41 protein-coding genes (2 of these 41 running past the window's edge) are annotated in these 57,671 nt (G+C 40.0%); 25 read left to right on the top strand and 16 right to left on the bottom strand.

Annotation, left to right across the window (positions count from 1 at the left end; all coding sequences use genetic code 11):
- The 8 genes from CDC37_RS05345 to CDC37_RS05310 form a co-directional block, all read left to right on the top strand.
- On the top strand, positions 1–663 hold the 3' end of the coding sequence (locus CDC37_RS05345; RefSeq protein WP_096620821.1) for an FHA domain-containing protein. The gene continues 1,389 nt to the left of window position 1, outside the view; 663 of the gene's 2,052 nt are visible here — the last part of the coding sequence; its start codon lies off the left edge, out of view; its stop codon occupies positions 661–663.
- A gap of 84 nt (positions 664–747) precedes the next feature.
- Complete coding sequence (locus CDC37_RS05340) at positions 748–1,197, top strand: hypothetical protein (RefSeq protein WP_096620820.1); 450 nt, start codon at positions 748–750, stop codon at positions 1,195–1,197.
- 505 nt (positions 1,198–1,702) lie between these two features.
- Positions 1,703–2,647, top strand: coding sequence for a DUF928 domain-containing protein (locus CDC37_RS05335; RefSeq protein WP_096620819.1), 945 nt, complete (start codon positions 1,703–1,705; stop codon positions 2,645–2,647).
- 45 nt (positions 2,648–2,692) lie between these two features.
- Complete coding sequence (locus tag CDC37_RS05330) at positions 2,693–7,804, top strand: two-partner secretion domain-containing protein (RefSeq protein WP_096620818.1); 5,112 nt, start codon at positions 2,693–2,695, stop codon at positions 7,802–7,804.
- A gap of 117 nt (positions 7,805–7,921) precedes the next feature.
- Entirely contained in the window at positions 7,922–9,763 is a 1,842-nt protein-coding gene (locus tag CDC37_RS05325) for a ShlB/FhaC/HecB family hemolysin secretion/activation protein (protein ID WP_096620817.1), read from the top strand.
- Positions 9,764–9,905: 142 nt separating this feature from the next.
- A complete protein-coding gene (locus tag CDC37_RS05320; RefSeq protein ID WP_096620816.1) occupies positions 9,906–12,836 on the top strand; it encodes a CHAT domain-containing protein in 2,931 nt (976 codons plus the stop codon).
- A 325-nt stretch (positions 12,837–13,161) separates the two neighbouring features.
- Positions 13,162–13,917 carry a tetratricopeptide repeat protein gene (locus CDC37_RS05315; protein WP_096620815.1) on the top strand — a complete coding sequence of 252 codons (756 nt, stop codon included), beginning with the start codon at positions 13,162–13,164 and terminating at the stop codon, positions 13,915–13,917.
- Positions 13,918–13,959: 42 nt separating this feature from the next.
- On the top strand, positions 13,960–16,149 hold the full coding sequence (locus CDC37_RS05310) for a CHASE2 domain-containing serine/threonine-protein kinase (RefSeq protein ID WP_096620814.1): 2,190 nt from the start codon (positions 13,960–13,962) through the stop codon (positions 16,147–16,149).
- Between the two features lie 253 nt (positions 16,150–16,402).
- Here CDC37_RS05310 and CDC37_RS05305 read toward each other — a convergent pair whose 3' ends face one another.
- Positions 16,403–16,966, bottom strand: coding sequence for a type IV pilin-like G/H family protein (locus CDC37_RS05305; protein WP_096620813.1), 564 nt, complete (start codon positions 16,964–16,966; stop codon positions 16,403–16,405).
- Between the two features lie 616 nt (positions 16,967–17,582).
- Between CDC37_RS05305 and CDC37_RS05300 the strand changes: the two genes are divergently transcribed.
- Together CDC37_RS05300 and CDC37_RS05295 are read left to right on the top strand one after the other, a co-directional pair.
- Positions 17,583–18,128 carry a DM13 domain-containing protein gene (locus CDC37_RS05300; RefSeq protein ID WP_096625938.1) on the top strand — a complete coding sequence of 182 codons (546 nt, stop codon included), beginning with the start codon at positions 17,583–17,585 and terminating at the stop codon, positions 18,126–18,128.
- 141 nt (positions 18,129–18,269) lie between these two features.
- Entirely contained in the window at positions 18,270–19,829 is a 1,560-nt protein-coding gene (locus CDC37_RS05295) for a cation:proton antiporter (RefSeq protein ID WP_096620812.1), read from the top strand.
- A 252-nt stretch (positions 19,830–20,081) separates the two neighbouring features.
- On the opposite strand, the gene CDC37_RS05290 is transcribed toward CDC37_RS05295, so the two are convergent.
- From CDC37_RS05290 to CDC37_RS24025, 5 genes are all read right to left on the bottom strand, one after another.
- Positions 20,082–20,561 (bottom strand): hypothetical protein, encoded by a 480-nt coding sequence (locus tag CDC37_RS05290; protein ID WP_096620811.1) that lies wholly within the window; start codon positions 20,559–20,561, stop codon positions 20,082–20,084.
- A 414-nt stretch (positions 20,562–20,975) separates the two neighbouring features.
- Positions 20,976–21,665, bottom strand: a complete 690-nt coding sequence (gene bchM, locus CDC37_RS05280) for a magnesium protoporphyrin IX methyltransferase (RefSeq protein WP_096620810.1) — start codon at positions 21,663–21,665, stop codon at positions 20,976–20,978.
- Between the two features lie 519 nt (positions 21,666–22,184).
- A complete protein-coding gene (locus CDC37_RS05275; protein ID WP_096625936.1) occupies positions 22,185–23,099 on the bottom strand; it encodes an ABC transporter substrate-binding protein in 915 nt (304 codons plus the stop codon).
- A gap of 480 nt (positions 23,100–23,579) precedes the next feature.
- The gene (locus CDC37_RS05270) at positions 23,580–23,825 is read right to left on the bottom strand and encodes a hypothetical protein (RefSeq protein ID WP_096620809.1); all 246 of its coding nucleotides are present in this window, start codon (positions 23,823–23,825) and stop codon (positions 23,580–23,582) included.
- Between the two features lie 492 nt (positions 23,826–24,317).
- Complete coding sequence (locus CDC37_RS24025; RefSeq protein WP_157780659.1) at positions 24,318–24,455, bottom strand: hypothetical protein; 138 nt, start codon at positions 24,453–24,455, stop codon at positions 24,318–24,320.
- A gap of 121 nt (positions 24,456–24,576) precedes the next feature.
- Here CDC37_RS24025 and CDC37_RS05265 point away from each other — a divergent pair, with 121 nt between their 5' ends.
- Positions 24,577–25,239, top strand: coding sequence for a class I SAM-dependent methyltransferase (locus CDC37_RS05265; protein WP_096620808.1), 663 nt, complete (start codon positions 24,577–24,579; stop codon positions 25,237–25,239).
- Positions 25,240–25,366: 127 nt separating this feature from the next.
- Here CDC37_RS05265 and trhO read toward each other — a convergent pair whose 3' ends face one another.
- On the bottom strand, positions 25,367–26,287 hold the full coding sequence (gene trhO / locus CDC37_RS05260) for an oxygen-dependent tRNA uridine(34) hydroxylase TrhO (protein ID WP_096620807.1): 921 nt from the start codon (positions 26,285–26,287) through the stop codon (positions 25,367–25,369).
- 229 nt (positions 26,288–26,516) lie between these two features.
- On the opposite strand from trhO, the gene CDC37_RS05255 reads away from it, so the two are divergent.
- From CDC37_RS05255 to CDC37_RS05250, 3 genes are all read left to right on the top strand, one after another.
- On the top strand, positions 26,517–27,377 hold the full coding sequence (locus CDC37_RS05255) for an AIM24 family protein (RefSeq protein WP_172892755.1): 861 nt from the start codon (positions 26,517–26,519) through the stop codon (positions 27,375–27,377).
- A 41-nt stretch (positions 27,378–27,418) separates the two neighbouring features.
- On the top strand, positions 27,419–27,592 hold the full coding sequence (locus tag CDC37_RS24020; RefSeq protein ID WP_157780658.1) for a hypothetical protein: 174 nt from the start codon (positions 27,419–27,421) through the stop codon (positions 27,590–27,592).
- A 90-nt stretch (positions 27,593–27,682) separates the two neighbouring features.
- Complete coding sequence (locus CDC37_RS05250) at positions 27,683–28,111, top strand: VOC family protein (protein WP_096620806.1); 429 nt, start codon at positions 27,683–27,685, stop codon at positions 28,109–28,111.
- 52 nt (positions 28,112–28,163) lie between these two features.
- Here CDC37_RS05250 and CDC37_RS05245 read toward each other — a convergent pair whose 3' ends face one another.
- Both CDC37_RS05245 and CDC37_RS05240 read right to left on the bottom strand, forming a co-directional pair.
- Entirely contained in the window at positions 28,164–30,179 is a 2,016-nt protein-coding gene (locus CDC37_RS05245; RefSeq protein ID WP_096620805.1) for a S8 family serine peptidase, read from the bottom strand.
- Between the two features lie 669 nt (positions 30,180–30,848).
- The gene (locus tag CDC37_RS05240; RefSeq protein WP_096620804.1) at positions 30,849–31,121 is read right to left on the bottom strand and encodes a YiaA/YiaB family inner membrane protein; all 273 of its coding nucleotides are present in this window, start codon (positions 31,119–31,121) and stop codon (positions 30,849–30,851) included.
- A gap of 471 nt (positions 31,122–31,592) precedes the next feature.
- Between CDC37_RS05240 and CDC37_RS05235 the strand changes: the two genes are divergently transcribed.
- Entirely contained in the window at positions 31,593–31,973 is a 381-nt protein-coding gene (locus CDC37_RS05235) for a calcium-binding protein (RefSeq protein WP_096620803.1), read from the top strand.
- A gap of 187 nt (positions 31,974–32,160) precedes the next feature.
- Here CDC37_RS05235 and CDC37_RS05230 read toward each other — a convergent pair whose 3' ends face one another.
- Positions 32,161–33,117, bottom strand: a complete 957-nt coding sequence (locus CDC37_RS05230) for a DUF1517 domain-containing protein (RefSeq protein WP_096620802.1) — start codon at positions 33,115–33,117, stop codon at positions 32,161–32,163.
- A 692-nt stretch (positions 33,118–33,809) separates the two neighbouring features.
- On the opposite strand from CDC37_RS05230, the gene CDC37_RS05225 reads away from it, so the two are divergent.
- A complete protein-coding gene (locus CDC37_RS05225; protein ID WP_231943227.1) occupies positions 33,810–37,922 on the top strand; it encodes a chemotaxis protein CheB in 4,113 nt (1,370 codons plus the stop codon).
- A 144-nt stretch (positions 37,923–38,066) separates the two neighbouring features.
- A complete protein-coding gene (locus tag CDC37_RS05220; RefSeq protein WP_096620800.1) occupies positions 38,067–39,791 on the top strand; it encodes a hybrid sensor histidine kinase/response regulator in 1,725 nt (574 codons plus the stop codon).
- Positions 39,792–40,028: 237 nt separating this feature from the next.
- On the opposite strand, the gene CDC37_RS05215 is transcribed toward CDC37_RS05220, so the two are convergent.
- The gene (locus CDC37_RS05215) at positions 40,029–40,697 is read right to left on the bottom strand and encodes a HEAT repeat domain-containing protein (protein ID WP_096620799.1); all 669 of its coding nucleotides are present in this window, start codon (positions 40,695–40,697) and stop codon (positions 40,029–40,031) included.
- A gap of 305 nt (positions 40,698–41,002) precedes the next feature.
- Between CDC37_RS05215 and CDC37_RS05210 the strand changes: the two genes are divergently transcribed.
- A complete protein-coding gene (locus CDC37_RS05210) occupies positions 41,003–41,581 on the top strand; it encodes a phycobilisome protein (RefSeq protein ID WP_096620798.1) in 579 nt (192 codons plus the stop codon).
- Positions 41,582–42,282: 701 nt separating this feature from the next.
- Here CDC37_RS05210 and CDC37_RS05205 read toward each other — a convergent pair.
- Positions 42,283–43,491 (bottom strand): 4-hydroxy-3-methylbut-2-enyl diphosphate reductase, encoded by a 1,209-nt coding sequence (locus CDC37_RS05205; RefSeq protein WP_096620797.1) that lies wholly within the window; start codon positions 43,489–43,491, stop codon positions 42,283–42,285.
- 259 nt (positions 43,492–43,750) lie between these two features.
- Between CDC37_RS05205 and CDC37_RS05200 the strand changes: the two genes are divergently transcribed.
- The gene (locus CDC37_RS05200; RefSeq protein ID WP_096620796.1) at positions 43,751–44,851 is read left to right on the top strand and encodes a metallophosphoesterase family protein; all 1,101 of its coding nucleotides are present in this window, start codon (positions 43,751–43,753) and stop codon (positions 44,849–44,851) included.
- Positions 44,852–45,283: 432 nt separating this feature from the next.
- Here CDC37_RS05200 and CDC37_RS24015 read toward each other — a convergent pair whose 3' ends face one another.
- From CDC37_RS24015 to CDC37_RS05180, 4 genes are read right to left on the bottom strand one after another with little or no spacing between them, the layout of a single operon-like run.
- Positions 45,284–45,454 carry a hypothetical protein gene (locus CDC37_RS24015; RefSeq protein WP_157780657.1) on the bottom strand — a complete coding sequence of 57 codons (171 nt, stop codon included), beginning with the start codon at positions 45,452–45,454 and terminating at the stop codon, positions 45,284–45,286.
- Positions 45,455–45,471: 17 nt separating this feature from the next.
- A complete protein-coding gene (locus tag CDC37_RS05190; RefSeq protein WP_096620794.1) occupies positions 45,472–45,852 on the bottom strand; it encodes a response regulator in 381 nt (126 codons plus the stop codon).
- A 14-nt stretch (positions 45,853–45,866) separates the two neighbouring features.
- A complete protein-coding gene (locus tag CDC37_RS05185; protein ID WP_231943226.1) occupies positions 45,867–48,410 on the bottom strand; it encodes an ATP-binding protein in 2,544 nt (847 codons plus the stop codon).
- A 34-nt stretch (positions 48,411–48,444) separates the two neighbouring features.
- Entirely contained in the window at positions 48,445–49,530 is a 1,086-nt protein-coding gene (locus tag CDC37_RS05180) for a response regulator (RefSeq protein ID WP_096620793.1), read from the bottom strand.
- An 897-nt stretch (positions 49,531–50,427) separates the two neighbouring features.
- Between CDC37_RS05180 and CDC37_RS05175 the strand changes: the two genes are divergently transcribed.
- The 6 genes from CDC37_RS05175 to CDC37_RS05150 all read left to right on the top strand — a co-directional run.
- Complete coding sequence (locus tag CDC37_RS05175) at positions 50,428–51,603, top strand: photosystem II q(b) protein (RefSeq protein WP_096620792.1); 1,176 nt, start codon at positions 50,428–50,430, stop codon at positions 51,601–51,603.
- A gap of 54 nt (positions 51,604–51,657) precedes the next feature.
- Positions 51,658–52,749: a photosystem II q(b) protein gene (gene psbA / locus CDC37_RS05170; RefSeq protein ID WP_096620791.1), complete on the top strand. Its 1,092-nt coding sequence runs from the start codon at positions 51,658–51,660 to the stop codon at positions 52,747–52,749.
- A gap of 240 nt (positions 52,750–52,989) precedes the next feature.
- Positions 52,990–53,466, top strand: coding sequence for an allophycocyanin subunit alpha-B (gene apcD / locus CDC37_RS05165; protein WP_096620790.1), 477 nt, complete (start codon positions 52,990–52,992; stop codon positions 53,464–53,466).
- A gap of 146 nt (positions 53,467–53,612) precedes the next feature.
- A complete protein-coding gene (locus tag CDC37_RS05160; RefSeq protein WP_096620789.1) occupies positions 53,613–54,098 on the top strand; it encodes an allophycocyanin subunit beta in 486 nt (161 codons plus the stop codon).
- Positions 54,099–54,505: 407 nt separating this feature from the next.
- The gene (gene apcD, locus CDC37_RS05155) at positions 54,506–54,985 is read left to right on the top strand and encodes an allophycocyanin subunit alpha-B (RefSeq protein WP_096620788.1); all 480 of its coding nucleotides are present in this window, start codon (positions 54,506–54,508) and stop codon (positions 54,983–54,985) included.
- Between the two features lie 421 nt (positions 54,986–55,406).
- A protein-coding gene (locus CDC37_RS05150) for a phycobilisome rod-core linker polypeptide (protein WP_096620787.1) crosses the window boundary here: on the top strand, positions 55,407–57,671 show its 5' portion. 39 nt of this gene lie beyond the right edge of the window; 2,265 of the gene's 2,304 nt are visible here — the first part of the coding sequence; its start codon is at positions 55,407–55,409; its stop codon lies off the right edge, out of view.

Genomic DNA, 57,671 nt, shown 5'->3' with positions numbered 1-57,671 from the left:
AAATATGGTCCAGCTAGACGTAAAGTTGAAAACCACTGGGAATTCCAACCCTATAATTGGCCTAAAGGAACCTGGGGTGGAGACATGCGAGCAAAACTCGAAGCTTCTTCCCCCCAGCAACGCTACGAATTACTGAAGCAATGGGGAGGAACCACCACCGCAGACCGTTCTGATTGGCGCAGAATTGTTCAGGAAGGTTTAGATCAGGGGTGGTACAAAGTTGAATTTGGTCAAGTTGAAAAGGTAGAACGGACTCCTGAAGGAAAACCCGAATCATGGTTGAAAACAGACAGAGGAGTCCTCAAGGTGGAAGCGGATTTCATCATTGACTCCACAGGTTTGGAAGCAAAACCCAAGGATAACCCCCTGTTTGCTGACCTAATTGACCACTATGGAATAGCCCTTTCTCCCTATGGTGGATTAAACGTCGCCAATGACTTTGAAATCCGGGAAATGCGCAATCAAAAGGGGAGGATTTATGCTAGCGGTATTTTGACCTTGGGTGGACCCTATGCTGCAATTGATACTTTTTTGGGTTTACAGTATGCAGCACAAAGAACAGCCGATGCTTTAGTTGCGGCAAGAGCACCGGGAATTCGTTATTTAGATGGTTTTGGTTCACTGTGGCAATGGATTAAATGGGCTGCTAATAGGGAACCTTGAATATAGGAGTAGAGATGTAACACGTTACGTCTCTACATGTTATGTCTGGTTTACATAATTTTTGGAATAATTACTCAATTCACCATGACACCAACATTAATTGGACGCTGGCAATCACGAATATTTCTGTTAGCAACGATAGGCGTTGTAGTTAGTTTACCCTTTGCTTTAATTGATGGAATTAAGAATTTTCATGTCGTTTATTTTTGGGTATTGCTATACGTTGGCTTATTTGGATTAGCTTGGGATATTCTCTATACCTACCTGCAAAAATTCCTGTGGGACCATGATTGGCCGGGTGCAATTCAGTTAATTGCTGCAATTTTTGAAGCTGTATTTTTAGCACTGATGATTCACTATGTGGGTTTACCTCATATTCCTAGAAATAACTTTAATTGGGTTAACTACGTGATTCATTATAGTGTGGTTTGGGTATTTGTTTATGCAGCTTCTTGGATAGTAATGCGGCTTCTTTTCCCCCGCGCTCGTTACCGTGGTGGTGCGTGGATTGGTAAATGGCCAAAGGTTAGTTAGGTATTGCTAGGGTAATGATATGTCTCTACCCTCAGATTGATAGCCCGAATTATCCAGATGATTTTATCAATGGGTGCATCCTTGATTAAGAGAAATTTGATACTTGAACTCAGCCATAATGCATCCTAGATAAAATCCAATTTACTGTTTTTATTAGTTGATTTTTTCAATATTTTTGAAATTATCAGTTGGATTTTATCTGATTAATTGGGCACATCCCAGTTTTGATTACTCGGTAACAGAATAATATTATTGTTGGAAGTATAACCTCCAGCAATCGATGGACTCATTCTGAGTGATGGATTTTGTGATTGCTACTCTTTGAGAATGCTCCGCGTACGCTGCACTCGCTGCGGACAAAATATGTTTTTACATATTTGGGATGCCCCCAATTAATTTTAGGTAAATCTAAATTTGCAATTGGGTAAACGAAATATCCGTTTTCTATCTAATTATTTGATGATTAATTCCGTGCTGTTTTCTAACTTCAAAAATAGGTAATATCATGACCAAACATCGTTGGTGGCTATTAATTCTTTGGTTATCTGTATTATTGGTATTCGCATCAGTAATTCTCCGCCAAGCTTCAGCAGAAAAACCTGCTGTGTACTTGACACAAACCTCTGGATATGACCAGTATATGGCCCAGGGTTATGCTGCAACTAGTCGTCGAGATTATCGTCGAGCAAGAGGCTTTTTTCTGCAAGCATTACAGGTAAGACCCGGTGATGTGTATGCAACTGCTGCGATTAGAAATATGGATGCTTATCTGAGTCAGAAGCGTCCCCTCAACATAGTTGCTGTAGGTACAGTTAGAGGAACAAAAGCAGGAGCAAGACGGGGTGAAAGCTGTCTGGAGAAGGATAAACGGATGATTCCTCTGGTTCCGACACCAAAAGGGAGTGGAGGTTCTGGTAGCGAAACTGGTGGTGGGGGAGAAGCACCAAAAACCACAGAAGCTCGTCCCAGTTTCTTTTTCTATATACCCGTGGAAGGAGATAAAAAACCTCGCTGGTTCCAATTAACCATTAAAGACAGTCAAGGTAGCGGTAAAAATGTGGTGAAACAGGTATATAAACCAGTTAGCAAGTCCGGTGTGTATCAAGTTGATTATCCTTCCGGTGGATTGGAAGTAGGGAAAGAATATACCTGGACATTTTCTGCTGTATGCGATCGCAATGATTTTAGTAAAAGTATTGACATTGAGGGTCAAATCCAACGTACCCAGCTTAACCCCGGTTTGCAAGACTTATTACGGAATACCCAAGGATTAGAAAAAGTCACCTGGTACGCAAGTTCCGGTTACCTCCAAGAAGCACTGCGGGAATTATCTCAACTTCCTCGCAATAACGAAACAACCTCAGCATGGAGAGAATTACTACAATCAGCAAATATCACTGATACGGCAGCAATTAATGCCTTCCCACCCGTGAAATTGCAACCCCGGTAATTTTCCACCCATCCATTCCCTAGCTAATAAACTCAGGAAATAAAAATGACTCAAGAGTTACAGTCAAAATTTTGGAAAATCAAACTATTCGCAGCCCTAGTAGTTGCTGGAACTATTGTCACTACTTTTATTCAAGCTGCATCCGCCCAAATTACCCCCGATAACACCCTCGGCAACGAAAGTTCTAGGGTATTACCTGATACTACCGTGCGGGGTGCTGCGGGAACCTTGATTGATGGGGGTGCGACTAGGGGGGTTAACCTATTCCACAGCTTTTCCCAGTTCAATGTTGGTAATGGGGAACGGGTATATTTTGCTAACCCGACGGGTATTAACAATATATTGACCCGTGTCACCGGAAATAGCGCTTCCAATATTTTCGGAACCTTGGGAGTGGATGGAAATGCGAATTTATTTTTGCTAAACCCTAACGGTATAGTTTTTGGTCAAAATGCTCAGTTAGATGTTTCCGGTTCCTTTTTTGCTACAACCGCTAATAGTTTTGTGTGGGAAAACGGGTTGCAGTACAGTGCGGTTAATCCGGAAGCACCACCCCTGTTGACGGTGAATTTAACACCGGGTTTGCAGTTTGGCGTGAATTCGGGAGATATTACTAGTAATGCCAATTTGGCTGTGGGTGGGAATTTGACCTTGGCTGGTGGGAATCTGAATTTACAAGGACAGTTTGCTAGTCAAGGTCTAGACTTGGAAGCACGAGATACAGCAAATCTTGGCACAATACTTGCACCGGGTATTTCCGTAAATGTCACAGCCGGAAATAAAATTACTACCACCGGACAAATAAACACCAGTATTAATCGTGGTAGAGGTGGAGATATTCAGCTAACAAGTGGAATTGGTGGGATTGATACCCGTGGTGGTGATATTACTGCTGGTTCCGATAATGGTGATGGTGGGAATATTACCCTCAGTGCAACGGGAGATATCCTGACTGCGGGTGTGAGGTCTTTTGTGAGTCCTGGAGGGATAGGTAATGGTGGAAATATTAGCATCACCAGTACTAATGGCAAGATTGATACAACTCTAGGAAATATTAATTCCTCAACGGCTTTAGGATTAGCAGGTAATATTTCTTTAAATGCTAATGGTGATATCACCACAGGGAATGTCGGTTCTTTTGTTAGTGCTGGAGGGATAGGTAATGGTGGAAATATTACTATCACCAGCACTAATGGCGATATCAATACCACTGGATTTGTTAATTCTTCTGCATTTGGAGCATTTCTTGATTTAGGTACTGGAAATCAGTTAGTTGGTGGAATTGCTGGGGATATTAGTTTAAATGCAAAGGGTGATATTACAACCAGAGATGTCGGTTCTTTTGTTAGTGCTGGAGGGATAGGTAATGGTGGAAATATTACTATCACCAGCACTAATGGCGATATCAATACCACTGGATTTGTTAATTCTTCTGCATTTGGAGCATTTCTTGATTTAGGTACTGGAAATCAGTTAGTTGGTGGAATTGCTGGGGATATTAGTTTAAATGCAAAGGGTGATATTACAACCAGAGATGTTGGTTCTTATATTAGCGCTGGAGGGATAGGTAAAGCTGGACACATCAGTATTATTAGTCAAGATGGAGAGATTAATACTACCGGAGGAAATATTGCATCCAGTAGTGAAGGAGGACTTTCTGGAGATATTTACTTAGAGGCTAAAAATAAGATTTCAACTAGAAACTTGCGTTCTTTTAGCAACCTTGGAAATGGCGGAAATATTACTATTCTCAGTAAAAATGGGGAAATAAATACAACCGCAGGTTCTATCAATTCAGCTGGAGGCTGGTTAGAAGGTTCTAATAATCCAAATAATTTTGGTCAGAGTGGCAATATTAGTTTGAAGGCTTTTGGTGATATTTTCACTGGTGAAATTAAATCTGCTGGAAATTTGGGTAGTGCGGGTTATATTAATATTGTGACCGAAAATGGCAATATTAACCTTCGTGGGGATTTACGCTCCGAAATTATTAATGGCAATGGAATCGCTGGAAATATAACTCTTCGAGCTAGGGGTGATATTAGTAATGATGTTGTCAAAGATGCTGAAGGTAGAATAATTAGTAGCACACCAGTAAAAATAGAAGCTTCCAGCAATAACGATATCAATAACAATTATAGTATTATCGATATTCAATCTTTCCAAGGTTCGGTTATTTTAGATAGGGTTAAGGTCAGCACAACTAATGCAGGCTCTGGTTTGGCTGGTGACATATTCATTGATGCAGATAAAAATATCGAGATTACAAATAGTAATCGTAGTAATGGTGCTGATATCAGAGGTATTGAAAGTCAAGGGAAGCTGGGAAATATCTTTATTGGCAAGTATAGTGAGGTTGATCGCTTAGTAATTGATAATAGCTTACTCGCTAATACAACTTCCGGTTCAAGTAATGGTGGCAATATTGATATTAAAACTGCTTCTGTATCCCTAAATAATTCTGCCCTATTTGCAGCAACCCTTGGATCGGGAAAAGCTGGGATGGTAAAAGTTGCAGCTGATAACTCCATCTCTCTAGACCACAGTTATGTATCTACCGGGGTAGTACCAAAGGAATTTAGAGGTACGGGTAGTACTGGTTCGGGTAATGACATCACATTTGAAGCTAAGTCTATTTCTTTAAATAATCGCTCAGTATTAGAAGCTAACACTTACGGTGCAGGTAATGCGGGTGATATTAAGATTAATGCTGATTTAATTAAGTTAGATACTGTATCCTTATTACTAAATAACACCTATGGAGAAGGAAAGGCAGGGAACGTCGATATCAAAACTCAGAATCTGACAATTATTGGTGGTTCTGAGGTGCTATCCCAGACTTACGGGAAGGGAGATGCGGGTGATATTATGATTAACCCATTAAATGATAAGGCTTCTTCTTCTGTCACTATTTCCGGGGTGGCTCCTTTTCAGAAAGATGAGCAAGGTCATGAAATTATTCTAGATGAAAATAATAACCTTACAGGCGGTTTTTCGAGCGGTTTATTCGCTTCGACTGAAAATAATGTTCAAAATCCAACTCCTACAACTGGTGCTGGTGGAGATATAACCGTAAATACAGGTACTTTGAATATTCAGGATAGTGGTGCAATTAGTGTACGTTCCCGCAGTCGGGGTGATGCTGGGAAGGTTGATATTAATGTTGATACTTTGAACATTACGGGTGGTGGACAAATTTTGACCCCTACTTTTGGTAGTGGTAAAAGTGGTGAGATTAATATTACTGCTACTGGTGATATCAATATATCTGGAGTTGATACTGAGTACGGAAATCGATTTCAAAAGATTTATAGTGCGCTGTTTAATGCATTTCGTGAACAGGGTTTGACGGAAGAAGAAGCTTTACAACGAGCTTTTCAGCGTACTCAATTTACGGTTGATACTATAGGTAATAGTGCATCAAGTGGATTTGCTGCAAGTGGTTTAGTTTCTGCATCTTTTAGTAACGGAAGTGCTGGGAACATAGATATTAACGCTAGTTCAGTTAAACTCCAACAGAAGGCTGAAATTTTTAGCAGTACTTTTGGAACTGGTGATACAGGTAAGGTGACTATTACTACTAGTGGAACTAATGGAGGAACAGTCACACTTGATAATGCTAATATTTTCAGCACGATTGAGAATGGAGCAAATGTACCTGTAACAGATGAAAATAATGATAAAGTTGGTATTCAAATCAATACAGGTGAACTTAAACTGAAAAATGGCGCTCAATTGCAAACTTTGGTGCGGGGAAGCGAAAATAATCCAATAGCAATTCCAGCAAAAGGTAATGCTGGGAATATATTTATTATTGCTGATGAGGTGACACTTGAAGGAAAGAATGATTCTGGTTTTTCTAGTGCTATCTTCAGTAATTTGGGAACTGGTGCAGAAGGGAAAGCTGGAAATATCAGTATATTAGCAGACAAAGTGTCTCTGGCTGGTGGTACTCGAATTAGTTCTGATACTTCTGGAACTGGAGACGCAGGAACTATAGTTCTGCTAGCTAATGATAGTGTATCTCTAAATGGTAGTGGAACCACTATTTCTACTACCGCAGATTCATCAAATCTTCCCGGTAATGCAGGTGGTATCGGAATTATAGCCCCAATTGTAAAAATCGAAAATGGTGCTGAAATCAAAGTAGATAGTGAACGACCAGTACAATTTTCAAATAATACTAAACCTTTAATTCCTCAAAGTAGTAGTCCGACTCAACAAAATAGCGATACAGTTAATAGGTCGAATAACATGTCTCAGAGTAGTGGTAACTCACCTCAAGCTGGGATAGTTCTAGTCTTTGCGGATCGTCTCTTTCTCAATGATGGTAAGATTACTGCGACATCCCAAGCAATCGATGGTGGTAATATATTTCTCAATGTCCGAGAGTTGCTGCTCATGCGCAATAATAGCCTCATTTCTGCGCAAGCAAGAGGACAGGGGAATGGTGGGAATGTGTTTATCAATACACTTGAAGGCTATAGGGGATTTGTAATCGCTCTCAATGACGGTAGTAAACAACCTCCCTATACAGGTAATGATATTATTGCCAGTGCAGAAAATGGTGATGGGGGTAATGTCGTTATCAATACCCAAAGTTTGTTCGGCTTTGGTGTACGTAAAGCCAATTCCCCCAATCAAGTAATTCAAAGGCAAACAGTTGCAGATGAAAATGAAGAATACGAAAGATATTCAAGAGCTAGCAATCAAACCAATGACATAGATGTTAGCTCTAAGACAGGTCTCCAAGGTGAAGTTGTGATCAATACCCTAGTAGTTGACCCTAGTAGTGGTTTAATCTCCCTACCGGAAAACCCCACTGACCCGTCGAAGCAGATTGTTCCTGCTTGTGATGCTGGTGATGGCCAGTTTACTAATACTGGACGGGGTGGTTTACCTCCAAATCCAAATCAGCCTTTAGGTGGTGATAATGTGTGGGAGGATATGCGGGTTAATGTTAGTGGTGGTCAATCTCAGGTTGTGGTGACCGGGGATTATACGGAAAAGTCAGCGCGCAGGGTGGTATCAATTGTCCCGGCTACTAGTTGGGTAATGGATGGTAAGGGTCAGGTGATGTTAGTGAATCAAGCTGGTAATGATGCTGGTTTGAAGGGAATACCTGGGGTTTCTAGTTCCTGTCGTCCGGTTCGATAGGATTCGATTTGAGATTTTGGATTGGGTTTTTGGGTCAGAAGTCGGTTTTTTGTGTTTTGAGGGTAAAAACCCAACTTCTCTGTCAGCTAAATAATTTGATTATTCGTGGTTGGGAAAATGAGTATTTATCGCTACTGTCGTCAATTTGGTTTGCTTGCTTGTGGTTCGCTGTTTTTGAGTATCTCGGTTCCGAGGTCGCTGCTTGCGGAGACGGTAAATCCGATTCTGGTTGCTAATAGTTTTGAGGATATTAATCGAAGACCAGGGGAGTTGGAAACTTTACCTAGTCCCCAGTTTACTCCTCCGGAGTTACCTAGTCTTCCCGGTGCAAATCCTACGGTTCCGGATTCGCAAATTATACCAACTGATGTGGTGGGAAAGATTCGGGTGCGAGGTTTTCGGGTTGAGGGGGGTACGGTTTTTGGTGCTACCCAGTTGTGTGAGGTGATTCAGACTACTTTGGGGATGAAGTCCTGTGAAGTGGTTGAGGGTGAGTTGAGGTTGATGGATGCTGGTCAGGAGGGTTTGAGTTTTGCGGAGTTGCTGAAGGTTGCGGAGGGGATTACGAAGTTGTATGTGGATCGGGGTTATATTACTTCCGGTGCGTTTATCCCGGTGCAAACTTTTCCGGTAGAAAATGCTGTTGTCCGGGTGCAGATTTTGGAGGGTCGTTTGGATGGGGAGGATATTAAAGTTAAGGGTGCGGGACGATTGAATCCTAGCTATATTCGGGGTCGGATTCAAGTGGGAACGGGTCGGGTATTTAATGTGAATCGGTTGTTGGATACTTTGCAGTTATTGCGGTTAGACCCTTTGCTGGATAATATTGCTGGGGAATTATCGGCGGGAGTAAGTCCAGGTACAAGTGTATTGGATGTCCAGGTGACTCCTGGGAAGACGCGAAGTGTGGAGGTGAGTGTTGATAATAATCGTTCACCGAGTGTAGGGTCTTTACAGAGGAAAGTTCAGTTACAAGAGAATAATCTGTTGGGATTGGGTGATAGTTTGAATTTAAGTTATCGGAATACGGATGGTAGTAATGGTATTGATGTGAGCTATACTTTACCGGTGAATTCCCGTCATGGAACGGTGGAGATTAATTATGGTAATTCCTCTAGTCGGGTGATTCAAAAACCCTTTGATGTTTTGGATATTAAGGGTAAAGCACAGGAGTTGGGGATTACATTTCGTCAACCCTTAATTCGCACATCTAGTCAAGAATTTGCGGTGGGTGTGACTGCAAATCATCGGGACAGTGAAATTGTCTTTTTGGAAGGTTTTGTTGGTGAACCGGTTCCCTATCCTGCGCTGGGTGCTGATAGTGAAGGGAGAACTAGGGTATCTGCGGTGCGGTTGTTTCAGGATTGGACACAGCGTAGCACGGAAGAAGTGATTAGTGCGCGATCGCAATTCAGTTTTGGTGTGAATGCGTTTAATGCCACGATTAATAGCATACCTAATAGTACAGTACCTGATGGGGAATTTTTTGCTTGGCGTGGACAAGGACAGTATGTGCGACGTATCGGAAAGGATGCTTTGCTGTTGGTTCGGGGTGATGTCCAGTTAGCGGATCGACCCCTACTTGCGTCTGAACAGGTGGGTGTGGGTGGACAAGGGACGGTACGGGGTTATCGTCAAGATTTATTTTTCGTTGATAATGCTGTGATTGGTTCTGTGGAATTGCGTTATCCGGTGTTAAAAGTAGCAAAAATTAAAGGTGTGTTGCAAGTTGCTCCCTTTTTTGATTTTGGTGCAATCTGGAATTATTCGATTCCGGAAAGGGATGAGTTAAAGGTTCCGAATATTTCTTCTGTGGGACTAGGTTTATTATGGCAGCAACAGAATCTTTCTGCACGCTTTGATTGGGGTATTCCTCTAACTTCTGTACCGGGGGAGAATAAGAATAATTGGCAGGAAAATGGGTTGCATTTTTCGGTTATGTATCGACAACCTTTTTAGCCATTATACATGCAAATATAAACGACCTGCACAGACGTAATATATGACGACCTGTAGAGACGTAATATATTACGTCTCTACATCCTACGTGCAGACGTAACATGTTACGTCTCTACAAATTTTACCAATAAATTCAGAAACTATGTCTACATTTTTCCTATTAGCGACTTTGGCGCAGATTGCTAATTTTGATGCACATTTTTCTTCTATTTCTCTGCCTGTACAGCCGGTGAGCAAATCCCCTATGATGGAGTTGGCTGTTGTTAATCCAACTGTTGGTGGGAAGGATTATTTGCAATTGGGTTTAAATTACTATCAACAGGAGCAGTTTGCTAAGGCTGTGGAAATACAGCAGCAGGCTGTGGTAGTTTTTAAAAACCAAGGGGATAGATTACAGCAGTCACAGGCTTTAAATTACCTGGCTTTGGGTTATCAACAATTGGGTAAATTAACGGATGCAGAAAATGCGATCGCTCAAAGTTTGGAGTTATTAAAGGCTGAGGTTGATTCGCCGGGAAAGTTATCTTTACAAGGTCAAGCTTTAAATAATCAAGGTAAAATTTTATTGGCGCGGGGTGAGGTAGAAAAGGCTTTAAAAAGTTGGCAGGAAGCGACGATAATTTATCAGAGAGTGGGTTATTGGGAAGGGGTAATTGGTAGTAAATTGAATCAAACTCAAGCTTTACAAGCTTTGGGTTTTTATCGTCGAACTTTGATGCAATTGAATGAGGTCTATGAGGATATAAATAGTTTGGGAGATGGTAATTCCCAGGATGCTTTACTTAAAGTCAAGGGATTATTAAATATTGGTAATACCTTAAGGGTTTTAGGTAATCTTCGTCCTGTCACGGGAAATGTGTCTACAAGTTTGACATCTGGGAATAGCTTTCAAAATAACAAGTCAAAGCAAAATTTACAAGTTGAAAAATTAGATTCTGAATCGGTTTTAAAACAGGCTTTAGAAATTGCCAAAAAGAGTAATTTTCGGGAAGTGGAAGCAGAGATAAATTTAGCTTTAGGTAACACTTTTTATGCTTTGGCGAAATCCGTTTCTGGTGACATAAATGATACAGAAAGTGATGAATATAAACAGAAAAATCAATACATCGAAACAGCCCTCAGTTACTATCAGCAAGCAGCAACTGATGGAGTTTCTAGGGATACTTCCATCCAAGGAAAGTTAAATCAATTACGCTTACAAGTGGAAGCAGGGGAGTGGTCAGCAGCACAAAATCTCTGGCAGGAAATTCAACCCCAATTAGCTAATTTAGCACCTAGCCGGAAAAATATCTACGCTCGGATTAATCTTGCTCAGAGTCTTACTTGTTTGAAGCAGGGAACCGATGGAACAGCGAAGGTCATTACTTTTAGCTGTCCTGAATTTACTGGGGATAGACAAAAAAATCTTCAAGTTACCGGTGGTATCCCTTGGAAAACCATTTATCAAGTTGTGGAAACGGCTGTGCGGGATGCAGAAGCATTAAAAGATACCCGTGCCCATGCCTATGCTCTCGGTACACTGGGAAGTTTGTACGAACAAACAAAACAGTGGAAGGAAGCACAAACCATAACCCAAAGAGCTATCAGTATCGCCGAAGGAATCCAAGCATCGGATATTACCTATCGTTGGGAATGGCAGTTAGGGAGAATCCTCAAAGAACAGGGAAAAGAAAAGGAAAAAAGTGCGATCGCAGCTTATGCTAAAGCAGTAAATCACCTGAAATTTCTGCGTCGTGATTTAGCATTGTTGAACCGGGATGTGCAATTTTCCTTCCGACAGGAGGTGGAACCGGTTTATCGTGAATATGTCAGTTTGTTATTGCGATCGCATCAGCAGGAATCTGATACTCAAAAGCAGCAAGCAATCCTCCAGGAAGCAAGAAATACGATTGAGTCCCTGAATTTAGCAGAGTTGGATAACTTTTTCCGGAGAGCTTGTTTAGATGGGAATACGGAGGTTTCCCTTCAGCAAATTGACACCACAGCATCGGTGGTTTACCCAATTATCCTTCCCGATAGTTTAGCGGTAATAGTTTCCCTACCGAATCAGGATTCTGCGATGAAAGAAAATAAATCAGGGGAAGGAGAAATTCTGAAATTAAAGCAATATTTCGCTCAAGATTTACCACCGGGGAAAAGCTTTCAAAATACAATTCAATCACTGCGAGATTCTGACAAAGCACTTGCAAATAGACAAAGTGATGAGGATGAGTATTTACCAGCAGCACAGCAGGTTTATCAATGGTTAATTAAACCTTTTGAATCTGATTGGAAAAAATATCAAATTCAGAATTTGGTGTTTGTTTTAGATGGATATTTACGCAATATTCCGATGGCTGCTTTGCACGATGGTAAGCAATTTTTGGTGGAAAAACCATATAATTTAGCTGTATCACCAGGATTACGATTGCTACCACCAAAAAAAGTTGCCAATCGAGTCCAAGTTAAATTATTTGCGGGGGGGTTAAGTGAGTTAAATAAATTGAATAATCCCAGACACGAAAGATTTGAACCCCTAGAAAATGTTAAAAATGAATTGAAAGCAATCACAGAAATTTTCCCTAGTTCCCAGAAGATTATCAACCAAGAATTAACCAATCAAAACATCTTACAACAAATACAATCATTTGCACCATCAGTAGTGTCACTTGCGACCCACGGATTATTTAGTTCAACAGCAGAAAATACCTATGTTTTATCCTGGGATAGTGTCATTAATGTCAATGATTTTGAAGGTTTGCTCAAAAATCCCAAGAATCCCGAAAATGTAATTGATTTATTAGTTTTAAGTGCTTGTCAAACTGCTTCTGGTGATGATAAAGCAGCTTTAGGACTTGCGGGAGTTGCGATTCAATCAGGTGCTCGTAGTACCATTGCAACCCTTTGGAATGTAAGTGATGAAGCAACAAAAATCCTCATGGTGGAATTTTTCCGACAACTGAGGGAAAACCCAAATATTAGTAAAGCTGAAGCTTTAAAACGAGCGCAAATTTATTTACTAAAATTAGAGGATGGAAAGTATAAACATCCATATTATTGGTCACCGATTATTTTGGTAGGAAATTGGTTGTAATTAGCTATTAGTAGAGATAATTTAACGGGTTGTAGGAATTTGCAAAAATAATGGGACAGATGAATTTTGTTTGACCAGACGTAATATATCCCTTGGAGACGTAACATGTTACGTCTCTACAGGGATTTAAATTCCTATATGTAACATAGAGGGTATAATCACTGGGGATTCGCTGCTAAAATTGAAGCATTTGTTGGAAATATTGGGAAATTATAAAATTTCAATTCTGCAAATGAAAATAATGGGTTTTTTAGGGTACTCTATCGGTGATGATTTGTTAGTGCGATCGCAGTGACTCATTTTTTCTTTATTTAACACTAAATATATGAAATCTACACAGCTTGTTGCTCATGTGTTCTTCTTAGGAATGCTATGTTGGGGAAGTAGTAGTTTTCCCTATAGTCAAACTACCCTTGCAGCAAAACTTCCTCATTACAGTAATACTCCTAATTCCAATTCTCGCCAAAATCTTAATTTCTCAGATAATTTTATTGAACATCACTCTGGGTGGGATTTTCCCTTGAATTTTGCAATACAATTAGGGGTGGTATTTATCGCTTTAGTAATTATTTTTAAGTTTTATAAATTAACTCCAAGTCAAGCAAATAACTTAGATAATTCTCCGCAGAATAATTTACCTCAGCGATTATCAAATTCTTATAAAAAAGAAAATTTAGCAGATAATTTTAACATGATTTATCCTGGTTCTAAGAATTCACAGGTATCAGCGATTAAAAAAGCCTATAACTGCTTTGAAGAGGGAGATATTGAGGGTGCGATCGCCAATTTTAATCGAGCTATTAGCAATAATCCTAACAATGCTGAGATTTACAGTCAAAGGGCTAATTTTCGTCATAATAAATTAAAAGATACACAGGGTGCAATTGAGGATTATAACCATGCGATTGAGATTAACCCTAATAATGCCTATTTTTATTTTTGGCGCAGTAAAGTTTATCAAGATTTAGGAAATCAGCGTCAAGCTCTAGAAGATTATAATACGGCTATGCGTTTAACAATGGATAATAACTTCCACCATGACTTTAGGAATTCTGGTTCGGGAAAGATAGTTAGTCGTTAATCAATATCTCCTGTATCCTGTCTCCTGTATTCTATTCCCACCATGTTCAAAAAAATTAAAGATATTTTATTTCAACCAATAATTATTTCTAGTGCAGTTGTCACAGCAGTATTATTTGGGATACAAAATTTAGGACTATTGGAGCAGCAAGAAATCCAAGTTTTTGACCAGATAACACGATGGAACGCTAGTTCCAAACCAGACCCCCGATTGTTAATTGTGGGGTTTACAGAAAAGGATATTCAAAAATATCAATATCCCCCTTCCGATGAATTATTTCTGCAAGTTTTTCAAAAATTAGAGCAACACCAACCACGAGCAATTGGTTTTGACTTTATCCGCGATCGCGCAAATACAAATGATGAACAGGGTCATGGAAAATTGCTGGAATATCTGCAAAATAGTAGTATTATTTTTCCCATTTGTAACCATGCTGATGGTGAAGCGTCTTCAAGTCATCGGGATGGGAATACGGAAGAAATTGCACCTCCCAAGGGTGTGGAACCAGAGCAGGTGGGATTTAGTAATCTTGTTCAAGATCGGGATGGAGCAATTCGTCGCAATTTGTTATTGATGGATGTTGCTCCGAAATCTTTATGTACAACCCCCTATTCTTTAGGATTACAGTTAGCTTTGAAGTATCTGGAACCAGGAAATATCACAGCTAAGTTGACTGCTGAGAATGAATTACAAATTGGAAAAGTTGTATTTAAACGCTTACAAAGTCATGTAGGGGGATACCAGCAGATAGATGCAGGTGGTTATCAAATCCTGATGAATTACAGTTCTCAGCAAATTGCTCCGATGGTGAGTATTGCAGATGTCCTGGAAAATAGGGTTGCACCAGATTTAATTAAAGATAGGGTGATTTTAATGGGAGCAACTGCACCAAGCTTAAAGGATTTGGTGAAAACTCCTTTAAATGTGACTGGTGAAATTCCCGGAGTAGAAGTTCATGCTTACAGTGTTAGTCAAATTCTCAGTGCTGTGATGGATAATAAACCCCTGTTTTGGTTTTTACCAGAGTGGGGTGAGGTAATTTGGTTGTGGGGATGGAGTGTGGTCGGTGGTTTGCTGGTATTGCGTCTGCGTCATCCGATTGTGTTAGCGTTAGGAAGCGCTATCAGTGGAGCTCTATTGTTGGGTGGGAGTTTTTTCCTATTTACTCAAGCAGGATGGTTTCCGGTTATTTCTCCCTTCCTTGGTTTAGTGTTAACGGGGGGAAGTGTATTAGCCTATTCTGCATACCAGAGTAAACAAGAACAAGAAAAAATTCTGGAACAGGTACAGGAACAACAGGATGCGATCGCGCAGTTGCAATTACTATTAAAGCAAACCCAAAGTACCAGCGAAAAAACAGAAGTCGCTACTCCCCTGGGGGTGGAAATCTCACCGGGGACAATGCTACGCGATCGCTATAAAATTGTCAGCAAATTAGCTGCTGGTGGATTTGGTGGTACCTATCTTGCAGAGGATACCCAACGTCCGGGGAATCCGGTTCACGTGGTGAAGCAATTACGTCCAGCACGTCAAGATACTCAATTTTTAGAAGTTGCCCGTAGATTGTTTAAACAGGAAGCAGAAATTTTAGAATTAGTCGGTAAATATGACCGTATACCCCAATTAATGGCTTGTTTTGAAGAAAATCAGCAATTTTTTATTGTTCAGGAATATATCAAAGGAACTCCCCTCAACAAAGAAATTCACAACCGGAAAAAACTACCAGCATCCCAAGTAATTCCCATCCTTAAGGATGTTTTAGAAATACTGGTATTTATCCATAGCTACCATATCATCCACCGAGACATCAAACCCAGTAACCTGATTCGACGGGAACAAGACAAACGTATTGTCCTAATTGACTTTGGAGCAGTCAAAAAAATCCAACCCCAACAACCAGAAACACAAACAGTTGCGATCGCGACTATTGGATATGCACCTTCGGAGCAAATTTCCGGATTACCGAAATTAAACAGCGATATCCATGCGTTAGGGATTACTGCTATTGAATTATTAACAGGAATAGAACCAAAAAGGTATCAAAGAAATGTTGACACCGGAGAAATAGAGATATTAGTTTCTAATGATATCCCTCCCCAATCTTGGCGGATTGTCGCGCAAATTTTTCCTGAATTGGCGGAAATTATCAATAAAATGGTGCATTTTGATTTTAATTCCCGATATCAGTCCGCAACTGAAGTGTTAAAAGATTTGAAAACCATGAAAAGCTAGGGGTTAAATCTTTATGTAGATGGAGACATGGCAATGCTAGCTAGGTTTATACCGTATAAAAAAACGAAAAATATCCAATTTTTTAGGTAGATTTGAAGGATTTTCACTTACCTTTTTTGATTGGATAATTTATGAGTATTTATTTTCCCAAAAAACTAGTTAACTGAGAGAAGTTGTTGATTAATTGATGATTTTTCTCATGTTTTTGATAATCAATTTGATAAATTTTTCACTTGCAATTTTGCGCGACTAATTAAAATTCACTACTTGAATCTGAATCGGAGGTCAACCAAGATGAAGAACTTGAACCAGGAGGACATTCAGTCTTAATACCTACTAGCTTAGGCATTTCCGGAGGAGTCAAGGAAGCACCATCAGTTACACACAATTCAGAGATAATTGCAGGTTTATCATTCCCTTCAATTTTGACCGCAAATACTCCACCTGTATAACTAGATAATTCTTCATTTTTTGCCGTTGCTGTAATTTTTACAGAACGATTATTATTAATCACACTCATGTCATATTTGTAATTATCTGTCTCTGGCGTAATCTCTAGCTTTAGTTCGGAAATTTGAGATGCAAAGCGATTATTTTTGGCAAAATAATCTTCTTGAGCTTTGCTGATTTCAGATAACGTTTGTGGAGCTTCTAATTCATTACCTAACTCTTTTAAGCTAGATTGTAAACCGGAAAGGAATAAAGGAAAAAAAATCAATGGAACTATCGTGAGCAAAATAAAGGGAATCAACAAGGCAAGTCCGCAACCTAAAGCGACTAATCCAATATTTTTTGCAGTATCGTTTTGGTTAGACATGTTTTTACCTCATGAAAAAATGTAACTTGTATTTCTCATTTCCATTCCCATCAATGTTAATCAATGGGTTAATTTTTCCAATACCAACGGACTGATTTTGCTTGGATATACGAACTATTTACATCAAGCCGAGCGGGATTTATGAAATATTATATGTGTGGTTGTTAACGATTAACAGTCACCAGTCATCAGTCAAAGGGACGCTATTTTTTACGACTTAAATAGGATTGCTGTATGTGGTATTGTCCGATGAATGATGATATTAAAAAATACAAGAGATTGATGGCAATTTACGTAACTGAATGCAGTTTTTCTTGTCATTTACAATACATATAAGCAGTTCTCATGGATAAATATAAAGTGTTTTTTCTCTGTTTAAATGCTGGGAAATAATTTCAGAAGAGAATTTCAAATAATCCCTAACTACCAATATCTTTCTATCTCTGACAAAGGCATAATCATATTGATTTCCTATGGTAAAAATAATGAGAAATTGTAGATATGTAAGATATAGCGCAAACAGGATGATCAATCATCACTAAAATAGGACTACTCAGTAATTTATATGACTGAAATTTGTCAATATTGTCCTTTTGATTCTTTAATTAGCAAATATATGAAGCAGAACAACCAAAAAGCTTTAAGCTTCCTGGCTCTATTATTAGGTGTAGTTGCGATCGCTGCTATTGGTGCAACTGTAATAGCCAAGTCCCGTTACCCCAACCCAATCTCTGTAAGTAGTCCAACTTCGACAGAATCTGCATCGACAAATGGGACAAATGTCACAAATGCAGGTGTCACAGTTAGCTCCGGTAAATTTGTCAGTGGTGAACACCCAACCCAGGGTAACGCAACCATCATCAAACAGGGAGAAAAACATTTAATTGAATTGGATCAAAGCTTCCAAACATCCACCAGTGGGCCAGATTTATTTGTGATTCTCCACCGCAATCCCAACGTCATTGCTTCCAGCACTCCCCCAGATTATCCCCTACGTCAAGGAGATTACCTGGTTATTGCTCCCCTCAAAAGTTATAACGGTGCGCAAACCTACGAAATTCCCAATGGTACTAATCTCAGTGATTTTGCATCCGTAGCCATTTGGTGTCGTAAATTTAACGCTACCTTTGGAGCGGCAAGTTTAACGAATGTATCCAGTTAATTGATATTAAATTAAAGAATGGGATAAATGGATTTTGTTGTTAGAGACGCGATATATATGTAGAGACGCGATATATCGCGTCTGTTGAATTCCCACCATGTTAAGTTAAACTGGCAAAGGATGGAGAACGGGAAAAAGGTTATGGTGCTGGAATCAACAGTTGGTCATGCTGCAATTGAAGATAATCTCAAGCAGTTTTTATTAGTATTAGCAGTATCCTTAAGCGTTGCCACTTTACCACAGATATTTAGCTGGTTTCGCCAAATTCCCTATACCCTAATGTTGGTGATTGTCGGTGCAGGTTTGGCTTTGGTGGATGTGCGGTTAGTCAACCTGTCGCCGGAATTAATTCTATCGATTTTTTTACCACCCCTTCTATTTGAAGCCGCTTGGAATTTAAAATGGTCAGAATTAAAGCGGGATTTATTCCCCATAACCCTGTATGCCATTTTAGGGGTATTAATTTCCATTTTCGGTTTAGTCATCGGTTTACATAACATCGCAGGTTTATCCCTGACCACTGCTTTATTGGTGGGAGCGAGTTTAGCTGCAACCGATCCCGTATCCGTTACAGCCCTATTTCGGGAATTAGGCGCTCCTAAACGGATGACGGTATTGATGGAGGGGGAAAGTTTATTTAATGATGGTATGGCGGTGGTTGCCTTTGGCTTTCTGGTGGGTTTACCATTGGGAACAGCCCAATTAGGCTTTCAACCCTTAATTATTCAATTTGTTTCCGTTGTTGGTATCGGTGTTGCGGTCGGTGCATTAATCGGTTTTGGTATTTCCTACCTGACCCAACGGTTTGATTTACCCCTTGTTGAACAATCCCTAACCCTAGTCTCAGCCTACGGAACCTACATTATTACCGAAGACTTGGGAGGTTCGGGGGTAATTGGAGTTGTCACCACCAGCTTAATCCTCGGCAACTTTGGCTCCCGAATTGGGATGAATCCCCGTACCCGAATTATTGTCAGTGAATTTTGGGAATTTTTAGCCTTTTTTGTCAATTCTATTGTCTTTTTACTGATTGGCGACCAAATTCGTTACTCTATCTTGGAACAAAATCTCGGAGCGATCGCTGTCTCCGTTGTTGCCATGATTATCAGTCGCGCGATCGCTATTTATCTATTAGGTGCTGTGAGCAATGTTGTCGCGAAGTCGGAAATCCCCCTACCTGAACAAACAGTCCTGTGGTGGGGAGGTTTACGGGGTTCGGTATCCATTGCCTTAGCCCTGAGTGTACCCTCGGTTATTTCTGAACGGGAAGAAATTATTGCTACAGTCTTTGGCGTAGTTTTATTTACTTTACTAGTCCAAGGTTTAACCACTAAACCCCTACTCACATTCTTGAAACTACTGGGAAATCAACCCCTGCGTCAAAAATATCAAGAAGCGATCGCTCGTCAATCAGCCCTTAAACGAGTGTGGGAATATCTACAACAAACTGAGTCCCGACCGGGTGTCCAACCTGATTTCTATCGGTATCAACAAAAATTAATTGCTGGGGAAATCGAACGTCTCCAGTTAGAAATTGAAAAAATGCAAACCGAATATCCTAACCTCAGCGATTTTATGGCTCAACAACTACGAGACGAATTATTAGCTATTGAAGCCAATGCCTACGCAGAATTTGTGAAAGCTGGTTGGTTAAACCAGGAACTTGCACCCCTACTGCAACATATGAACGAGACTGATTAGTGGGAGATTGGAGCGGTATAAATTTTTTCCCAAGTCAATAGGGAGTGGGGAGTCGGGAAAAATCACTTTTGTAAATGCATCGTTTTATATAGCTAAACTACATGCCAAGGCTTTTCCGGCAAAGTCGCGATCGCATCCATTAAAACTATTCCCTGTACAAACGACCTGACGGGTCGTCTCTACCTACTCCCTGTTCCCGACCCTCACGAAAAGACTTTTACAGCTAACGCTGCGCTTCGCCAACGGCAGACCCTAAATATCAAAATGGTAGGATATAGCTCCCTCCTCATTTATCCGGAAATTGGCATTAAACTCCTTTGCCTTTCGATCCAGGTAATCCCGTGCTTCTGCTGCTGGTAATTGGGACTGCATCGCAAAACCTAACAGAGTGACGCGGCCATTATTTTTTTCAATAGTCTGATAAAATATTGATTGTAATCTTTCTTCCGATTGCTGTTGAAGCGCTTTCTTCTCGTTCTTACCCTGACGATATAGAGATAAAGCTAACCAACCACCTAATGTCGCTGTCGGTAAACCAAATACCAATCCACCGATTGCCGTACTATCAACCGGTGGAACAGAGTTATCAAAAATAACTTCTCCCTCTCCAATCGGTGAATATACTGTTTTATCAGCGTTTTTTCGTTCAATTATTGACGCTGCTGAGATAGTCAAAAACATAAAACCAAGAACGAGCAGCCAACCAGAAGCTAATTTTTCAGCAGTCTTCATAGTTCCGTTACAAATATGAACGTCTTCTTGCTATATTAACCGCTCTTACTGAAAAATAGTGTAAATTATCATTTTTCGCCTTGAAGACGAATATTTGTCCAAAAAATCTTGAATCTTCCAAAGATTAATCCGTCGAAATGGCTCCAGTCTGAGATTTTTCACCATTACTCATTACAGCAAAAGTCTTGATTCCCAAATCAATACCAATGCTTTGCTGTGTAGCACTAGTATGCACAAATTCAATTTCGACTACAAAGCTGAGAAAATAGCGATTAGCACAATCCTTGATGACTATGACGACTACTCCCTGCTCCCCGTTCCCAAATCCCTATTTTCATGAAAAATAGGAGAAAAGGAGAGTTGGGAAGACCCTCCTTCAACCTTCACTTCCTCCTATCCCATTTCCACATTGACTTAATTTTGCCGTGTTGCTTCCAATAAACGGGAGAAATAAAAGCGAGTTTTAGTCATTGCTTCCCGTTGGACTTGGAAACCGTTATTTTGTAAAAATTTGATAATATCCTTTTCCGCATGTAAGTAAGCTCTCGTAGTTTTACTTGGACCTGGGAAGAAACTACCAATTTTCTTTAAAACAGTATAAAAACAAGTTTTTGGTGCAAAACTAATAATTACCCGTGATTCCGCTAAGGAACACAAATGACTAATCATTGATTCTGCCTTATCTTGGGGATAATGAATTAATACATCCAAACAAATAACTGTGTGATACTTTCCACTTAAATTTTCTAAATCCTGGACAACAAACTGGGGATTATCGTTATGACCAAATATTGCAGCAGCTCGTTGCTTGGCTTCCCCAATCATCATATCGGAAATATCGCTAGCAAAAACCTTTGCACCCGCTTGTCCCAAGGGAATACTTAAACTTCCCACACCACAACCAGCATCACAAATCGAAATTTCTGTTAAATTTCCATCCGCATTTAACCAATTAAGCACATGGTCAACGGTTTTCTGGTGTCCATTACGGATGTCTAATTGCACCTTATTCACTTCACCATCACCGTAGATCCGCTTCCATCGATCAAATCCGGTGGAATTAAAATAATCTTTGACTATGGTTTTATCGTCAGCTGCGTTCATTTTTATATTGGGAATTTGTACGTGGTTAAAACTGCTCCTAATCGTCTAAATTACCATTATCAAAAGGATTTGCAAATATCTTGACAAATTTCACCTAATACACCCTGATTTAACCCAGATTTCTTATAAATCGCTGAAAATTCCGGGAGTAGGCAGTGGGGAGTAGGGAATGGTAGGAAAATCAACCTGTTACTCAAACACCTATGCTTTGAGTCCTTATTTCAAGAGTATACGAAGACGAAATTAGATCAATTTTAACCATGATTGTGACTAATTGTGACTAATAGAAAGGTGAAAAGCTAGTATGGCAAATATTTGAAAATCCCAAATCCAGAGACGCACATAGCAAAGTTGGCTAAAAAAATCCATAGCAATCCTATTTAAGTCGTGAACAATAGCGCGCCGTTGACTGATGACTAGTGACTGGTGACTGTTAACTGTTAACTGTTAACAACCCTATATTTAAAATTTCACAAATTATTTAGGACCGCGGTATATCCAAAATCCTAAATTTATTTCTTAGGCTGATTTTTGAGTAATTTCTCGAAGTTGCTGACAAGCTTTTTCAATCGAGTTAATACTTCCGGGATTCACTAGACCGTAGTAATCAAACTCGAAAATGCGTTGATTTTGCGTAGCTTTGATTTTACTCCAGAAAGGTTCTTTTTGAAAGTTATCTAACAATCTTTCACCAAATGGAGAATTCACAACTAAAAGCGTTTCGGGATTCGCTTCCAGTACTTTTTCTGCCGAGAGAGTAACGTATCCCTGAATAGGACTTTTCCCCTGTAATTCGGCCGCAATATTTCTAATTTGAAACTGAGCGAGTAAATCACCAGCCCAACTGGATTTATTGGGTGATAAAATCGGTTGATTACTTACTAATACTAGTGCGGAAAAATTACTATTTTGGTTACTGCTTAAAAACCCCTGATATCGTTGTAGAAGTGGCTGAGGGTCAGCATTAATTTTTGATGCGAGATTTTTCGTCAGTTCTGTTAATCCTTGCCAAGAGTCTACTTTTGTTAAAATGGTCGGGATGTTTAGCTCGGTTAAGCGATTGATAATCTGATTAGAAAATCCTTCTGCACCAATGACTAAATCTGGCTTTAATGCCACTATTTTCTCTAAATTAGGCGGTGTTCTCCCTTCTCCAACACGGGGAATATTGGCAAATCGTTCATCTTGATTCAGCAAACTACTACCAGCTATTCCGACTAATTTATTCTGGTCAAGTTGATAGATAATATCTGCTGCAAGGGAGGTCAGAGATACCACCCGATTTGCTACTGACTGAGAGGGTGGGGTTGCAATAATGGTGGGTGTGGTGGTGGTAGTATTGTCACTAATTGTTGGATTGACGCTGGAACAAGCGGTAAAAATTAAGCTCAACCCTATGCAGAGAATGATTTTGAAAAATCGATGGTATGGCATTGTTGAACGCAAAGCAAATTGTTGGGATGTATTGGATTTTACCCTATTCTTCCGCAAGACTAAAATACCTTCACTCACATCTTGCACCAAGAAAAGTTGATGGAAATAAAATACTCAGTATCAAGCTCAAAGTAGTATTTTAGCTTTAAAAGCAAACAAGAGTACTGTAGCTATATCGCGTATACTTTGAAATTAAACGTATATATAAAATAAAGCTAAAGTCTATAGGTGTAAGCCTTCCTCTAGGGGAAGGCTAATAGCTTTTTTCATGTGTTCTGGTGTCGGTGTCAGTATTACATATTGGCCACTCCCTCTAGGTTTTGGGGATTTGTGGGAAATCCGGGTTGAGCTACTTTATACTTCCTAATTCGAGACGAAGCCTTGTGCAATTCATCCCCACACGGAGCATGGGGAGAAGAAAGCAACTGTCAACTGTCAGCAAATCAAAAGGGAAATGTATCAGTGTGGAAAGTATGACCCTTAGATATATTCTTGTTGAAAATGTTTAATTGCATCTTCAGTCGATTGGAAGCTACCAATTACTTTCGGTGCGTCGAAGATGATTTTTGTGTTGAGGGACCGAACTTTTAGATAGTAACCACGTCCATGAATTCCCGACCAAATCTCATATTCGTAATTTTGATTACGACCACGCTCAATTACACCTCCATATGAACGATTTGGCTTAATTATTTCGTTGATTGTTTCCATCAATGATAAAATCATATTCCCTAACCCATCAACATCTTACTTATCTTGATATTACTATTATTTAATCCTTTAAGTTCATCGATTTTTAATAATGTTTTTTGTTATACAAAATTACTGGTGATAAATTTATTCACAGTTAAAGTAGTAGTTATGCACTAATAATTTGGTGTACTATTACTGATTGTTTTTAAAATTATTTGTTTTTGAAAATATAGCTTAATATTACTTATAAGTTAATCTCATTAATTCATATCCTATCGAGAAATGAGTAGGGGAAAAACATACTTAAGATAGATATAAACTAACTAACTATATAGCGAAATGAGGATAGTAAATTTACCAAAGATTTTTTGTGGTTGCGATAGATTGAATCTTGTAAATTTACGGATATTTATATAGAGTTTTTGTGAATAAATTTATAATCCAATACGGTTAATTATTCACATAATGTATAACTCGAACTTCTCACAAACACCGAAACCTGCATTTGGAGCAAATTCCTAAAACTTACAGGGAGTAGGGAGTAGCGATAGTCCGTAGAAGGAGAAATCCGGGAATGGTCACCGCACCGTAACAAATCTCACCAACCTCGATTTCGGCGATCGCAATTAATTCAACTGCGAGTTGGGTAAATCCCCGTGTCATGTCATCATTTTTTGCTTCTGACAGTCCCTACTTCCTCGCTATCAGGCGAGTATTTTTGGTAATGCGATCGCCTACAATCTTTATAGGGATAATCTACGAATCTGTATAAGTAGTGAGCAGTATGGCGAATCAAACTCTGGGATTGGGAGAAAATCTATACAATTATCTACTTGCGGTATCTTTACGGGAACCAGAAATCCTCACCCAACTCCGTCAAGCAACTGCCAACCATCCAATGGGACAAATGCAAATTGCTCCAGAACAGGGACAGTTTATGGCTTTATTGGTACAGTTAATCGGAGCAAAAAAGACCTTAGATATAGGTGTATTTACGGGTTATAGTTCTTTGGCTGTTGCTTTAGCTTTACCTGATGATGGCAAAATCATTGCCTGTGATATCAGCGAAGAATATACAAGTATGGCTCGTCATTACTGGCAATTAGCAGGGGTAGCTGATAAAATCGATTTGCGGATTGCTCCGGCTTTGGAAACCCTTGATGATTTGATCAATCAAGGGGAAAGTGGAAGTTTTGATTTTGCTTTTATTGATGCGGATAAAAGTAATTATGATAATTACTACGAAAGAGCTTTAAAATTGGTGAGAAATGGTGGTTTAATCGCCGTTGATAATGTGTTATGGTCAGGTCGAGTTGCAGACCCGGAAATTCAGGACAATCGCACTCAGAAAATTCGAGATTTCAATCAAAAGCTACATGCAGATAGCCGCGTTAATTTGAGTTTAGTACCCATTGCTGATGGTTTAACTTTGGCAATGAAGAAGTAGACTTTTATCTCGTAAATCTGGTTTTGATGACAATTTCTCCCCTGACTTTCCCTACTCCCCGTCAGGTATTAACTCGAAAGTAAAACAATATCACCCGACGCAAAATTTGGTGATTAATACCTGCAATTTAAGGTTTACCAGTCTTTACTTGCCCCTTGTCCATTTGCCGTTGTTTAGCTAACTCCAATTGCCGTTTTTTCTCCATCAATCGCGCGCGTTTTTCTGCTGTCAAATTATCAACACAATAGGGACAACAAATACCCTCTTCATATTGGGGAGATTGTTTATCTTCTTCGCTAATCGGATGACCACAACCGACACACATCTGGTGAGAGCCTGTTTCTAAACCGTCTTTAACCGCAACACGTTCATCAAATACAAAACATTCACCTTCCCATAAACTTTGTTCTGGTGGGATTTCTTCTAAATACTTTAAAATTCCACCCTTGAGGTGATAAACCTCGGTAAAACCTTGGGAAATTAAATATGAGGAAGCCTTCTCACAACGAATTCCTCCAGTACAAAACATAGCTACTTTTTTATGCAGTTTGGGGTCAAGATTTTTGCTGACAAAATCAGGAAATTCTCGAAAGGATTTTGTTTGAGGATTTTGCGCACCTCGGAATGTACCAATATCAACTTCATAATCGTTGCGTGTATCAATTAAAGTCACCTCTGGGTCAGAAATCAATTGATTCCATTCTTGAGGGGTGACGTATTTGCCAACATGTTGATTGGGGTCAACTTCTGGTAAACCAATAGTGACAATTTCTTTTTTTAACCGCACTTTCATCCGTGCAAACGGATATTCTGTTGCGGTGGATTCTTTAGATTCTAAATCACGAAATCTGGTATCTTGACGCAAATAATTGAAAACCGCATCGATACCCGGACGATTTCCGGTAATTGTACCGTTAATTCCTTCTTCCGCTAACAATATTGTGCCTTTAATTCCATTTTTGACACAAAGCTGTTGTAAGGGTGCTTGCATTTGTACAAAATCGGGTAATCGGACAAATTTATAAAATGTGGCTACTATCAAAGTCATGGGATTTTAGATTTTGGATTTTCGATTTGAGATTGATTGGAGATTTTTGATGATTTAAACTCTTGATTTTGACTTTTAGATGTTCATACCTTTCTCCTGTCTCCTTTGATTTAATATTAATTATTTGTAAAATTTATGAACACTAATAGTTATATTTAGCTAAACTAAAACTGAAGTTGTCCGCATCTAATTTTACACCTACCAGCGAAAATCATCAAAGGGGGCTATTGTGGTTAATTCTGGAGACGGGTTTCTGGAGAAAACGCGACCAAAAAACTCGCGCTTAGAGGTTTTAAATTGCGTTGCTAGTGACACCTTGAAGGTGGAAATTCTCGGATATCAGGGTTTGACTGGAATTAAAAACCCCCAGGTTGCGGAAGCTATATTTTATGCGAATCAGACGGGAATGCAACTGAAGCAGGTAAAAATTACTTTAAATGCTGGGGAAGTACAGATTGAAGCTGGTTCTTTACAATATATGCATGGTCATATTCAAGGGGAAACAAGGGTTGGAGGTGTCGCTGGTTTTGGTAAAGCGATGTTAAATAAATTCTTGGCCAATGAGTCGCTGTTTATTCCTCGTTATCGGGGAACGGGAAGTATGTATTTAGAACCTTCCTTTAGTCATTTTTTAGTTTATTATCTCAACAACGAGGAAATTATTGCTGATAAGGGTTTATTTTATTGTGCAGATGGTGCTTTAGAAGTTGGTGTGGCAATGCAAAAAAATGTTTCATCGGCTTTATTTGGGGGTGAGGGATTATTTCAAACGAAGGTGAAAGGAACGGGTGTTTGTGTGTTTGAATTACCTGTTCCAGTGGAGGAGGTGCGGTGTATTCATTTGAATAATGAAACTTTAAGTGTGGATGGAAATTTTGCCTTAATGCGGACTGGAAGAATTGAATTTAGTGTGGAAAAATCAGCGAAGAATGTGTTTGGAACTTTAACTAGTGGGGAGATGTTATTACAAACTTTTCGCGGGACGGGGAAGGTTTGGTTAGCTCCTACACAAGGAATATATCAAGCTTTGGATGCGGGGGGAATTGGAGGTTTGGGTGTTGCTCCTAAGTCGTCGAATACGCAAACTTAACCTCTGAGTAAAAATAGGTAGTAGGGAGTAGAGACGATCCGGTGGGTCGTCTCCAGGGGAATAGGGAGTGGAAAAATATTTTCATCATGAAGTTATGGTTGATGCTGTTCTTTGAAGAAGGTGACGCTGACGTTATGGCTATTTCCGGTGCGGTATTTCTGAATTTAGAAATGAATTATTATTTATATTTTGTTTTGAAACCAAAATTATCCTAGAGACGTAGCGATGCTATGTCTCTACGTAACGTGAAATTTTAAATTTAGATTTGGTATTCAGCGACGTTCCCCATTCCCGATTTATAAAATATGAATCCAACAATATTTCACATTGCATTTCCGGTGACAAATATCGCAGAAGCGAAAAAATATTATGTTGATGGACTCGGTTGTGTTCCTGGTCGGGAAAATCAACATGCATTGATTTTAAATTTGTATGGTCATCAATTAGTTGCCCATACAACCAAGGAAATATTAACACCTCAACGGGGGATTTATCCGCGACATTTTGGGTTAATTTTTACTGCTTTAACTGATTGGCAGGAATTGCTTAGTAAAGCTGAAAACAATAATTTGCAGTTTCGGGAATCAGCTAAAGCGAGATTTGTGGGAACTCCCTTAGAGCATCATACTTTCTTTTTAGAAGACCCTTTTTATAATTTGATGGAGTTTAAATATTATGCCCATCGGGAAGCAATTTTTGGAAATCCGGAATTTACCCAAATTGGTGATAGGTAGTATACTTTGCTGATATATTTCCCTTTGAGGTTGTTGACGGGACTAAATCATTTTAACTGACCCGTACAACTAAAGCATAGGATTGGGGTTGGAGAATCCGAAAAGCGCGAACAATAATTTCTAATTTACCTGTTGGCGGATTTTGCCAGATTACTTGTTCTACATTATTGTAGCGATCGCATTCGGTGGAGTTGGCTGGCATGTTACCATGTCGTTCTTGACCATCTGCGGTACGCAGAATTAAGTCTAGGTCGTTTTGGAGTGCTTCTCCAGGGAAATCTGTCCAAACTAAGGTTACTTTCACCTGGGTATCGGTGTCAGTAATTTCCAGTTCGGTGATTTCCGTTTCCCCAGTTTCTAAGGCTGTATTTTCGTCTTGGAAAGTCACTCGCTCCCTTTCTGGTCTTGGTCCGACGGTTGCAGCTAAATCGACTCGACCATACCCCTCACTATAATTGGGGATTTCTCCAGCTTCGGAAGGTACGTACTGACCAACAATATCCTTGGCTCCATTGATCAGCATTGCTTTCACTAGGGCTGCACTGGGTTGGTGTTGGTGCTGCTTCAGGAAATATTCTCTCACAATTGCGGCACACCCGGCTACTAGGGGTGTAGCCATACTTGTACCCGATAGGAAGGCGTAGAGGGGGTCTGATGATTTACCGTAGAATGGATTGATATTTGCATCCCGCGAACAAGTGGACAGAATTACGGTTCCCGGTGCAACAATATCGGGTTTAATGCGCTCATTACGGGTGGGACCGCGACTGCTAAAAGCCGCAATTCCCTCTGGATTATCTGACCAACCATCGGACGCAATGGGTTCACTTTGGTAGCGAGATAGACTACTGTAGGGTTTGGATAAATCCGGTCGATTATTTTCCGATGCACCAACTGTAATACAATTTTTGGCACTACCGGGAGAACTAATCGAACCATTATCAATCACACCATTATTATCGCGATCGCGTCCACTATTACCAGCAGCAAAACAAATGACCATATCTCGGTGTTCCCAGACAAATTGGTCTACCTGTTGGCAGTTAGCATCATATCGACCGGAAACAGCAGCACCCCAGGAATTGGTGTGGACACGGGCATTATCATGATGGTAGGGAGGTGTAAATAAATCCATCAAGTTATCGGGAAGACCACCTAATCCACCCCGCATATCCAAAACCGATTGTAAAACTAATTTGGCCTTCGGTGCGGTTCCCCGAATTGCTCCTCCCATTGTTTCTGAAAAACCATCACCTAATACCGAACCTGCAACATGGGTTCCATGACCATCCGGATCCGCAGCACGAGCTTGTCCTAAAGCATATAATTTCAATACCCTACCGGAAAAAGCTGGATGGACATCTTCTGTAGAACCCCGGTCAAAACCACTATCTGCGATCGCAATTATCTGTCCTTCACCCTGCAATTCACTAATTTCATGGGTTTTATCGGCATTAATTACCCCTAAAGCCACATTATTTAACAACTGGGGGGGTACATATTCCTCAATATGACGAACCTGATCAATTGCAGCTAAGTCTGGCAAATACTGGGGTTGTACCTGTAAACGGATCGAATTCCCACTAAACTCCAATTCCTCTACATTTAACCGTGCTGCTGCTGCAATCCGGTTGCGCAAATCGTCATCGATCACAACCTGGTTGTGGAAGACTACTCGCACTGGTTGGGGTTGGTGGGAAAGCTGATCAATCGGAGCTAAATTCAGGAGATTTACAGAATTGCGATCGCGACTTGTATTCCTTAATTCCGGTGCAATTTTAAATCCCTCCAGATATATGTTTGCCCAATTAATAAAATCTAAACGGCGAATATCTTCCAAATTTGCCGGTGTGTAATGGCAAACATAAGTATTGTCTGGCACATATTCTAAAATTTCCACACCTAAATTAGTTAATTCTGCTTTCTGTTCCCGATTCAAAGGTTGATTTGTTTGAATCAAAATATAATTTGATGATGAGCTATCTGCACTCAGCAAGTTATAAAAGCCCATCGCTGCTAACTGGGATTCAGTATCTATAGATACGCCATTAATCGTAATTTTAGCCATCGGATTTTGGATTTTGGATGTTGGATTTTAGTATCTATACTTCACACGCTCATAAATTAATTATTTATGTATTTCTCACGAGTTAACGGTAGGCGTTGAGTAATGGCTTAGTTTTCTTTCTATTCTTCACTCCCTGTTCCCTACTCCTAAAACTTTTAGGTGTTCGTGACCTATCGAGGATATTTACCTTTTTGTTTATTGACATTTGACAGGTGACAGTAGAACAGTCGCAATACTACGTCTCTTCAAGCATTAGCTTTCAATCTTAGTACGGTGGATTGGTAGTATTTCACCGCGCTAATTTTACTGAGTTATTAATATCACCTTTTTTTAGATGATAATATATAAATTTATGAGCGGTAATTGTTGACATACTCCCCGCCCTAAAGCGCGGAGATTCTGGGTTCAAACAGCAATTGTGTTAGACCCATCTCTTTGGTAATGATAAGTGCAATTTTGACCATGTGTATATTAATTTATTTTGCGTTTTCTGTTAATTTTAATTAAAATAAAAATATACAGTAAATACGAGATACATTAAAGTGTAAAAAAACTTGTGAAAATCAGCCCAATAGGAAAATTGCTGATTTATGGCTTAGAGGATGTTTTAAAAATCGTTTTTTTGGAAATGGGTGGTAGAGAGTAGCCTACATGAAGGCTACTCTTGAATCAAAAACTGGAATCATGCTGCGATAGCAAACGTTCGACTTTCGCTTCATCGATACGAGCAATTAATTTACGTGATTCATGTAAATCACGCATTGTTTTTGACAAGGTAAATGTGGAACCAATGGAAAAGGCTGTTCCCATTCCCATGAATCCTTTCACCCAATTGTCTACGGGTAAATTAATAATCCCAATAGTTGTCATGGATATAGAAATTACAAATGCAGCCCAAGTTTGAATAATCCAAGCATTACTATCACGTGTGGGTTGTTGCATAATTTGTACTTACTAAATAACTTAATTATTGACAATTTAATTGTATATATTTCTACTGAGACATTGTTTGATTTCAGTGACACTTGTCTAAGCGTGTGCGCATTTAGTCTATTGATGATGAAAATATTATCGATATTTATCTATGGATAGTAGAAATGCTCACCTGTAAACAGGGAATACAAAGTTAAAAACTATTATCTTGCTTAGTGATGTCTGTAGGACATGGAAGACTCCCTAGAAAATAGGGTGTAGGGAGTGGGGAAAAACCACTTTCATGGGTTCTGATTTCAGGTTATAGATGACGGTTGTTCTGAAATAAATAGTAGGACTGAAGAGAGGGTATAGGAGATGGTAGGGTAAACTGGTGGAAATAAACATGAATTTTGCTCCCGATGGGGTTGAGTATTTATGCGCCCTTGGGTAATATTGAGCGTAAATTCAAATTCCAGCCGTCGATTGTAGGGGTTGATCATGTCAGATATGGAGTTGGATGAAGTTCGTGAAAACCGGATTAAAAACGAAATCATCGTTGATGCGATGGATAAAGAAGACCGGGCAATGGGCTGGTACTATTATTTAGATGAGTGTTTAAATTTCCCTTTTAATGCCAAATGGACCAAGAAAGGTCGTAAGGGAACAACACCCAAAGAAAAAGTGGTGGAAGTTTTGGGAATGGCTACGGAGGAAGAATGTTTGCGAGATATGGTTGTTGAGGTGGTTGAAGTTGATGGTTCGGATGAAGATGTGTTTACCGCTAAGTTGAGTGAGCTTCAGGTTTTGGAAACAGATGAGGAAACTATGGAAGCTCTTGCAGATTGGTATTATTGGTTAGGACGGGGATACAAGTTTTGATGTTTTTTTGTCTTACCCGTTAACTGTTAACCAGAATAATAATAACTAGGGATTGATCAACTGCTATCAATCCCTAGTTAGTTTTACACCGACAAAAACAATGAGACGTAGTGTTGCTACGTCTCTACTGTCATCTATCAACTGTCAACAAACCCCAAGGAAAATATCTCAACCTGCGAAGTCTAATTTACACCAATTTCAAATCAGCGTAGTTGGCTAACAAATCATCGGATGTTAGGGTGTCACCTTCTGCTTGTGGTGTCCAAATTACTTCTACTGCAAGTAAATTATCGCTACCGAGACTACCAATTTGTTTCAGTGCTGCTTGTAAATCTTCACTACTGTTAATTGCCGGAAGGGTATATTTACCCAAGTTTGCAGTAATAATTGTCACAACTATGTATTCTCCTGGTGCAGTGGCGATCGCACCATCACTGTCACCTGGGAGAGCTTGGTTATTGGCAGCTGCATTCAGTTGGTTGTGGACGTTTGTCAGGGTTTCCTGAGTAAACTTACTGCGTTCGGCTAGGGACAAACGGTTAAATTCGGCTTCTGCGGTATTGAGTTTAACTTGTTGGTTATTAGTTGCCGCGTATACCCAGTATTCGGGATGACGGAGAAGAGCTAAACTAACTTCCTGGAGGATTTGGGTACGTCCTTGACTGGTTTCGGTATCGGCAAATTCGGCAATCCGGTTTAACTCTGGCTGTAAGGAGCGAGCATTGGCTAGTAAGCCGACCTGGAGACGGTTGACGGAAACACTGGGATTAGCGGTATAGCTCATTTCCCCATCATCCTCACCATTACCGATACTGCGGAATGTCCGCAACAGGAAATTAGCGATCGCAATCATTACGAACAAGCCAAGGATACCGCTAAATCCACCAAAGCCGAAGAACGGGATTAAGAAAGGAAAACCAAAACCACCGGGAGCCGGAGCGTAATATCCACCACCACCAGGTGCGTAGGTTCGCGGAGCATAGGTGCGAGAGGAGGGTGCGCGGAAAGAGCCTCCACCAATCCGTCCTCCGGTGCGTGCGGCGGCAGCACTGTCCATGTGACCTAGTGTTATTCCTAACACGAGAGAGAGGATGAGAAGGGTTTTAAATAGGGGTTGGAAAATTTGTTTGAGTTTTTTGCTCATAACGCACTCACCTAGGAAAATTTTTGAAAAAGTTTTTATTTCTATAAGTTTGGTCGATTCAAAAGCATCTGGGAGTTAATGATGTTTGTCTGTGATTGTTTAGCTATCGACAGGATTATTCGCTACCTCTTTCATTAATTTAACGCGTCTGGTTACTTTATGACCCTAGTATGTGCCCTGGTTTGGGTGACGATAACCGTACCCCCCGCATTTCCCACATAACTGTAAAACTTACGAGGAGTAGGGAGTAGAGAGTAGAAGGAAAATCAATCCGTTACTCAAGGCTTACAACTTACTCCTGAGAAACCCAGGAAAGATGTGCGTAGCGCAGTTTCTCTTGAGAGGGGTTTAATAAGGGGGTTTTCTCCCCTCAACACTCGTAAAAGAAACTAAAAAGCGAGGTCTGCTGGTAACGCAATCTGACAGTTGTTAATCCCTCGAAAAGCTTAACCTGAGAGAAGTTTCTTCGATGATGAAAGTGATTTTTTCCCACTTCCGACTCCCTATTCCCCCAACTCCCTTAGGTATTATCGCATTTTTGTTCACTGATATTATCAATGGTGTTGATTACAAATTAATTTATAACAAATTCGATTTTTCCCAGTAATAGGGATTAGAATAATTCAGAAACTAAATCATTTATATGTATTTTTTTAATAATATTTTAAGATTTAATTATTGATTTTTTTGGTATGACAAATAAGTCCGATGAAATGACAAATCCTCATCACAAAGCTGATAATCTGTTTGTAGTTGGAGTTGGGGCTTCTGCGGGGGGATTGCGTGCTTTAGAAGAGTTTTTTGAAAATATGCCTGTGGATAGTGGTGCTGCATTTGTGGTGATTCAGCACCTATCACCGGATTTTAAAAGTTTGATGAAAGAATTGCTGGGACGGAAGACCCGAATGGCGATTTATCGGGTGACGGATCGAATGGAGTTGGAACCTAATTCGATTTATTTAATTTCACCGGGTAAAAACTTAATTTTAGAAAATAATTGTTTACGATTGCTGGAGCAGGAAGAAAGAAATCGTCATGGATTGAATTTTCCCATTGATATATTTTTGGAATCCCTAGCCAAAAACTTTGCGGAAAGAGCGATTGGGGTGATTTTATCGGGTACGGGTAGCGACGGTACAAAAGGGTTACGGGCGATCAATGAAGCGGGAGGGTTTACAATGGTACAAGACCCAGCAACGGCGGAATTTGACGGAATGCCACGAACTGCGATCGCGACAGGGGTAGTGGATCGGGTTTTATCCCCCCAGGAGTTAGCCCAAGCAGTTAGTCAATTAATGCGATCACCAATTGAGAATCAGCAAGCTCACAAGCACCGTTTACGTAATTCGGATTCGTTAAAGTTACAAAGAATTGCCAGTATTTTGGCGAAGTACGAGCATACAGATTTCTCTCACTATAAAACTAGCACCCTATCGCGGAGAATCCATCGTCGTTGTTTAATTAGTGGTTGTAATAATTTGGAAGATTATATCCATTTACTAGAAGTTTCTGGGGAAGAAAGAAATACATTACGCCATGATTTATTAATTAGTGTCACCCAATTTTTTCGCGACCCAGAAGCATGGAAATATCTGGAAAACAGTGTGATTCCCTCCATGATTATGGAAGCAAAACCAGGGGACGAATTACGGTTTTGGGTGACAGCATGTGCAACGGGAGAAGAAGCCTATTCCCTGGCAATTTTAGTCGATGAAGCGGTGGAGAATCTCAATCCCAGTGTCAAATTTAAGATTTTTGCCACCGATATTGATAAAGAAGCTTTAGAAAAAGCAACTCAAGGCATATATCCGGAAACAATAATTAACGACGTGCATCCAGAAAGATTACAAAAATATTTCATTCGCAAAGAGCAATCCTATCAAGTGATTAGGAAACTGCGGGAAAAGCTGTTATTTGCACCCCACGATTTGACCAAAGATGCTGGTTTTACACGCATGAATATGATTAATTGTCGGAATGTGTTGATTTATATGCAACCGGAATTGCAACAACAGGTTCTGCGCAATTTACACTTTTCTCTGACAAGTCAGGGCATATTATTTTTAGGAGAAGCGGAAACTTTAGGAGAAATTGAAGACGAATTTACAACTTTGAATAAAAAGGCCAAAATATATTGTAAGCGTCGAGATATCCGTCTACCAATCACTAGCAAAAGCCTCGATAAAAACCCTCGTTACTTACCAACTAGACTCAAACCCAAACAGGTGATTCAAGAGTCGCGCTTAGAGCCGATTTTAGATGATGTTTTTAGTGAATTTTTAGCAGAACAAAATGCTACCTGTTTATTGGTCGATAAAGATAACCAACTGTTTCACGTCTTTAATAATTCCTTAGATATCCTGAAATTCTCGACGGGTAGAACCAGTAAGGATGTGGCAAAATTGATTATTCCGGCTTTACAGCTACCTCTAATTACTGCTTTACATCGTGCTAAACGGGAACACCGTCCGGTCGCTTATTCAGGCATTAACTTGACCCAGCATCATCCGGGTTTAACAGTTAGTTTGAAAGTGAGTTATCACGAGAATAATAAATTAGCAGGGGATTTTTTTATCGTCATTATTCAACAAGATACCCAACCCTTGAGTTTACCTGTAGAGAATTTTCAAGCAGATTCGGAAGCGTCCCAACGGATTATTGAATTAGAATACGAACTGCAACAAACTCGTGAAAATCTCCAAGCAGTCATTGAAGAATTAGAAACCACCAATGAAGAACAACAAGCGACTAATGAAGAGTTAACTGCTTCTAATGAAGAGTTACAAAGTACCAACGAAGAACTACATTCGGTGAATGAAGAACTTTACACTGTGAATGCAGAGTATCAGTCGAAAATCGAAGAATTAACTGAACTCAATAACGATATTGATAATTTATTGCGCAGCACGGATATTGGTGTTGTCTTCCTCGATAAAGAGTTAAAAATTCGTAAGTTTACTCCTGCGGCAACAATTGCGATAAACTTAGTTGATGCTGATATCGGTAGACCACTACGACATATTACCCATAATCTCAATTGTGATGATCTGCTAGGATTATTACAACAGGTAATTACAACTAAATTTCCCCTAGATCAAGAAGTACAAGTAGTCAGTAGTGGCTTTAATTTACTGATGAGGGTAAACCCCTATTTACAGGAAGATCAAACCCTGGATGGAATTGTTTTAACCTTTGTTGATATTGATGAAATCAAGCAGGTTCAACAACGTTTATTGAAGGTAGAAGCCGCATTACGTTTAGCAAATGAAGACTTGGAAAAACGAGTCAGCGAACGCACCGCAGAACTCGCTCAGGCTAAGGAAGCAGCTGAAGCGGCAAACCAAGCTAAAAGTGCTTTTATCGCCCATATTAGCCATGAATTACGAACTCCTTTAAATGCGATTTTAGGGTTTACACAAATTTTGCAAACTAAAGCTGATTTAAGTATCAATGAACAACGCCAAGGAATTGAAATTATCCATCGTTCTGGACAACATTTACTGACACTAATTAATGATATTTTGTATCTTGCCAAAATTGAAGCGGGTAAACTGGAACTTCACACCAATGATTTTCAATTTGCTAATTTTCTGGATAATTTAATTGCCATTATCCGCATTCGCGCTGAACAGAAACAGATACAGTTAAAATATGAGAAAGTATCCACCTTACCAGTAGCAATTCATTGTGATGAAACCAGATTAAGACAGGTGTTGTTAAACCTGCTGAGTAATGCGATTAAATTCACGTTTCAAGGTTGCGTGTCCCTGCGGGTAGGTTATGTTGAAGACTTTCAAAATCAACCAGACTCTGGTGATGCGATATCTTCTATTCGCAGCAATAAAATTCGCTTTCAAATTGAAGATACTGGTATTGGTATTCCGGAGGATAAAATTACAGAAATTTTCCTCCCCTTCCACCAGTTAAAGCTAGATAATCATCAATCCCTCAATGAAGGAACAGGTTTAGGATTAACCATTAGTCAAAATATTATCCGACAAATGGGAGGAGAAATCCAAGTTAGGAGTACTCCCCATCAAGGAAGTGTGTTTTGGTTTGATTTAGATTTACCGGAGGTCTCCAACTACAGTGAATCAAGCTATGCTATTAATCAACAACAAATTATTGCCTATGCTGGAGAAAGACGCAAAATTTTGGTTGCAGATGACCACGATAGTAATCGCAAGTTCGCTGTCAATTTACTTACTTCTTTAGGGTTTGAAGTGTTAGAAGCAGATAGGGGTGAAATGGTAATTAAAAAGGCTGAAGAAAACCAGCCAGACTTGATTATTTTAGATTGGTTAATGCCGGGAATTAAAGGTATAGATATTGTCCATACTATTCGTCATCATCCCCAACTACAAAAAACAGTTATTATTGCTACTTCTGCTAGTAGTAGTCTACAGGAGGAATCATTATATATAAAAGCTGGTTGTCATGCATTTATTCCTAAACCAATTCAATTTCAACAGCTACTAGATTTAGTCAAAACCCACTTAAATATCGAATGGATATTTCAAGATACTTCAATTAATCTATTTGCGGATGAATTAAGAAATAACTTGTCAGATGAAACTTTTACATCTATTTCCCAACCGATTATTGCTCCTAAATCAGAAGAACTAAATACCCTTTTACAATTAGCTATCCAGGGTGACATTCGTCGTATTTTACAACAGGTTAACTATTTAGAAAGTTTGGATAGCCAATACCATTTATTCTGTCAACAGGTACGTAATTTCGCTGATGCTTTTCAGGTAAATCAGTTACAGGATTTTTTGCGTCAGTACTTGCAAGCTAGTTGAAATCCCGCCTTCTAGAGAAGACCTTCCCGGTAGTCCCTACCCGCTGAGGAAACCAGAATTGTAAAAAAAATTAAGTTTTCGGCGATTTATTGATATATTGAAGGAGGAATTTATAATTTTATCTTAGACGATACGATGTAAAAAATGAACTCTGAAGCTGCTGGGTTAGAAGTTGATGCTACTGAAACAATTTTAATCGTTGATGATTACCCTAGTAATTTACGGGTATTGTTTACCTTTTTAGAGGAAGCAGGTTACAGAGTTTTGGCAGTGCAAAATGGTGAAAATGCGCTGCAAATAGTTGAGTCTAATCGTCCAGATTTAATTTTATTAGATATTTTGATGCCGGGAATGGATGGATTTGAAGTTTGTCAGCGTTTGCAAGCAAAACCATCAACTAGTAGTATTCCTATTATTTTTTTGACTGCACTTTCGGAAACGGAAAATAAATTAAAAGGCTTTGAATTAGGGGGTGTGGATTATGTCACTAAACCCATTGAAAAACAGGAACTTCTAGCTAGAATTCAAACCCATTTGAGCTTGCAAAAAATGCGTCAGAATTTGAAATTACATAATCAAAAACTGGAAGCAGAAATTGAAGTACGCAAGCAGATAGAAAAGCGATTATGGGAGAAGACTTTTTTATTACAACAAGCTGTTGATTTTGAAGGTTTAGTGCGTCGAATCACGGAAAAAATCTGTGATAGTTTAGATGAAAATCAAATTTTACAAACTGCAACCGAGGAACTCTATCGAGTTTTACAAATTGATAGTTGTCAAATTGAATTACATGATGAAAGCCAACAGATTGCCAAGATTGCCTTTGTATATCGACCTGATACATCTGGACTGAAAAACAGCGATCGCAATCTCGCAGATTTTCCGGAGTTACAGCAGCAGTTATCCCAGCAAAAACCCATACAATTTGTTGATATCAGCTTACAATTACTACCAAATCAACAAAAATATACCCGTCTTGGCTGTCCAATTATCGAAAATCACGGCATTAACCGTTATCTGGGTACTTTATGGTTGCTCAAAGACCAAGGGGAAGTCTTTGCAGAGATGGAAATACACCTTGCTCAACAGGTAGCCAATCAGTGCGCGATCGCCATTCGTCAAGCTCGCTTATACGAAGCTTCCCAGCAACAGGTCAAGGAGTTGGAAAAACTCAATCAAGTCAAAGATAATTTTCTTAAAAGTATTTCCCACGAACTCCGTTCCCCCTTAAGTACCATGCAACTATCAATTCAAACCATTGAAAAAATGTTGCAAATGGAAGGGATTTCCTATCGTTCCCCAAAATTCACGAGAGTTGTAGATATATTCTACCGTAATTGTCAGCGCTACAATCGCCTAGTCGATGATTTATTAACACTTTGTTATCTCGATGCCAAGGTTGGCAATCGAAACTGGGAATGGATTAATTTACAAGTTTGGATACCAGAAATTGCCCAAAATTTTCTCGAAAGAATTCAAAACCAACAACAGGAACTAGTACTAAATATACCTACGGAATTACCCCTATTGTACACAGATAACTCTATTTTAGAACGAATTGTCACTGAATTACTCACCAACGCCTGTAAATATACTCCCGCAGGGGAGAAAATTACAATTTCTACTCAAGTGGAACAGGAGCAGATTCTGATGACAATTAGCAATTCGGGAATAGAAATACCTCCCCCAGAACAGGAGCGTATTTTTGACCAGTTTTACCGCATTCCCAATAACGACCCTTGGCAATATGGGGGAACTGGTTTAGGTTTGGCTTTAGTCAAAAAAATGGTGGAGCTATTAGGTGCAACTATTGCTGTCACCAGTGGAAATGGGGAAACTCAATTTACCCTGCGTTTAGCAACAAGATAAATTGGGAACTGGGAGCAGGAGTGAGCCTTTTGCCGACATCTTGCACCTTGGGGAAGCTAAAAATAAATTTAACCGCTTTATTTCTTCAGCTACTCGACTACGCTCTCGTCCAACAGGGATTGTAAATCTAAAATTAACATTTACGTATTTACTGTTAAGGTTCTGCATTTTGAGCAAGGAAGTGATAAGCCTTGATTTGTGGGTTGACTTTTCTGCTATTCCCCACTCCCTTTCCAGCTAAGATGGTAGCAAATTTTCCAGTGCTGCACCGACGACTTGGTGGTCGGGGTCTTGACGCAATTTTTGCAAGGCTGCTTTGGCTGTCTCCTGTTCAAATAATTTGAGTGCATAGGCAACACGGATACGAATTCTTTCTGAGGGATGATTGACTAAATCAAGTAATTGATTCAACACTTGTTCCTGAATTTGGGAATTAGCTAAGGTCGCTAAAGCGTCTACAGCAGATTCCTGGACGGTTTCATCTTCGTCTGTATGGGCGATCGCTTGCTGACAAATATCAAATAATTCGTCGGGACAGTCCATTTCTGTTAAAGCTGCAAGGATGCTCCGACGCACTAACCAATGGTCGTCTTGATAAAAGGTACTCACTAAATGGGAAATTGCGATCGCTCCAAATAGGGAAAGGGAGTTAGCTGCTTCTGCACGCACATTCGGTGTATCATCGAAGCGAATCATCTCCAACAAAGACGCAAAGGATTCGGCTGTTTGTTGTTTGCCAAAAGCCATCGCGACAAAGGAACGTACTAAAAATTCCGGGTCATGGATTTTGGTTTGTAGTAGGGGAACAGCAATTTCCGGGGAATAATTTTTCAATGCGGCGATCGCTTTGAGACGGTATTGAAAGTCTGGATGGTGAAGGTTTGATTTGATTGATTCAAGTTCCATTATTTTGTTACATTTATTTTGTTACATTGGTGAGTTGGGAATAGGGAATTAGAACTATTTCGGTGTAAAGTGTTATTAAATAGTTAGGTTCGGCTACTCGTCTTGTTGCTGTTGCGTCCACATTTCATTTGCACGCAGCCAAGCAATAGAATACCTTTTATACCCCTTTTATCGCAATTCCCAAAACGTTTGCAACACATCCAGGATATTGAGACTTGTCAACATCAATCTGTCCCATTCTCGTTTCAAATTAGTATTACTTTTGCCTACTCCCAATTCCCCACTATCTGAGCATAACTCGACCGATGACCCAACTAAGCGAAAAAGTTAAAGAATTAATTGCCAAAGCGCGAATCGTCAGCTTTGCGACTTGGGATAGTACCCACCCCCCTGATGCGATCGCCATTTTTCAAAATGCGGATGATCAACGTCGTTACCTAAATGACGAGGAATTGTCTTTTCTCCAAACCACTGTCCCCAGTCACAGTGAATATATCCCGGTTGTCCAGATGTTGCGCGATCGCGTCACCGAAATTGTTGATCAAGCTCGCGGTCATGTCCTTCAACAATTCCCAAATATCACAGAACCAGGTGGCGGTTTATACCCACCATCCCGCGCAGATGCTTGTTGGCGAGATTTTTGGCATTTTTTGCGCTGTATCACCTATGGTATCGCAGGACAACACACTGTTTATACCAGTCCCGTTGGACTTGATTATATGAAACAATTATACCAGGAATTGCAAGTACCCCTAGATGCGATGATTGTTGGTTTGGAAGGAATTAAAACAGCAAGTTTACAAAGGTGTGAAGATAGACAACAAGCAGTTCTCGCACCCTATTTTGACCACCTCATTAGTCAAATGAAAACTTTTCTGAATTGAAATAATTTTGGATTTGAGATTTTGGATTATTTAGAATGTTGACTTTTCCTAGTACAGTTTGGCGGAAATAAACCGAGTATTAATTTAGTCACAACTTTATCATATATATCTAGTGACTATTATATCTAGTGACTATGATCTGCGTGGTCACTCAGTCAACGAAGGCTCTGCCTTCATTCACGAGGTCGGAACCTCGTAGGTTCCGCACCCACGCGGAGCATAGGTGCGAGGGAAATTGGCAAATTATTAATTTTTAATTACGTACGCAAAGCGTTGCCGCGGGCTATTACGTAGCTTGCTTCCCGCGTAGCGGGTATTACAAATTACGAATTATCTAGTGACTATGCTCTGCGTGGTTACTCAGTCAACGAAGGCTCTGCCTTCATTCATTCACGAGGTCGGAACCTCGTAGGTTCCGCACCCACGCGGAGCATAGGTGCGAGGGAAATTGGCAAATTATTAATAGCCAAATTAATAGCCAATAATTCCACTTTTGCTTACAGATGCAAGGTTTTTTCATCTCTATACACCTATGTGGAAAGCACTGTTTGCGAATAAAATACCTTCCAATGGTGACAAGATAAGGGTTTTACTTAGTTTGTAGTCCTGAAAATGGACTAATCTACGAGAAAACGCTACATGTATTTAACCCTATTAGCCGGGGATTTACAATCCCTGGTAAACGGGATGCAAAATTTCCCTTAAACAACAGCAGTAGCAGATTTCAATTCCAAAATTTTGGCGATCGCATCTTCTACCACTTTATCGGGGGTGGAAGCTCCGGAAGTTACTCCCAGGGTAATTTTTCCGCTAGGTAGCCAATTTTCTGTGATGTGTAAACTACCATCTAATAAACGGTGTTCAATTTGCCGTTCTGATTTAATCCGCTCCACGGAATCAATATGGTAAGAGGGAATACCTTTTTCTTCCGCAATTTCCTGGAGATGGGCCGTATTGGAAGAATTAAATCCACCCACCACCAACATCAAATCCAGCTTTTGTTCCACCAACTCAAACATGGCATCTTGTCGTTCTTGGGTAGCATCACAAATGGTATTAAAACTTTGAAAGTGCTCGTTGATGGATTGTGGTCCATACTTTTGCATCATTGTCCGCTCAAACAGCTTACCAATCAACTCCGTTTCCCCCTTCAGCATGGTGGTTTGATTGGCAATTCCTAACCGTTCCAAGTCCACATCGGGGTCAAATCCCGTAGAACAAGCTTTGCCGAATTTTTCCATAAATTCACCCTTATCCCCGCCATTGAGAATATAATTGGCCACATACTCGGCTTGAGCCATATTCAACACAATTAAATATTTACCCGCAAAGGAACTAGTCGCAATCGTTTCCTCGTGATTATATTTACCATGAATAATCGAAGTATAATCGCCTTTTTTATGCTTTTCCACCGTATTCCAAACCTTCGATACCCAGGGACAGGTCGTATCCACAATTTTACAACCCAAATCATTTAGCAGTTGCATTTCCTGGACGCTAGCACCAAAAGCGGGTAAAATCACCACATCACCCTGACTAATTCCCGAAAAATCCTTTTCTCCAGCTTGTACAGGGATAAATTTCACATCCATTTCCCGTAATCTTTGGTTCACCGAAGGATTATGGATAATTTCGTTGGTAATCCAAATCTGTTCTGTGGGAAAATGCTTACGGGTCTCATAGGCCATGGCCACAGCCCTTTCCACACCCCAACAAAAACCGAAAGCCTCAGCCAGACGAATCGTCACATCACCGATGGTTAACGTATAATTGCGATCGCGAATTTGCTGTATTAAACCACTTTGATACTCTGATTGTAACTGCGTCGCGACCTCCGCTTGATGACCAAAACCACGACGGTGGTAATTTTCGGAATGTTGCAGCGATCGCTTAAACGCTTTTGTGTCCATTAGTTAAACTCTCCCACTAAAAAAAATACTTTCTCCCATTTTCCCCCAAGGAATTCCCTACCAGGTATTGTTACATATCTTAATTTATCGGATAAATTTTTGCCGAAACTTGAGAAATAGTAGGGTGCATTCGAGCAAAGCATAAAGCATCGAAATAATTACTATCCCCTGTCTCCTACCCTATCTTTCCTCGAAAAACTGTATAAACGATATACTTTTAAAAGGCTTTATTAACGAAATTATAAAAAAACTTGATGTAATGGCTCCGAATTTTCGCTTCGCTGTCGTTAGTGACCTGCATATAGCCCTTCCCGAAACGATTTGGCATCATCCTAGCCGATTTCATTTAGTGGAAGTGAGTATTCCCGCATTAGAAAGTGTGTTTGAACATCTGACCCAATTGGATTTGGATTTTCTGCTGTTACCGGGTGATTTAACTCAACACGGAGAACCTGAGAACCATTTGTGGCTGCAAAAAAGACTGAGTAAATTACCCTTTCCTACCTATGTGATTCCCGGAAATCATGACGTTCCCACCCTAACAGCAAATAATCAATCGATTGCTTTCCGTGATTTTCCGGAATATTATCGTAAATTTGGTTATGGTGATAGTCAAAATCTATACTACACCCGCACCCTATTATCAGGAGTCCGCCTAATCGCTCTCAACTCCAATATGTTCAACGACCAGGGACAACAAATCGGTCGGGTGGATGCAGAACAATTACACTGGTTAGAAGCAACCTTAGCGACCGTTAAAGATGAATTAGTGTTGTTAATGATACACCACAATATCATTGAACACATTCCCCATCAAGCCCGCCATCCCATGGCCCAGCGTTACATGCTGGAAAATGCACCGCAATTGTTAGAAATATTACGGCGCTACGGTGTCAAACTAGTTTTTACTGGACACTTACACGTGCAAGATATTGCCTATGAAGATGGAATTTATGACATTACCACTGGTTCCTTAGTCAGTTATCCCCATCCCTACCGGGTAATGGAATATCGTCAAGACAACTATGGTCGTCACTGGCTACAGGTGCAATCCTACCGAGTGGAATCGACACCAGATTTTCCCAGATTGCAAGCATATTCACGTAAATGGATGGGCGATCGCAGTTTTCCCTTCCTCGTCAAATTATTAACCTTACCTCCCCTGAACCTACCCATCTCCCAAGCGGAAGCCTTAGCACCCTCTCTACGGGAATTTTGGGCAAATATAGCCAACGGAGATGCCCTATTTACCGACTTTACAGCCCCTGTCCACCTCCAGAACTACTTTCAAGCCTATGGTGCGATCGCACCTGATGGTACTCCCAATTTAATCGATAATCATATTTCCCTGTTACTTTAATTGGGTATCACACCCCTCATCCCGAAAATTCATTCATCGGCTAGATTGACTCTGCATTTGTAATAGCCTACGGCAAGGCTGCGCCTACGTAATACCCGCTACGCGGGAAGCAAGCTACGTAATAGCCTGCGGCAACGCTTTGCGTACGTAATTACAAATGAATAATTTATTTGGGTTTTAATTAAACCCCTAGATTGATCTATGGGGTATTAATTACATGTCTAAATGGTTCTTTGTTGTAGTCAGTGAAGGGTAATGAATCAAAATTGCTTAACAAAATTAATTTGGCAACTTTTATCTCACCAAAAATTCCCGTTTTGTCCTTATTTTCAACCCATCTACCTCATCACCAGGTTATTCATTGGTGTCAACCTATTCGCTAGTCCAGCAGTACCAATTGAACCCATCAAAATTGATATCTTAATTCCTAAGTCAGGTGAGGTTGACTTGCGCAAAACCGTAATTTTCCATCATCAGCGAACCATTGACCGAAAGCATCGCACAAACTCGTTTTAATCGGGTGATTATCTCTGCGAGAAAAGTCTCTTCTCGAAAGGGTGCGATCGCAACTAAACAACACCATAGTTCATTCCTACTCCCCACTTCCTACTACCTATTCCCTATTTCCGGAAATTATCCAAAGCTTGGGTAATCTGATTCGAGAGAATAAACGGATCATAGGGTTTAGTAATAACTGCGGCAATATTAAGTTGTGTAAATTGCCTTTGTTCAGCTGCTTGTGTTTTAGCTGTTAATAAAATTACAGGTATTTGGCAAGTTTCTTTAGTTTTTTGTAATAGCTTTAATGTTGTTAATCCATCCATATCTGGCATCATTACATCTAGGAGAATCACATCTGGTTGATGTTGCAAAGCCTTATTTAAACCTTCTTGACCTGAAGCAGCTGTAATTACTTCCCAATTACCAATTACTTCCAAACAGACTTGAGTTGCTTCGCGAATATCCTCTTCATCATCAATGAGTAAAACTAATTTTTCCATAGATTTATCATCCTTTATACCCTTGCTTCCTTCGAGACTATGGGCAAGGTAAAATAGAAAATACTACCCTGACCAACTTGACTTTCTACCCAAATTTTTCCTCCATGTTGTTCTACAATACTGCGACAGATTGCCAATCCTAAACCTGTACCGCCTTGATGACGGGAATTAGAGGCATCAACTTGTTGAAAACGGTCAAAAATTGTCTCTAATTTATCTTCGGGAATACCTCGTCCTTGGTCTTGAACTTGGAAGATTACCTGGGGATATTTTGCACCATTATTAATGGGGTTAGATGCTAAATTTGCACTTAAATGAACTTGGGAACCAGGGGGAGAAAATTTAATGGCATTACTCAGTAAATTAGTAATAGTTTGAATAATTCGGTCTCGGTCTACCCACAGGTTAATTGACTCGTCCTGAGTTGGTAATAAATTGAGTTTAATTTCCGATTTTTCTGCCATTGCTCCCATTTCGTCAATGGCTTGCATCATTAACTCAGTTGCATTGCAAGCTTGCTTTTGCATTGTCACTTTACCCGAATTAATGCGCTCAATATCGAGAATATCATTAATTAAACGCACCAACCGATTAGTATTATCAAAAGCAATTTCAAGCATTCTCTGACTTTTATCTAATTCTGTTTTTAAACAACCCCGTGCGAGTAAACCTAAAGCACTACGAATTGATGTTAGAGGTGTGCGTAACTCATGACTGACAACGGAAATAAATTCATCCTTCATGCGCTCAATAATTTGTCTTTCCGTAATATCTTTAAAAATCACTACTGCACCCACAATTAGAGATTTTTCCCGAATCGGAGTGGAAACATATTCCACGGGAATTTTTTTACCGTCACGACGATAAAAAATATCATCCGTAATATGTTGAACGGTACCATCTTGTAAAGTCTTATATATTGGATTTTCCTCAAAGAAATAGCGCACACCATCCGCTTGAGAATGTTTCACCACCTCATGCATAAATCTATTAATTAATTCCTCCACCTCATATCCCAACATTCTTGCTGCTGCGGGATTAACAAATGTAATTTTCCCCACAGCATTTAATCCGTAAATTCCCTCACCAGCCGAGTTTAAAATTAACTCACTTTGGCGACTCAGACGTTCTAAGGATGTTTGCGCAACCCGACGTTCTCGCAAAGCTCTTTCCCTTTCCTTAATCTCCTCCACCAATCTTTTGTTAGCCCGTCGTAATTCTGCTGTTCTTTCCTGTACCCGTTGTTCTAACTCCGCATTCATTGCCGAGATTTTTTTCTCTACTTGCTTACGCTCCTCAATGTCTTGTTGTAAACTTAGATTCAGAGTGCGAACCTGCTGATAGAGTTGATATTGATGAACCGCGATCGCAAAGTGACTTCCTAGAGCTTGAGCTAGTTCAATCTCTGTGGTTTCCCATCCTTGGGGTTGATTTTTTTGAATTTCTCGCCAAATTTCAAAGGATTTTATTGGTTTTAGATGTCTAGGGTCATGTTGATCTATCCTTCTACCCCAAATTGTTTCCACATCTATCTCGCGGCGGAAAATACTCAAATATCCTAAAATTTGCTGTCGATATTGCAAGCGAATCACCAATAGACTACGAATTCCTGCATCCAAAAAACCTTGTAAAATATCCGACGGTAAACTTGCTTGACACAAATCAGTAAAAACCCAAGTGGAATACCCCTTTCCCACACTCTTTTCCATTTGCAACCATTCCCCCCAAGTCGAATTCTGTTCATAGGGGAAATGAGTAGCAGTGAAATTAACTGCTTTACCTTTGACCCGGTTGCGTCGTTGCTGTTTAGGAAAAATCGGCTGCTCTCCACAGATGAATAACTGATTCTTCCCCTCATCAATACGAGGTATAATATAGAGCCTTCCACCAGCAGCTTGTAAAGCAGAAACCGTTAACTCCAAAGCCCTATCCACCTGCATTTCCGTCATGGAATGTAATAATTTTGCCACCTTGTTAATAGTCGCTTCCTGTTGAGCTTGGAGACGGGTTTGCTCCCACAAAGTCGATTGGGCGATCGCAATTGATAATTGATCTGCCACCAATTGCACTACTTCCAGTTCCCTCGGAGTCACCTGTCGAGGAGAACTGTGGTGAGAAACTAATAACCCCCATAACTGATCTCTATGCAAAATCGGTACCACCAAAGAAGACTTCACTCCCATTGAAGTCAGATACTCTACATGACAAGGGTCTACGGGTCGAAAAAAAATTTCATTTTCTGGAGATGATTCAACCGTTTCTTGGGAAATGAGGGGACTCAAGCCAATTTTTTGCAAACTTACATCAACAATTGAACGCTGACGCACCTGGAGAAACAATTCCCTCGCTGTCAGAGGAATATCATCAGCTGGAAAGTGTTGTCCTAACAAGGATGGTAGATAATTTTTGTCTACAGATTCAGCCGCTACTTTCCCATTGCCAGCACTATCAAATTGATACACCATTACCCGGTCAGTACCCAAAAAATTACGTACCTCATCCACCGTTGTTGACAGGATTACAGGTAACTCCAAAGATTGACGGATACGATTCATCATCCGGTGTAGCAGGGACTCCAGTGAAGATATTTGTCTATGATGATTTGTCATATTCATCCAACACCAAACGACACAAAACTTGATCTAGTTCACGAAAAGCCGGTTGTTGCATCTCTTCTTGCAGGGTTTTCACTAAAAGCTGTAAATAGTTAACCTGTTGATGGTTAATTTTGCCGGAATATGCCAATATCTCTTCAATTTCCTTCGCTATCTGGGAACCTTGATGAAATCCAAAAATTCCTAAAGACCCAGCCAATTTATGAGCTGCTTCCCTTGCTGCAAGACGTAATTCCCGCGATATCTGCTCCCTTTGCAAAGACGCGATCGCTTGCTTAATCATCGTCAAGCGATCGCGATTTTTGTGTTTGAGTTTTTCCCAAACTATTTTCAATGCTTTTTTGGTCTCTTCATGACTTTTATCTAGAACCTTGTTGCGACTATCGTCTTCAAAGGGGTTCAACCGATAACCTAAACCATAGACCGTTTCAATAAAATTTGTTGGCGCACCCACTTGAATTAATTTTTGCCGCAATCCTTTAATATGCGCTGTCACCGTGTCTTCCTTCGGAGCTTCATCCATTGACCACAAATGGTCTAAAATCTCACTGCGACTAAAAACACTGTGGGGATTGCGTAAAAAAAGCTCTAACAAATAATATTCCTTGGGAGTTAAATTTAAAACATGACCATCATAGGCAACCTCACAATTTTGAGGGTCAAGACGTAAATTCTCCCAACTCAAAACCATCTGAATCGGTGTATTTCTCCGCCGTAATAATACCCGAATTCGAGCTAATAATTCAGAAAAATCAAACGGTTTCACCACATAATCATCCGCACCCGCATCTAAACCCAGCACTTTATCAGTATGGGAATTCTGGGCTGTTAATAGCAATACCGGAGTTTGGTATCTATCGGCACGCAACCTTTGACAAAGCTGAATACCATCAAGTTTTGGCAAAATTACATCCAACAAAATCAAATCATAGCTAAACGTCCTCACAAATTCCCAACCAATTTCCCCATCATGAGCAACATCGACAAGATAACGCTGCTTCTTTAAAATCTGTTCTACAGCTTTCGCAATGCACTCATCATCTTCAACTAGTAAAATTCTCATGCAATTTCACCCGTGGTTGCTCTAAACAGCAAAATTTAGCGTCAGTGACTTTTAAAAGTGATTTTTGAATAATTAGCAAAAGCTTTACCCCCTATTTGGAGCAAAATTCATTGGATTTAGAGAAAGTAAGGAGTATGGGAAAAATCAATTCCTTACTCAACCTTGACCACAAACATCAAAAATCCAGGTTACTACCTTGCTTTTGCAGACCACTAACTAAACTTGAATGGCAAACAAGATACTGTAATAAAAATTAATTAGTTGACTAGGCTTAGAGGTTGGGAAAAATCAGGATATTTGCCAATTTAAGATTATTGTTAACAAAATCCGCACCGAGTAGTTATATCCTTTTAATAAACTTTACGCTTCTTTATCTTTATTCATAAAAACTCATGTAACCCTGGTAATTTACCACGGCAACTTTTACTACTGCCTCCCTTGAAAATAGGGAGTAGGGAGTAGTGTCGATGCACCTAGTACTTTGTCCCATTAATTTTGATGAGTAAAGAAAAAAGGTACGTAGTAGCGCTTTAACTCTTCATATTCACTACCACAAACCCCCCAGAACTTATGTGATGGATCACTAGTCTTCAACAACACTGCGCATACCTGCTAGTTGTAGAGAGTAGCTGCCATGTAATGCTTACAGATGAAAGTAGTTTTCCCCACTCCCTAAAACCACACATCATTGTTTGAATTGTCAGACCACTAAATGTAATTAAATGGCTATTAATCACGACTATATGAACTTTTGTAAAGAAAATGATATCTTCATTAGTTCTTCAGGATTTTTGATTATTCTACATTCCATCAACCTTCAACGGTTTGATCACAAATATCCCCAAGGGGAGTTGCGATGGGGGAACATCAGAATATTGAGTGAGGAATCTAGATCAAATGACAGCAAAGTCAGACTCGGGCGTAGCAACCATCAAAAAAAGCGATCGCTCTCCTCAAGCATCAGTCATCAATCAGCCAGAAATACATGAAGAAATTAGTTCATGGGAGAAATTTTGTACTTGGATCACAAGTACTGACAATCGACTGTATATAGGTTGGTTTGGCGTGATTATGATTCCATGCATATCGACAGCAACAATTGTTTTTATCATTGCAATTATTTTTGCACCTCCTGTCAGCATGGATGGAATCGGCAGACTTGTTTACGGTTCTTTACTTTCCGGGAACAACATTATCACAGCCGCAGTTGTACCGACTTCATCAGCCATCGGTCTACATTTTTATCCCATTTGGGCAGCAGCTTCAATTCAGGAATGGCTGTATAATGGCGGCCCTTACCAGATGATAGTACTACACTTCTTGATTGGAATTATTGCCTATCAAGACCGGGAATGGGAATTAAGTTACCGTTTAGGGATGCGTCCCTGGATATCCCTTGCTTTCACAGCGCCAGTTGCTGCAACAATTTCCGTATTATTAATTTATCCCATCGGTCAAGGGAGCTTTTCTGCGGGAATGCCACTGGGAATTTCGGGTACATTTAACTTTATGCTCGAATTTCAAGCCGACCACAATATTCTCATGAGTCCCCTACATCAACTGGGAGTCATCGGAGTATTAGGAGGAGCATTTGCCTGTGCGATGCATGGTTCATTGGTGACATCAACCCTGCTTCGGAGCAGTGAAGACAATCATCATCCAGACAACTATGAATCAATCAACAAAGGCTACAAACTAGGTCAAACAAAACCAACCTATCATTTCGGTAAAAGCCAAGTCTATCTATGGCATTTACTATGGCAACGTGCCAGTTTTCCCGACTCTCGTAAACTCCATTTCTTCTTAGCAGCACTACCTGTTGCTGGAATCTGGTCTGCTGCTTTAGGTGTTGACATTGCTGCATTTAACTTTGAAAAATTGACATTTTCCCAACCCCAAATACTCAGTGACAGACATGTAATATCTACTTGGGCTGACACAATTAATTGGGCTAACCTGGGAATAAAATCTCTGAGACAAACACAAATTTATCATTATTCCGGTGGTTTTCCAGAGGAACTAACATCCGATTCCCAATACATTGAATCAAAGGAGGAAGAAAAGGAGATTTAAATCACCTTTCTTGCATCCAAAATCTAAAATCCAAAATCTAATTCATCTATTCGTATGACAACTATTTCCCAACCAAAAACAACTCGTTTTCCCGCTTGGGAGCGATTTTGTGACTGGATTACCAGCACAGAGAATCGACTTTACATCGGCTGGTTTGGTGTTCTAATGATTCCCCTATTGGGAGTATCCATTTGTGTGTTTGTAATTGCTTTTATTGCAGCACCACCCGTCGATATTGATGGTATTCGCGAACCAGTTGCTGGATCAATTTTTTACGGTAATAACATCATTACCGCCGCAGTTGTTCCCATGTCCAATGCGATTGGATTGCACTTTTACCCCATTTGGGAAGCCGCTTCAATGGATGAATGGCTCTATAACGGTGGTCCCTACCAGATGATTGCCTTCCATTACATCCCTGCTCTTGCTTGTTACATGGGAAGGGAATGGGAATTATCCTATCGTTTAGGAATGCGTCCTTGGATTGCTGTAGCCTACAGCGCTCCCCTCGCAGCCACCACTTCCGTATTTTTGATTTATCCCATCGGACAAGGAAGCTTTTCTGATGGTTTACCAATGGGTATCAGTGGGACTTTTAACTTTATGTTTGTCTTCCAGGCAGAACACAATATTCTCATGCATCCCTTGCACATGATAGGGGTCGCAGGGGTTTTAGGTGGTTCCCTATTTTGTGCAATGCACGGTTCCCTGGTGACATCGAGTATTATTCGCGAAACCACTGAATTGGAATCCCAGAATTACGGCTATAAGTTTGGTCAAGAAGAAGAAACCTACAATATTGTCGCCGCACATGGTTACTTTGGACGCTTGATTTTCCAATATGCCAGCTTTAACAATAGTCGGTCTTTGCACTTTTTCTTAGCAGCTTGGCCAGTAATTTGTATTTGGGGAACTGCAATAGGCATCAGTACGATGGCATTTAATCTGAATGGATTCAACTTCAATAACTCCATTCTCGATTCCCAAGGTCGAGTGCTACCATCCTGGGCAGATGTGTTAAACAGAGCAAACTTAGGTTTTGAAGTCATGCACGAACGGAATGCTCATAACTTTCCCCTAGACCTTGCCAGTGGGGAAGCAATTCCAGTTCCAGTTGCAATGGCAGCACCTTCCATCACGATGTAGCCAGGTTGATATAGTCAGTTATTAGTTTTTATTCTGCCTCTAATATCTGACTATTTCCTCTTCTTCCCATCGAAAATCAGGACTTACGCAAGGACAAAGTAAACACCGCACCAGACCCTTAGCAGAACGACCGTAGGGTTCTCAGGTAGACGTGCAAATCCTCAACACCTAATTTCTCGTCACGAGTGCGTAAGTCCTAGAAATAATCAGCCAACATCACCAATAATTAGGAGTAACAAAATGAGCGTTGTCACAGAATTAATTTTGAGTGCAGATAGTGAATCTCGCTATCCTGCACCCAAGGAATTGAGAATTTTTCAAGACTTTTTAAAAACCGGAGACCAAAGAATTCGCATCGCGAAAATATTGGCGGAAAACGAACAATTAATTGTACAACGGGGTAGTCAAAAATTCTGGGAACGCTGTCCAAATACTCCAAGTAATAGTGGGAATGAGCGGAAAACAGCTTCCTGTCAACGTGACCAAGGTTGGTATATACGTTTAGTGGCCTATTCAATCTTGGCAGGAAGTGAAAAACCATTAGAAGAAATAGGGACTATTGGCATTAAGGAAATGTACAATAATTTAGAAATTCCCCTGAGAAATTTAGTCGAAGCAATGCGCTGTGTGAAGGAAGAAGCAGTAGCAATGATGAGTGAAGAAGATGCGGTAGAAGTGGGTCCCTATTTTGATTATATTATCAAAGCCTTATCCTAGTTTTGGGAATTTTAGATTTGTCATAGGTTTGCATGACAGATAAGGTCTGAAATATCTCCAATAATAACTAAATTTAGTAGTATTTCAGACTTTCATCTTTTTCTTAATTATCAATCACAAATGTACTCGGATTCGGAGATAGAACTATGCAAGATGCCATCACTAGCTTAATTAATAAATCAGATGTTCAAGGCAAATATTTAGACGATAATGCCTTAGAAAAATTACAAAATTATTTTCACAGTGGGGACATGCGATCGCGTGCTGCAACAGCTGTCAGTGCAAATGCAAAAAATATCGTCACCAAAACAGTAGCACAATCTTTACTTTATACAGATATCACAGGTCCTGGTGGAAACATGTACACCTGTCGTCGTTATGCAGCTTGTGTACGGGATTTGGATTACTTTTTGCGTTACGCAACCTATGCGATGTTGGCTGGAGACCCGTCAATTTTGGATGAACGTATTTTGAATGGTTTAAGAGAAACCTACAATTCCTTGGGTGTTCCCATTGGTGCAACTATCCGAGCAGTACAAGCAATGAAGGAAGTGACAGCTAGTATTGTTGGTGCAGATGCAGGTCGAGAAATGGGTGTTTACTTCGACTATATCGTCTCCGGTTTAAGTTAATACTGAAGTTGCGACCAAAGATAGTACTATCTCACCTGTAAATAGGGAGTGGGGAGTAGGAATAATTGGTTTACATAGTTGGGTTGCGTCCAAAGGACATGTAGACCCTTATACCCGGATTTCCCCCAAAACCCGAAAACTCACAGGAAATAGGGAGTAGGAAATATAAGGAAAATCAATCCCTGACTCAAGGTTTACAAGTGTGAGAAATCCAGGTGTAGACTACTTCCGATTCCCTAATAAAATGTACAGACGCTACATGTCGCGTCTCTCCCGATTCCCGATTACCCACTCCCAAAAAAACGAGCTTGCTAAGTATTAACAGCAACTTTCCCACAACCTCTGAGAAGACGTAGCAAATAGCTATATCTTGATATAAAAATCCCAAATTCAAAATCCAAAATCCCATGAGTGTCATCACCACATCCATCACTAATGCTGACCGCGAAGCACGTTATTTAAATATTACAGAATTGAATGCAATTCAGGACTATTATGCAACGGGTAATCATCGTTTACAATTAGCTAGTACTTTGATTGAAAATGAAAGGGAAATTATCGAAAAAGCGAGTCTGAAATTCTGGGAAATCTGTCCCGATACTCCCAGTAATAGTGGGAATCCCGTCCGTCGTGCTTCCTGTTTACGAGACCAAAGTTGGTATATACGTTTAATTTCCTATGCAGTTGTTGTGGGTGATATTGAACCTCTACAGGAAATCGGAACTGTTGGGGTGCAAGAAATGTATAATTCCCTGGAAATACCTTTAGCGAATCTGGTGAAGGCGATGTCTTGTCTGAAGGATGCTGCTTTGGAACTTTTTACTTTGAATGATTCTCTTGAGGTTGCACCATATTTTGATTATTTGATTCAAAATTTAATACCGTGAGGGAGTGGGGAATAGGGAATCGGGAGTAGGATCAATATTATTTTTTTACCCAATATCTACTACTGAATCCCCGCATTTCTCACAAAATCCTAAAACTCATGGGGATAGTCCGTAGAAGGAAAATCAATCTGTTACTCAAGGCTTACAACTTACCCGCGAGAAATCCAGGAATCGTGTAAATTAGGCCTTGTCAAGGCAGCTTGTAGTCAGTTTTCATCGACTTAGATGTTGAGATTATGACAAAAACTTATCGACAAATATAAGAGTAGTTAAGTCATAAATTATCTCCCTCAAAGATTTAAATTTTGCCTATTTCCCCACGGTTAAGATAATTAATCTCCAATTTATTCAAGGGTGATTCACATTATTTCCATCCAATTTATATCCAAGTTGTAAGTAAAAAATACAGGACGAAAAATTCATGAGTCGTCAAGTTATTGGTAGCAACCCAGTTGCTCATCCCCAGGAATACCAAACAGTTCCAATAGCATTAATTTCCCAAGCAGAACAACAAGATAGATGTTTGAAAGCAACGGAATTACAACAACTACAGGATTTTTTTACATCAGCAAATAAACGTTTGGAAGTAGTTGAAACTATTACTAATCATGCGGATGAAATTATTAGCGCAGGTGCAAATCGTATTTTCTTTGGTGGTTCTCCAATGGACTACCTCGAAAAACCCCAAGACCCCGTAGGAATGCCTGGTTCTGGTTACTATATAGGAGAGGATTTTCTCACTTCCGCTCAAAGACACGGTGCTGTACTAGTCCAAGAAAAACTGAAGTTAATTCCAACACCAAAATTTTTTAATCCTTTTCGACGACTGATAGAACAAACCAAGACTATCTTTTCTGACCGGGAACCCCTTCCTGGAGGTTTTCGATTTATCAATATTTCTCGCTATGGTCCTGCAAGAATGAAGCGGTCAATGCGGGATTTGGCTTGGTTTCTCCGTTATATTACCTTTGCAATTGTTGCAGGTGATACGAGTATTTTGTCGGTGAATGCACGGGGTTTGCGCGGAGTAATACCAGAAGATGTGACAGATGCGACGGTGGTTGCACTCAAGGAAATGCAAAGACAAACCTTGAGTTATTTTCCGGGGGATAAACCAGCTCAGGAGATGGTTAAATATAACTTTGAGGTGTTAATTGCCGAATATTTGGTGGAAAAACCTCCTGAGTTACTCAGAATGGGATTATCAAACCATGAACAGGGTTTGGTATTACCCCAAAGTTATGCGATCGCATCTTCACCTCGACCGAAGTTTGTGATGAAGTCGGTGTTATCGGAAACGGAAAAGCAAGTTGTGATCAAAGCCGCTTATCGTCAGGTTTTTGAACATGATGTGACGGGAACCTACGGTTTAGCGGTGGATAAGTTGGAGTCACAGGTCAAGAGCGGTCAAATTTCCATGAAGGAATTTATCCGCAGTTTAGGAAAATCCCGACTCTATCGACGCTTGTTTTGGGAACCTCACACCATCAGTCGCTTTATTGAATTAGCAGTACGTCACTTTTTGGGACGAGGAATAAATACCCTTGCAGAGTTCCAAGAATATTTTGCTATTGTCACTCAGGGTGGTTTAGGGAAACTAGTGGATACTTTGGTGGATTCCCAAGAATATAGCGATTACTTTGGAGAGGAAACAGTACCCTATTTACGAGGTGTAGGACAGGAAGCACAAGCAACTCGAAACTGGAGTCCACAAATAGATTTATTGAAATGGAATGCTTCGGTTCATAAGGTTCCCCAATTTGTTACCCTGTTTGCCCAATCTACTCGACCATTACCGAATCAACATCCCTACGGTGTGGGAAATGACCCCTTGGAAATCCAATTTGGTGCTATTTTTGTTAGTCCGGATGGTAAGTTTCACCCATCAATTACTGCACCCTTTAGTTACGATAATCAAAGAATTTTAATTAGTGCAACGGGATTAGGGAAAGTACCAGGTCACATAGACAGGGTGATGAAGTTAGATCAAAGGGATAAATTACACCTGATTACAGTGAATGGTGAAACTAGTAATGGAAAGGAAGGAAAACAGCACTCCAGCTATTTTCCCAGTCTCGATAGAAACTATCCCACAGTCGTTATTAATGCTGCTTATCGTCAGGTTTTTGGACGAGAACTTTTAGACGGTCAGCGTCTAAGCTCTGCTGAATCCATGTTACTCAGTGGTGAAATTACAGTCCGAGAATTTATTCGTCAGTTAGCAAAATCAAGATTATTCCGGAAAATGTTCTGGGAATCCCTCTATGTCACCAAGTCCATAGAATACATCCATCGACGTTTATTAGGTCGTCCTACCTATGGTCGGATGGAGATGAATTACTACTATGATATCTGTGCTAATCAGGGTTTTTACGGCTTAATAGATGCCATAATTGACAGTACAGAATATCTGGAGGTATTTGCAGAGGACACAGTACCCTACGAGCGCTATATTACTCCCCAAGGATATAGCATGAGATATCCAAAAACAGCCTATGCAGAGCAAAGTCCCACCAAGGCTGTATTATCTTCTCAACTGGCTTTAGATAGATTTATTCCCCATAAAAATGGAAATTTAAACGGGAAAAAAGAAGAGAAATTTACCTCCAGTGATGAAGATAATAAGTCTGAGTCGGAATTGAAATTAGAACAGTTAGTAACGAAAGTTGATGAGGTCAAATCTGGT

Origin of the sequence: Calothrix sp. NIES-3974, from assembly GCF_002368395.1 — a bacterium.
GTDB lineage: Bacteria > Cyanobacteriota > Cyanobacteriia > Cyanobacteriales > Nostocaceae > NIES-3974.
This window is presented reverse-complemented; position numbering and strand designations above follow the sequence as displayed.

What these genes read in the sequence shown, in the direction of transcription:
- CDC37_RS05325 (WP_096620817.1), top strand. Translation starts at nt 7,922, where the DNA reads ATGAGTATTTATCGCTACTGTCGTCAATTTGGTTTGCTTGCTTGTGGT.
- CDC37_RS05275 (WP_096625936.1), bottom strand. Translation starts at nt 23,099, where the DNA reads ATGCCATACCATCGATTTTTCAAAATCATTCTCTGCATAGGGTTGAGC.
- CDC37_RS05235 (WP_096620803.1), top strand. Translation starts at nt 31,593, where the DNA reads ATGTCAGATATGGAGTTGGATGAAGTTCGTGAAAACCGGATTAAAAAC.
- CDC37_RS05200 (WP_096620796.1), top strand. Translation starts at nt 43,751, where the DNA reads ATGGCTCCGAATTTTCGCTTCGCTGTCGTTAGTGACCTGCATATAGCC.
- CDC37_RS05270 (WP_096620809.1), bottom strand. Translation starts at nt 23,825, where the DNA reads ATGATTTTATCATTGATGGAAACAATCAACGAAATAATTAAGCCAAAT.
- apcD (WP_096620790.1), top strand. Translation starts at nt 52,990, where the DNA reads ATGAGCGTTGTCACAGAATTAATTTTGAGTGCAGATAGTGAATCTCGC.
- CDC37_RS05160 (WP_096620789.1), top strand. Translation starts at nt 53,613, where the DNA reads ATGCAAGATGCCATCACTAGCTTAATTAATAAATCAGATGTTCAAGGC.
- CDC37_RS05230 (WP_096620802.1), bottom strand. Translation starts at nt 33,117, where the DNA reads ATGAGCAAAAAACTCAAACAAATTTTCCAACCCCTATTTAAAACCCTT.
- CDC37_RS05190 (WP_096620794.1), bottom strand. Translation starts at nt 45,852, where the DNA reads ATGGAAAAATTAGTTTTACTCATTGATGATGAAGAGGATATTCGCGAA.
- trhO (WP_096620807.1), bottom strand. Translation starts at nt 26,287, where the DNA reads ATGACTTTGATAGTAGCCACATTTTATAAATTTGTCCGATTACCCGAT.
- CDC37_RS05185 (WP_231943226.1), bottom strand. Translation starts at nt 48,410, where the DNA reads ATGATGAATCGTATCCGTCAATCTTTGGAGTTACCTGTAATCCTGTCA.
- CDC37_RS05220 (WP_096620800.1), top strand. Translation starts at nt 38,067, where the DNA reads ATGAACTCTGAAGCTGCTGGGTTAGAAGTTGATGCTACTGAAACAATT.
- CDC37_RS05205 (WP_096620797.1), bottom strand. Translation starts at nt 43,491, where the DNA reads ATGGACACAAAAGCGTTTAAGCGATCGCTGCAACATTCCGAAAATTAC.
- CDC37_RS05335 (WP_096620819.1), top strand. Translation starts at nt 1,703, where the DNA reads ATGACCAAACATCGTTGGTGGCTATTAATTCTTTGGTTATCTGTATTA.
- CDC37_RS05320 (WP_096620816.1), top strand. Translation starts at nt 9,906, where the DNA reads ATGTCTACATTTTTCCTATTAGCGACTTTGGCGCAGATTGCTAATTTT.
- CDC37_RS05330 (WP_096620818.1), top strand. Translation starts at nt 2,693, where the DNA reads ATGACTCAAGAGTTACAGTCAAAATTTTGGAAAATCAAACTATTCGCA.
- CDC37_RS05180 (WP_096620793.1), bottom strand. Translation starts at nt 49,530, where the DNA reads ATGAGAATTTTACTAGTTGAAGATGATGAGTGCATTGCGAAAGCTGTA.
- CDC37_RS05215 (WP_096620799.1), bottom strand. Translation starts at nt 40,697, where the DNA reads ATGGAACTTGAATCAATCAAATCAAACCTTCACCATCCAGACTTTCAA.
- apcD (WP_096620788.1), top strand. Translation starts at nt 54,506, where the DNA reads ATGAGTGTCATCACCACATCCATCACTAATGCTGACCGCGAAGCACGT.
- CDC37_RS05265 (WP_096620808.1), top strand. Translation starts at nt 24,577, where the DNA reads ATGGCGAATCAAACTCTGGGATTGGGAGAAAATCTATACAATTATCTA.
- CDC37_RS05175 (WP_096620792.1), top strand. Translation starts at nt 50,428, where the DNA reads ATGACAGCAAAGTCAGACTCGGGCGTAGCAACCATCAAAAAAAGCGAT.
- CDC37_RS05245 (WP_096620805.1), bottom strand. Translation starts at nt 30,179, where the DNA reads ATGGCTAAAATTACGATTAATGGCGTATCTATAGATACTGAATCCCAG.
- bchM (WP_096620810.1), bottom strand. Translation starts at nt 21,665, where the DNA reads ATGAACGCAGCTGACGATAAAACCATAGTCAAAGATTATTTTAATTCC.
- CDC37_RS05290 (WP_096620811.1), bottom strand. Translation starts at nt 20,561, where the DNA reads ATGAAGACTGCTGAAAAATTAGCTTCTGGTTGGCTGCTCGTTCTTGGT.
- CDC37_RS05305 (WP_096620813.1), bottom strand. Translation starts at nt 16,966, where the DNA reads ATGTCTAACCAAAACGATACTGCAAAAAATATTGGATTAGTCGCTTTA.
- CDC37_RS24025 (WP_157780659.1), bottom strand. Translation starts at nt 24,455, where the DNA reads ATGACACGGGGATTTACCCAACTCGCAGTTGAATTAATTGCGATCGCC.
- CDC37_RS05210 (WP_096620798.1), top strand. Translation starts at nt 41,003, where the DNA reads ATGACCCAACTAAGCGAAAAAGTTAAAGAATTAATTGCCAAAGCGCGA.
- CDC37_RS05340 (WP_096620820.1), top strand. Translation starts at nt 748, where the DNA reads ATGACACCAACATTAATTGGACGCTGGCAATCACGAATATTTCTGTTA.
- CDC37_RS05240 (WP_096620804.1), bottom strand. Translation starts at nt 31,121, where the DNA reads ATGCAACAACCCACACGTGATAGTAATGCTTGGATTATTCAAACTTGG.
- CDC37_RS05300 (WP_096625938.1), top strand. Translation starts at nt 17,583, where the DNA reads ATGAAGCAGAACAACCAAAAAGCTTTAAGCTTCCTGGCTCTATTATTA.
- CDC37_RS05315 (WP_096620815.1), top strand. Translation starts at nt 13,162, where the DNA reads ATGAAATCTACACAGCTTGTTGCTCATGTGTTCTTCTTAGGAATGCTA.
- psbA (WP_096620791.1), top strand. Translation starts at nt 51,658, where the DNA reads ATGACAACTATTTCCCAACCAAAAACAACTCGTTTTCCCGCTTGGGAG.
- CDC37_RS05295 (WP_096620812.1), top strand. Translation starts at nt 18,270, where the DNA reads ATGGTGCTGGAATCAACAGTTGGTCATGCTGCAATTGAAGATAATCTC.
- CDC37_RS05310 (WP_096620814.1), top strand. Translation starts at nt 13,960, where the DNA reads ATGTTCAAAAAAATTAAAGATATTTTATTTCAACCAATAATTATTTCT.
- CDC37_RS05250 (WP_096620806.1), top strand. Translation starts at nt 27,683, where the DNA reads ATGAATCCAACAATATTTCACATTGCATTTCCGGTGACAAATATCGCA.
- CDC37_RS05225 (WP_231943227.1), top strand. Translation starts at nt 33,810, where the DNA reads ATGACAAATAAGTCCGATGAAATGACAAATCCTCATCACAAAGCTGAT.